This is a genomic window from Marinomonas algarum, from assembly GCF_020532605.1.
In the GTDB taxonomy this organism is placed as follows: Bacteria; Pseudomonadota; Gammaproteobacteria; order Pseudomonadales; family Marinomonadaceae; genus Marinomonas; species Marinomonas algarum.
This window is the reverse complement of sequence record NZ_JAJATW010000010.1, coordinates 1-57,671: the sequence shown is the minus strand read 5'-3', so window position 1 is coordinate 57,671 and position 57,671 is coordinate 1. Positions and strand designations below refer to the sequence as shown.

Here is a 57,671-nt window from a genome sequence, read left to right as displayed (position 1 = left end):
GATATTACCCACTACGACCACGGGCACCGGCGCTCTATAAGACTGCTCAGGATGCGCCAAGAACTGATGGCGCTTATTCGTCACAACGCGACGCACCCAAGGCTGCAAAGGGCGAAACACTTGTGTCCAACCAGAGGGAGAGTACCAAGAGCGCGTAAACAATGATTCTATATTCACTGCGATGACGCTTTCTGTGCGGTATGAGCTAGCTTGGTAATGCCTAAAGTCGCTGCTGCATCGTATACGCGCAACACCATATCATAAGAGGATTTTGCGTCCGCCGTGATAATAAGAGGTCGTGTCATATCGCCTTGCATGGTTTCAGTTAACCCCTGAATCAACGTACTGACTTTTTCATTAATGAGAGTTTGGCCATTGATCACATATTGGCCGTCTGCGGTAATCACTAATTCCACATTTTGATTCTTGTCTGAACTAGGGGCGTTGGACATCGCCGTTGGCAAATCAATGGTTAACTCGGTACTTTGATTAAATGTGGTACTGACCATAAAAAAGATCAACAACAAGAAAACAACGTCGATTAATGGCGTAAGGTTAATATGAACGTCATCTATTTTTTGACGTCGAAATTTCACTTTGCCGCTCCTGTCTTATCACGATCACCATGAAGCGCATCCACAAGTTTCGTAGATTGCTGCTCCATAGACACAACCAATACATCGATACGACGGCTGAAAAAACGATGAAAAATCAAGGCTGGAATGGCCACACCGAGCCCCGCCGCAGTGGTTAATAACGCTTCTGAAATACCGCCTGCCAACAAGGCGGTATTGCCAGCGCCATTTTCCATCAGCACAGCAAACACCTTAATCATACCGACTACCGTGCCCAACAAACCAAGCAAAGGAGAAATCGCGGCAATGGTACCCAACGTATTCATAAAACGTTCCAACTCATGAATCACATGACCTGCCGCCTCTTGAACACTCTCTTTCATGGGTGCGCGGCCGTGTTTTGAATTCAGTAGCCCAGCAGCAAAAATCGATGAAAGGCCGGTTTTAGATTGCATGGAGCGAATGTAGTCTAGCGTCATGCGATCGTCCCTTAGGCGCGTCATGACATCGGTTAACAAGCCACTAGGGGCAACAACGGATTTGCGTAGTGTCCAAAAGCGCTCAAGGATGATGGCCAACGTTAAAATGGAACAGGCCAACAAGGGCCACATGAAAAAACCACCCGTTTGAATAAAAGCTAACACAACGCACTCCAATCTAATTTTGTTGCTAATTTAACACACTCTCTAACATTTCAACACGTTTGCAAGTGTCAGATTTAAAGAGAAAAAAAGCATAAAGACAGGACGAATGACGCAATGAAATTTGTCCGTTATAAAGATAAAACGATAAGGTTTCAGATTCTGGAATAATGACCCACTGGACATCCAAAGCCTCTAACATCGCCATGACCTCAGGCGACTCCTCTCTTCTTAAAACCAGCCAGGTCACATTATTGAGTAACAGCCATTTTGGCGAAAGGGCATCAAAAGGATAAGACGACATCATTAACCCTTTTCCCTCGGTGGCTTTGACGCTCTCTTTGCTGATAACCGCCGGCATATACTGCGACAACATCAGACGAGAAAAGTCTTCCTCTACCCAGGCATTATTTATCAGGGTATTTTGACCTTGCATCAGCAATAATTGATTCCCTCTATTGGTAAGCTGGTAATCCGCCTGACGACCCTGAAAGAGTGCACTAGAAAACACCACCCACCAAATAAAAACCGCACTCAACATCCCACGTTTTAACGGACTTTGGTACACCCAGAACAACACCAAAAATAACAATAACCATCGCGGCAAAGTAGAGTAAAAAACGTCATAAAAAAGCAATAACCATTCAAAGGCAATCCACTCAAGCCCCTGCAAAACATAGCTAAGTAGCCAGTCTAAGCAGGTATAAACATAATCGCTCGATAAAAGCATAACCTCCATACACGACAAGAGTCCGAAGGGAAACCAAACGAACGCAGCAAAGGGGATCAGCAAGATATTCACAAAAATAGAGAGGCTTGAGATGGCTTCTTGCCACCCTAATATCAGCACCATGGATGCCGTACTTAACATGACCTGCACCATGAAAAGACGAGACAACCGTGTCGAGGTTTGGCAGTAGCCAATAAGCAGATACACCATACTAAAAGACAACCATAGACCTGGCTGCATAATCGTACGAGGGTCCACCAGCAAGACCAACCAGAGCGCAAAGGTAATAATGTGGTGTGGCAACACCCGCAGCGCCATCGCACGAGCAAGCAAATAGACACTCAACATAATCCCCGCTCTAACAACGGGCTCCCCCCATTGCGTGAGATAAGCGTAGACCAACAACAAAGGGATAATCACAACCGCATCACACTGCCATCGTGTCACGCCCGATAGCACCCATCGCTGAGGTAAAGCCCACCAAACCGCTCGGCTCACGATACGGCCAATCACGAACATAAAACCTGTGTGCAAACCCGATACAACAAACAAATGCGCAAGGCCAAGCGTACGAATGACCCAAGTATCACGCTCACTCCATAAATCGTCTTCACCCCATAATAACGCCTTCGAAAATCGCCAAGAGTCATGATCCGACAAGGCACTCTCTAATGTAAGGAGCAGCCGCGACCGGACTGTCTCGTCAGAAGAAGTTAAAACACGCATTTCAGCCCAAAAATTGGCATCCGGATTGATTAACTTAAGCGTCAATTCCGCTTGATGCCGCGAAGCATAAAGCTGCTTTTGCCACCAGCTGCCAGTTTTGCTCTGATGCAAAATAGAAGTCAACTCGGCGTGATATAGGTGACTTTTGGCGTTAGAAATACTCGGCGGTTCAGATGAAAACTCAAGGCGCACCGTAGAGTAACGGAAACGCTCCCCGTCTGGACTAAAAAGCACAACACGAACATGGGGGGAAATAAAAGGTGGCACAGACGAGGCAGCATCAAGGTGCGGATAAAAGACGGTTTTCTCTTGGAAATCCACCCAAACAAATTCACCTTTTTTCAAACCAGTCAATGAAAAATCACTGTACTCACTAAACGTTACACAAATAAAGGAGAGAAATGTTAAAAACAGTACGAATAGACGCTTTGACCATATTAGGTAGAGACACACCATTATGATGTAAGTAGAATACACCCATAAATAGTCACTCGGCACCATAATGGCGCCCATCAATATGGATAAGCTACTTAGTAACATAAGACCTCCTTGTCTTAAGTTGCTATATTATTTTTACCTGATTATGCCGAAGAATTATCTTAAAGGATTCATACCCAATCCTGAAAAACTAAAACAAAGCAAAGCCCTTAATCTACTTGGCGCTCAGATATACGAAGCAAATTTATGGCATCTAAATCGTAAATCCGTTGCTCGTGCGTTTTTCAATGGCATTTTTTGGGCGTTCATTCCGATGCCTTTTCAAATGTTGGCTGCGGCTTTACTTGCAATTCCACTAAGAGCAAACATTCCTTTGTCTATTGCCCTTGTATGGATTACCAACCCCCTTACTATGCCCTTTGTATTTTACTTCAACTATAAAGTAGGCGCTTTGATACTCGACTACCAGAGCCAGAAAGAGTTTCAGCTGTCCGTTGAATGGATATGGGACAAAATGGAACACATTTGGCCACCCCTTTATGCAGGCTCGATCGTAAGCGGATTGGTTTTTGGCGCAATTGGCTTCATTGTTATCAGCATTTCATGGCGTGTTCAGGTCATAAAGCGGTGGCAAGAACGAAAGCATCGCAACCGCCATCGGTAAGACTTATTCGTTCTATTAGTAAGCAACCACCAACACACAATCTCACCCAATTATTTCAACTGAGTAAGCGCACCTTGCGACAAGCGGTACGCTGAATCCATCCAGCCAAGCATCTTCTCATCATGGGTGACAATTAAAAATGCCATGTCATAGGTCGCTTTTAATTCATTAATAAGATTTTGAATGTCTAACGAGGTTTTTTCGTCCAAATTCCCCGTTGGTTCATCCATCAATACGCAAGCGGGTCGATTCGCTAGGGCTCGCGCAATAGCAACACGCTGCCTTTCACCGCCAGAAAGTTGAGAAGGCTTGTGATGATAGCGATCACCAAGCCCTACCTGAGTAAGAAGCGCTTCACCCTGTTTTTTGGCTTCTTTTTTGTCAACGCCAGCAATCCACATCGGCATTAACACATTTTCCAATGCGGAGAACTCTGGCAACAAGTGATGGAACTGATACACAAAGCCCATTTCTTTGTTGCGCATTTTGGCCCGTTTCGCATCGCTTATATTGGCCCACGAAACCTGCGCCAACTTAACATCACCAGACGTAGACAAATCCAGCCCTGCCAATAAATTCAACAATGTGGTTTTACCTGAGCCAGATGCTCCCACAATGGCACAAGCCGTTCCTTTATAAAGACCAAAATCAATAGAATGAAACACATCAACGGTTTGCTTACCGTCTTGATACTGTTTCGATAATGCTTGGCACTCTAATACTAAGCCCTCACTCATAACGTAATGCCTCTGCTGGTTCGACCTTAGATGCTCGCCACGCCGGATAAATAGTGGCCAACACCGTCATAATAAAGGCAGAGGACACAATAATTTTCACATCAGACCATTGCAGCTCTGAAGGTAAGTAGTTTATGAAGTACACATCTGCACTGAGGAATTCCACATTAAGCAAAGACTGCAATCCAGCGATGATATCACTCACATTTAACGCCAGCGCAACACCGAGCACAACACCTATTAAAGTGCCTAACATGCCGATAAAGATTCCCTGCACAATAAATACCCACATAACTTGACCAGAGGTTAACCCCATGGTTCTAAGAATGGCAATGTCATTACGCTTGTCTGTTACCACCATCACTAACGTAGACACAATATTGAATGCCGCTACAGCAACGATCAGCAATAACAACAAACCAATCATGGTTTTTTCCATTTTAATCGCCTGAAACAAGCTACCGTGAGTTCTTGTCCAATCGCTGACCCTATTTTGACCCGGGATAGCACGTGCTATCTCCCAAATACGGATGGGTGCAACAAATAAATCATCAAACGAGATACGCAACGCTTCCACGCTATCTTCATCATAACGCTTCAGTTTCGCGGCGTCCGTAATGTTTATATAGGCCAAACCGCTATCTAACTCAGCCCCTACCTCAAACGTACCCACAACAGTAAAACGCTTTAAAACAGGCGCAACACCTGCAATAGACACATTCGCTTTAGGCAAGATCGCCGTCACTTTATCACCCATTTCAACCCTCAGCATCTTGGCCAATTGAGCACCTAACACAATTCCGAAACGGGTATCATTTAATGCATCCAGTGAACCTGATGCCATGTTTTCATCAATAATGGAGACTTTCTTCTCCATCTCAGGGTTAATACCATTCAAAATAGCACCATGCACACTGGCACCGGACTGAAACATGACTTGAGCTTGAATATGTGGCGCAACCCCAATCACATCGGGCATGTTTTCCACTCGATCAGCGGTACCCCGCCAATCCACTAACACCGGGCTACCCCATAAAGTAGCATGGGGAACCATACCTAAAATGCGTTCACGCAGCTCACGGTCAAAGCCATTCATCACTGACAAAACGGTGATCAGCACCATGACGCCAAGGGCAAGGCCAGTAATAGAAGAAAAACTGATAAATGAAATAAAGTGATTAGAGCGTTTGGCGCGTGCGTAGCGTAAGCCAATCGCAACAGGGAGGAGATTAATCAATGTGTGTCCTTGCTTGATGAAAAGCGTCTTAATGGCAAAATGTCACGATAGAAGATCACTCACCTATCGTGACATGCTTAGCCGCCTATCCGCTTATGCGTCGAAATCGATACCTATACGACGACCTACATCTTCGTACGCTTCGATTACGCCACCCAAACCTTGGCGGAAACGGTCTTTGTCTAATTTTTCTTTGGTTTGAGCATCCCACAAACGGCAACCGTCTGGAGAAAACTCATCCCCTAACAATACTTCACCTTTATATAGGCCAAATTCCAGTTTGTAATCAACCAGAATCATGCCACCTTCGGCAAAAATCGCTTTTAGTACATCATTTACTTTATACGTCAGCGCTTTGGCTTTTGCTAAATCATCCGCTTTAGCCCAACCAAACGACTCTACATGTGACTCGTTGATCATAGGATCACCAAGGGCATCGTTTTTCAAAAACAATTCAAATGTAGGTGGCGTCAAAGTAATGCCCTCTTCAACACCTAAACGACGACACAAGCTTCCCGCTGCAACATTTCGAACAACGCACTCAACAGGCATCATATCAAGGTTTTTCACCAAGGATTCGTTGTCGCTCAACAACGCCTCAAAGTGCGTTGGAATACCCGCCTCTTGCAGCTTCGTCATGATAAACGCGTTGAATTTGTTATTTACCATGCCTTTGCGGTCAAGTTGCTCGATTCGTTTGCCATCAAAGGCTGAGGTATCATCACGAAACATGAGCACCATTTTGTCAGGATCATCTGTACGAAAGACAGATTTTGCTTTACCTGCATACAGCTCTTGTCGTTTTTCCATTGGAGGGTCTCCAGTTTGCTTGTGTGGGGGTTAATCTTCTTTATTTACAAAGCGTTGCGTCAAATGGAACGACGTAAGCTCGGGATAATCCGTCGCTGACACATCGATCACTAGAAAATCGCCCGCTTTTTGTTGCAAAATTTCATATGGATATTCGCGTTTATCCCAATTCACATCATCAAGATTACGACGACGTACATTGAATAACTTCATTGACTCACCATTGCCAGTGGGAACATCTAGGCTAATGACATCACCCACACGCTCCACTTCATCGGAAGGCACAGGGGCAATTAACGACGCCTCCCCTGGCATTAGGTAAAAGCCTTTGTCCAGCAAAGCAGACTCAACAGCATCTGGCGTCAATTGGTTACCAAGGCGAACAGCAAACTGCCCTTGGTGGTCTACCCAAATAGGGAATGCAGCCATTTCTCCGCGATTAGATAAATACGCCGAAGACTGATTCAGCTGTCTCCCCGTCGTTCCCCAGAGACGCACAGCAACACCATAAGCGTCTGTATTCTCAGTCGGGCTTTCCCAAGCGGTTGGCTCCATCGCTTCTTGCTCATCACGGTATTGAATCGTCACGAGGGTTTTATTAGGCTCTCCTTCAACCTCAGAGAACGCAAAGTTAAACGCGGTCTTTTTCGGGTAAAGGCGTGTGATGTCGCTCCATAGATTCGCCCACCAACCTTGTGGATGAAAATCAAATGGGATCGTCACAATTGTATTGTCTGTTTCTGTCGCAATTGCTGATCCAGCACCGTGCAAAGCCGTCAAAAAGTCAGACACAATACGCTTGGATTGCGTCATATTCGCCGGTACGGTCAAGACCATGGCATTATCTGTCTCACTGACACCCACTTGCACCATTGGGTAGAAGGTAAACGGCGCTCTTGGGGTCACAAAGGTATTGGTCGCTTCTAAATCCGCAATTTTCTGCTCGTTAGGAATCACCAACGCATCCTTGATCGTCAAGGAGCCTTCTGGCACCTCAAGCGTAGAACCGGTTGAACGCTCTGTTTGATACTCATTGGCTGAATCGGTAAAAAAAAGACTGCAGCCAGACAGCATGAAGGCAATGGAACCCACGCCCACTATTTGTAAAGACACTTTTTTCATACTAGTAACTCTCCGGCATCAATCATAACTTGATGAACAGCGAAAATAAGGCTGCTCAGATAAAAGGGGCAAAAGTAAACAAACTCTTTATTCATACACATCAAGCTAGCTTGTGCGCCCACTTGGCAAGAATAAAAATCCATCGCATGTGCTTTTTCACCCTAACAGGTACTTTTCACCACAAGCAGACAAAACAGACGCTGCCACTTATACGACTGCTGGTGGAATGATAAATTAAAAGCGCGCTTATAGTACCGCTCAGGCTGTTGTTTCACAATAATTACGCCGCGTAAAGCCGGAGTAAATTCATAGGCTGAACTTTTTGCAGGATTTTTAACCTCTCTATTGTTAAGCTTGCGTACCAGTCATGACTTAATACCCTATGTATAGACACATTTTACTTGTGGCTATACCAACACATTTAATAGAGAGACATCTTATGACCATTGAAATTGGACAAGCCGCACCCGACTTTAGTGCAAAAGACCAAAACGGCGACACGATCACGCTAAGCCAATTTAAAGGTAAAAAAGTGGTCTTATATTTTTACCCAAGAGACTCAACGCCAGGCTGTACTGCCCAAGCTTGCGACCTGCGTGATCATTATCAAACCCTGCTTGATCAAGGTTTTGTTGTACTGGGCATCAGTACCGACACCGAGAAAAAACATCAGAACTTCATCGCCAAATACGACCTCCCTTTTCCTTTGATTGCTGACACAGACAAAACCGTTCATGAGCTGTACGGCACTTGGCAGCTTAAAAAGTTCATGGGACGTGAGTCCATGGGTACAGTAAGAACAACCTTTATCATCGATGAAGAAGGCATGATCAGCGACATTATTAGCAAGGTAAAAACAAAAGCGCATGCTGAACAAATTTTAGGTTAAACAAACGTTTATCACTAACCTAAGCAAGTCTCACAACCAAAAAAGGGAGTTAGCACAACACTAACTCCCTTTTTTGATGCTTTTGAAATGACTTACTGGCGCGTTAACCGGTCATTACTCAAAGTGACTGGCTCAGATGAACGGTAAGGGTTGATATCCAGTCCGCCCCTGCGGACATAGCGGGCATAAACAGTCAAACTCTTAGGCTGACAACGACGCATGATATCGATAAAAATCCGCTCAACGCATTGCTCATGAAAATCTGTATGCTCTCGAAAAGACACAAGGTATTTTAATAGGCTTTCATGCGCTATTTTGGCTCCCTTGTATTCAATAATGACAGACCCCCAATCGGGTTGATTCGTCACGGGACAATTCGACTTCAAGAGATGACTCACTAGACGCTCTTCCACCTCACCAGCGTCGGCTTCGACCCCAAGCAGCGCCTCATTAGGATGATAGTCTGTAATACTCACATCCAAATCGTCAATACAATAATCGGGCGTCAAAACCACCAAGGCTTCCATAGCATCAACATCGCGAAGCACTACCGTCACCGGCGCACCCGCGGCATCAGAAAGGTCCTTCTCAAGCAAAGCTTGCACTTCTTCAGCTGACTCATAGCGCATTTGATTGAGTGAATTCAGATACAACTTAAACGATTTGGACTCAATAATATTGGGGGAATCGCACGGCAAACGAAACTCAGCAATCGCAACAATCGGCTTACCTTTTACATTTAGCCAGGAGAGTTCATAGGCATTCCAAATATCCTCACCGTAAAAAGGCAAACGCTCTGACGCAATGCCCATTTCGGACCATTTATCGACTCGTGCAATGGGGTAAAGCAGCCCTGCATCGTACTCAGAAACATAATCTGTTTGCTGACCTAAGGGTAAAAATCCCATGTAACCTTCCTTAACTTCTAATACCTTTGCCTTGATTCAACAAGCGCAAACTAAAACTGAATAACACCACAATAAAGACACAAACGATCACCAATGCCCAATAAACATTGATGTCCGACACACCCAAAACGCCATATCGAAACGCATTTACCATGTATAAAACGGGGTTCAACATGGAAACGGATTGCCAAAAATCTGGCAGTAAATCAATTGAATAAAACACACCACCAAGATACGTCAGTGGCGTCAAAATAAAGGTAGGTACAATGGACACATCGTCAAAACTGCGCGCGTAAATTGCGTTCACAAAACCACCAAGCGCGAACATCACCGACGTCAGACACACAACAATGATCGTCAAAAACAAACTTTCTAGCGCCATGTGCGTAAAAAATAACGACAGCAAAGTCACCGTTAAACCGACACACAACCCACGAGATACACCGCCCAGAGTATAACCGAGCAAGATCACCCAATTTGGCGTTGGCGATACCAATAACTCCTGCACACTGTGCTGAAACTTTGCCGAAAAAAATGATGACGACACATTGGAGTAAGAGTTGGTAATCACCGACATCATAATCAAACCAGGGACGATGTATTGCATGTAGCTGAAGCCCCCCATTTCCCCAATACGTTCCCCAATCAGATTTCCAAAGATGGCAAAGTACAGCGTCATAGTAATCGCAGGGGGTAACAAGGTTTGCGGCCAAATACGTGTGTAACGACGAATTTCACGTACCAAAATCGTATAAAAGGCAATCCAGATTTCTGAGTTTTTCATTTTTTAGCCCTTGATTAATTTAACGAACAACTCTTCGAGTCGATTGGACTTATTACGCATACTCACCACGTTAATCGACATCGCATCCAAAGCTCGAAACACCAGATTAATGGACTGGCCTTTCATGACATCCACTTCTAACGAGGCACCATCTTGACCAATCGAGACATTAAACCCTTCAATCGACCAATCAGTAGGCACAGGGTTATCTAAGTCTAAAATGAAGGTCTCTTGATTTAATGTTTTTAACAAGGCTTTAACGCTGGTGTTTTCAACGATTTCGCCGGCACTAATAATCGCAATATTGCGGCAAAGCTGTTCTGCCTCTTCAAGATAATGCGTGGTTAAGATAATCGTTGTACCCTGCTCATTGAGCTTTTTAATGAATTCCCACATGGAACGTCTTAGTTCAATGTCTACACCAGCCGTCGGCTCATCCAAAATCAACACATCTGGTTCATGAATCAAGGCTCGAGCAATCATTAATCGTCGTTTCATCCCACCCGACAACATACGTGATTGAGCGTCTTTTTTAGACCAGAGGCCAAGCTGCTTTAAATACTTTTCCGCTCGCGCTTCGGCTACAGAACGGCTGATGCCATAAAAGCCCGCCTGCGTCACCACGACATTAAATACCGTTTCAAATACGTTAAAATTAAACTCCTGTGGCACCACACCAAGGTGTTTTTTGGCCTTAGCAAAATCTTGATCAATATCAGTACCAAAGATGGACACTTGACCAGACGATTTATTCACTAGGGAGCATAAGATCCCAATAGTCGTGGATTTACCTGCGCCATTTGGCCCTAAAAGCGCAAAGAAGTCCCCTTTCTCTACACATAAATCCACACCTTTTAATGCCTCAAAACCACCATCGTAGCGTTTTTTAAGGTCTCTAATTTCGATTGCATATGTCATAATTAAAATTCTCGAACGGCACTGCCGACTTAATAGTGACTAACTTGAATAGGGTTTTACGTGGAATCACGCACACAATACATACTTGACGCATTTGCTGACTTGCGCAGCCGAATGACAGAACACGCACCTTTTGACCAAACCGATCTTGCGGAAGAAGAACTCGACTTCTTGGAGAAATGGGACAGTTTGATTAAACACATTCAAGAAAACGATCATAATTACACATTCGACGCACAAGACCTTTTGTCGCGCTTTATACGCTGCTACGCCAATCTTGTACCATTAATCAAACGTGAACTGTTGTGGTTTGTTGGCGGAGAATGCCTGCATTTTCTTGGCGATGAAGAAATTGCACTTTATCAGCAATTTGAAGAACGATTATACGAACTCGACAGCCAAAACCAACCCTACAACATCACAACAGAACTAACGGCATTACGTGAATTACCACAAGCCATTCACTAACACGGAAAATGAATGGGCGGGAGGCATTCCGCCCAGTACCGTTACGATATTTTCTTGAAAACCAAGGTGCCATTTGTCCCACCAAAACCAAAAGAGTTGTTTAACACAACATCAATTTTGCGTTTCTGAGGGGTGATAGGAACATAATTTAAATCACAACCGTCACTTGGCTCTTCAAGATTAATGGTAGGTGGCGCCACCTGATCTCGAATCGCTAAAATTGAGAAAATGGACTCAACCGCCCCTGAAGCCCCTAATAGATGACCAATCATTGACTTGGTCGAACTGATCGCGACGTCTGATGCATCTTCACCCATCAGCGCATTCACAGCTTGAGTTTCTGCCAAATCTCCAGCTGGGGTAGAGGTGCCATGAGCATTGATATAATCGACGGTTGAAGGCGCAAGCTTGGCGTCATTTAGCGCAGCACGCATCGCTAACATCGCACCTTCTCCCCCTTCTGATGGCGCAGTCATATGGTAAGCATCATCACTCATACCAAACCCTGCCAGCTCAGCATAAATCGTTGCCCCTCTGGCGACAGCGTGTTCATACTCTTCAAGCACCAGAATGCCAGCACCGTCCCCCATCACAAAACCATCACGGTTCTTATCCCATGGGCGGCTAGCCGTTTTATAATCGTCATTGCGAGTAGACAAGGCACGCGCTGCACCAAAGCCACCAATGCCTAATGGGGTGATGGCCATTTCAGCCCCCCCTGCAATCATGACATCTGCATCACCGTAAGCAATCATTCGACCGGCCATGCCGATATTGTGAGTGCCTGTTGTGCATGCCGTCACAATGGAGATGTTCGGCCCTTTAAAGCCAAAGCGAATGGCCACATGCCCTGAAATCATATTAATGATCGCGCCAGGCACAAAGAAAGGAGAAATACGTTTAGGGCCGGACTCGTTCAGTAGCTCTAGATTTTTCTCGATCATTGGCAAACCACCAATGCCCGAACCTATCGCACAACCAACACGACTTAAGTCTGCTGTATCTGCATTAAGGTTAGCATCATCCAACGCCTGCACCGCTGCTGCGATACCATATTGGATAAAAAGATCCATTTTTCGTGCTTCCTTGACACTCATATATGGAGTGGCATCAAAACCATCGACCTGTGCGGCAAAACGTGTTGAAAACTGGCTAGCATCAAAGGAAGTGATTTCTGACACACCACTTTTTCCTTCCAAAATGTTATCCCAGGTATCTTTCACATTATTGCCTAGGGGTGTCACCATTCCCATTCCTGTGACTACAACCCGACGACGAGACATACGATTTCTCCAGCAATTCGCCCAAACTCTCAAGAGCCGTTAAATAAGAAAAGCCGCTGTAACATAATACAAGCGGCTTTTCGGAAAACTCAGTAAACTAAAATCTTACAAGTTAGCGTTGATGTAGTCGTTCGCTGCTTGTACGGTAGTGATTTTTTCAGCTTCTTCGTCAGGAATTTCAGTATCGAATTCCTCTTCCAAAGCCATTACTAGCTCAACTGTGTCTAGGGAATCTGCGCCCAGGTCATCAACGAAAGATGCAGATGCAACAACATCCTCTTCTTTAACACCTAGTTGTTCACAAACAATTTTCTTAACGCGTTCTTCAATGCTACTCATTAGAAGTTCCTACTTTACTTATTAACAGCTCAGTGTGAGCATATTATAAAAATTCGATCACCTAAAAGGCGTGATTCTCAACATGAACCGGAGACGTATTTTCGTTGAATTAAATCTAAAATTCAACTCAAATTACGACATATACATGCCGCCATTGACATGTAATGTTTCACCAGTAATGTATCCAGCGCCATTTGACGCTAGAAACGCGACCGCAGCCGCGATTTCTTCAGGCTGACCAAGGCGAGCAGAAGGCACTTTTTCGACCAATTTAGCCTTGTGCTCTTCCGGCAATACCTTCGTCATATCTGTCTCAATAAAACCAGGGGCAACACAATTTACCGTAATACCACGTGACGCGATCTCAGCAGCCAAGGAACGACTGAAGCCTTCTAAGCCTGCTTTAGCCGCAGAATAGTTGGTCTGACCGCCATTCCCCATAGACCCAACAACTGAGCTAATGCTGATCACACGGCCAAACTTAGCCTTGGTCATACCACGTAGACACGCTTTGGTGACACGGAAAACAGACGTCAAGTTAGTATTGATCACCTGATCCCACTCATCCGCCTTCATACGCATCATTAAATTATCACGCGTAATGCCCGCGTTATTGATTAATACCGTTGGTGCACCAAACTCAGCCGTAATTTCTTTGATCACAGCGTCCACTGACTCACTGGAAGAGACATCCAGCACCCAGCCTTTACCGTTTTCACCAAGGTATTCACTGATACTCTGCGCACCAGACTCACTGGTTGCAGTACCAATCACAGTGGCGCCCTGCTCAACTAACGCTGTTGCAATGGCTTTACCAATACCGCGTGTTGCGCCGGTGACTAACGCCACCTTTCCTTTAAGACTCATGTTTGTCTCCAACATTTTTCATCACTAACAATACAGGACGATTACGCAGACAAGGCTGCTTCAAATCCTGACAAATCACCTAAAGAGGAAGCTGATAGGCCTTTCACGATACGTTTATTCAGACCGCTTAGCACTTTTCCAGGACCGCACTCTAACGTTGCTGTCACACCTAGGGAGGAAAGCAATTCAACCGACTGAGTCCATAACACAGGCTCACTCAACTGAGCCACCAAGTTAGCTTTAATCGTGGCAGGATCGGATACGGCCTGAGCACTGACATTTTGAATCAAGGTACAGGTTGGCGTGTTAAATTGAATTGAATCCAGCTGTTCAGCCAACTTTTTACCGGCAGGAATCATCAATTCGCAGTGCGAAGGAACGCTTACCGGAAGCGGAAGTGCGCGCTTTGCTCCGGCTTCTTTCGCGTTCGCCATCGCCTCTTCAACAGCGGCGACATGACCCGCAATCACAACCTGACCTGGTGAATTGAAATTTACCGCACTCACTACGCCAGATACGGCCTCACAAGCCGCAACCACTTTCTCATCAGCAAGACCAATGATTGCCGCCATGGCACCTTCACCAGCAGGAACGGCTTGCAGCATATATTCACCACGAAGCTTGACCAAAGCAACCGCCTCTTCGAACGTGATCACACCTGCACAAACTAAGGCAGAGTACTCACCAAGGCTGTGCCCAGCAACATAAGCTGGCTTATCGCCACCCTGCTGCTCCCACAAACGCCAAAGCGCGACACTGGCAGTCAACAAGGCGGGTTGAGTTTTATCTGTTTGCCCTAAACCGTCAGCATCATTTTGAACCAAGTGCCATAAATCATAACCCAGCACTTTAGACGCTTGCGCAAAAGTTTGTTCAATGATGGTATGTTTCTCAGCTAAATCTGCCAACATCCCCAGTTGCTGAGAACCTTGACCTGGAAAAACAAACGCTAATGTGGTGCTCATTTCATCTCCTCGCTATCTTGCCCTGAAGGCTTATTACAAAGACGCGCCTCAATAGCAGAACACAAATCTGCCCGCGCAATATCAATACCGTACTCAATCGCTCCCACCATAGCAGGGAAATCAGAGCAACCATGGCCTTTTACCAAGTTGCCACGCACACCGACCAAACAGGCACCATGTCTACGTTCATCTTGGTAAAAAGCCTCAAACAAAGAGTTATCCGTGCTACTGCTTTTAAAACGCCCCATTAAGAAAGACAACAACCCTTCCGACGCTTTCAAAACCGCATTACCAACCATACCATCACACACAATGACGTTTTTATCCCCTTCAAATAATTCTGTTCCCTCAGCATAGCCATAATAAGGCGGCCATAACGCACTCGATAGAAGGCGATCGGTTTCTTTGATCACCACGCTGCCTTTTGTACTCTCTACACCCACATTTAACAAGCCTACTTTCGGCGCTTCACGACCCAATGCTTCGACATAAGATGCACCAAGCTCAGCAAAACCAACAAGCATAGAAGGCGGACAATGTACGTTTGCACCAAGATCTACCAGACAACGCAACGGGTTCGAATATAACTCACGAATTAAAGCGGGGTATAACTTAGGCCTAAGCACACCAAGGATATGACGCGCCAGCGCAACCATTGCCCCAGTATTACCCAAAGTAACCACCACCTCAGCAGTATTCTGAGACAAGGCACTAAGCGACTGATAAAGCGTGCTATTACGACGACGAAACAATGACAGGACAATCTCTTCATCACCGCTCACTACATCATCACACGCCACTAAAAATAAGCGTTCATGATAGGAAGGGAGCACCAAGTCAGAAATAGGAGAATAGTAAACTGTGATGATGACGTCTTGATGGCGAGATAAAATCTCTACTGCACCGTCAAATGCAATGCGGGGACCTAAGTCCCCGCCCATAGCGTCTAAAGCTACCCTAATCATGGGTATCTTAGTTACTCACCTTTTGGGGTGATCACTTGACGGCCACGATAAAAACCGTCTGCAGAAATGTGGTGACGGCGGTGAAGTTCACCTGTTGTCTTCTCTACAGAAAGTGTTGGTCCTGTCAAAGCATCGTGAGAACGACGCTGACCGCGACGTGAACGAGTTACTTTACTTTTTTGTACTGCCATTTTTGGAGCTCCTAACTTTACTTGGCCTTTAATTGGGCCAATATACTAAATGGATTCGGTTTTTCGTCATCCGGTGCGTCATCGGTAGACGAGGCATACTTTACAGCTGTTGGGTTGCAACCACTTTCTTCGTGATAAGCGACAATTGGCAAGGCAAGAATAATCTCTTGCTCCACCATATCTGCTAAAATTACTTCACCATCGGTCATGACAACAGGATCGTAATGGCTCGGTAGATTTTTAGCATGGTCTTCGTCATAAACAAATCCCAGCGACAAATCTAACGCCAGATCATAAGGCACTGCCCCCATACAACGTTGACAAACAACCTGTACTTGGGCAGTTAATGATCCAGTAGCAATGTAGCGCCTATCCTCATCAACTCTAAAGTCTAGATGAATAAAAGCATTACCCTCATCAGAGGCTAATATAGCACAGAGCTCCTTAAATTGATTAAGGGGCAAGCACCCATCCAACGCTGACTCATGGCTAGCGTATTTACGTGGGTCAAAATATTTAGGTAACGTATCATTCAACATGGCGGGGAATAATATTGCCAAGGGACCCTGATGTCAAAGTCTAAGTGCTCAGAATAGTCTTTTTTTCACGCTTTTAAGCTATTCCCCGCAAAATTCCGTAAAATCAAGTCATTGTTAATTTTATTGAGCAAAAATCATGTCAAAAAAAATCATTCTAGGCTCTTCTTCGACTTACAGAAAAGCATTACTGACACGACTATTTCAGGCGTTTGACTGTGTTTCCCCAGACATTGATGAAAGCGCCCTACCCAATGAAACTCCCATTGAACTGGTCAAACGCTTAACATTGGCAAAAGCACACGCCGTTGATCAAATCAGACGACAAACACACAAAACAGACGATGCCATTATCATTGCCTCTGACCAAGTTGCCGTACTTGATTCACATATTCTAGGCAAACCACACACAGAACAAAACGCGATTAAACAGCTTCAGAAATTTAGTGGTCAACATGTCACTTTCCTAACAGGGCTGTGCGTACTAGACCAAGAAACAATGAAAAACACCTACACATTAAATGAATATCATGTCTATTTTAGACAACTCAATGACGAGGAAATTAGACACTACGTAGCAATAGAAAAACCACTGGATTGTGCAGGGAGTTTTAAATGCGAGGGGTTGGGCGTGTGCTTATTTGAAAAAATGGCAGGAGACGACCCTAATAGCTTAATTGGCCTTCCTTTAATCTCATTAAGTCAACAACTTAGAGAGTTTGGCGTTAACCCTATCGGCTAACCTTCCTACGACAAAAAATCGCTAACAGAGCGGCAAAGAGCATCAAAAGTAGCAATATGGCTACTTCTGGTGCCCTTTGGGAAAAGAATAATACGCTGCGGAAGGCGATTCCAGTCCATCTATTGCCTTCAAAGCAACATCATAACCAAACTCAATCAGCTCTTTAGTGCGCCAGAATTCATAGAAACCTGAAATATTCTTAGGCACTGAAATCAGTAAGTCAGGCGGATAACCCGCCAGCTTGTACTGTGTTAAGGATTCCTGCATCGTTTCAAACATCATATTGATTGTCTGCAGACGCCCCCAGGACTCAGGCGAATACTCTACCTTCTCCGCTAATGCGTCTTTATCTTCTTTCATAAAAAAGCCTTTTGCACTTTGCCACCAAGCAGGCGCCTCAGAGTCTTCCTCTGGCAGGTCCACATTAGCAATCTGAGCAGGCCCGTTTAAATCCACCGCCACGATATAATCTGCACCCGCTGGCACAGACGGAATTATTGGCAAAGGGTTCAATACACCACCATCCACATACATGCGGCCATTCAGAGCAACAGGAGAAATAAGAGAAGGAATGGCAGAAGAAGCACGCATGGCGCTGATTAAATCGCCTCGCTGAAACCAAAACTCTTTTTGATTGAGTAAATCCGCTCCTACAGCAGTGTAAGCAATTGGCAAAGACTCAATTGTTGGTTCACCAATCATACTTTGGATTTTTTCAAAAAAACGATCACCTTTAACGTATCCGCCATTCAGCAAGGACATATCCAGCAAACGCACCACACTCATGCGATCTAACGATTCGGCCCACTGACGATATTCCGATAATTTTCCAGCGGCAAATAGGCCTCCAATAATGGCGCCAATGGAACACCCAGACACACTGATAATATCGTAACCACGCTCTTCAAGCGCTTGTATCACCCCAATATGAGCGTGTCCTCGGGCTGCACCACTTCCCAATACCAGTGCAACAGTCTTTTTCATCTTTACAAAAAACGCCTACGGCTGAGCATAAACAAACGAAATACGATCCTTGCCAAGGGACTCTCGACCCAGATCTGCTAAATTAATAAAACGCACTCTTTCACTCAACTGTTGACCAAGGCCCGTCGTCAGAGCGCTTATCCACTGATCCCCTGACTGAATAGCGCTACGCGCACGAGTCGCCTGACTGGTGACAAACCCCACGACGTTTTGATCAGATGGAAGATCGCTAATAAAGCGTCGAATTCGTGGGATGTCCTTCACGTCCATTTGAGCAACGATCTCAAACTCTGTGTCCTTACCCTGTGACGCTGACATTTCATCAAGACGGACCATCACATCCCCTGCGCCACGACGATTCAGATACAGGACTTGATAAGCTTCTTCCTGATCTTTAACCACCAGCAAGTACTGGCTTTGATCGGAGCCATAAAGCAAATAATCACCAAAAAAATCGTTTGCCCAAGCATTACTGCTGCCGCAACTGCGACTTTCACACTCAAACACCACTTTACGACCTGCTAACAACATCTGCTCACGGTAATGGTCATAAACATCAGGCAATAATGCATTGCGGTTGATCTTATAGAGAATAGAAAAGTAATCGCCTTGCAAACGAATCACAGACTCAGGCTCCCAGCCACGACCTGATCGACCGATTTTCCCCAAAGGCACTTCCATCAAATGATCGGTTTGAGAGTAGCTTTTTACCAGCTGGGCATCACGATATGGCTGCATCGTCAACACACTGGCATACGACACCGAGTGAAACGTCAACAAAAAACACGCAAAAGACAGACACACTACACGATGAAATTGACTCATATTACCGTCCTATCGCCTGACCTATTGCCAGATCTATTTATTAGTTTTGATCAATGAACTGCTGAATTTCTTCTGCGACAGCAAGACAGCTCTCCGGTTCTAAATGAAAATGATGATTACCTTCTAGCCACTTCAACTTGATCCATGGAAACTGAGCGGCCCTCGCCTCTACTAAAGCGTGATTCTCTTCATAAATCCCCTGTTTTGCCACCAAAGCCAACGTAGGACATTTAATTTCTTGAATGAACGCCTCAACACTGGCCTCATCCATACGAAAGGGTGAAGGGAAGGTTAACTTACTATCATGACGCCATGTCCAACTACTGTCCTCTGACTGCATAGCACCACGCTCCACCAAAAGAGCAGACGCTTGTCGAGATAATTGTGTGAACCCCGCCATACGTGCCGACACCATGGCGTCTTTTGTTGCATACCGCCATTGACGATCAAGACGATGCTTGGTCATTTTTTGCACCGCTCGATTTAGCGTAGCGACACGGTCAACCGGCTCCCCAGTGAGCGGCCCCATATTATCTAAGACAACCAGGCCACGCACTTTATCAGGCGCAATAGCCGCCACTAGCATCGCCACGGCCCCTCCCATGCTGTGACCGATTAACCAAACACTTTGTTTAGACTGATTAAGGATAGACACAATATCCAAAACATAGTCCCACAAGTGATAAAAACTCCCCGGCGCACGATGAAAAGAAAAACCATGCCCCGCAAAGTCCAACGCCACGTGAGAATATTCTGACAAGTGTGGAGACAAATTAGCAAAGCTAGCCGCATTATCTAACCAGCCGTGCAAAGATAAAATCTTCACATCAGACGCCTTTTTGGGCAAAGACTGGACACCGGAAAGCTCGGTGTGCGGAAGCTTGTAAATAATCTCATTCCCCATAAAGGTACGCCCCTTTGATTTCTTTGGTTCAATCACATTTCTTATAGCGGATCAGCTAGGTGTTAACCACCATCGAAACTGACAACAAGCGCCGGCAAAAAACGACCCTTCTAGAGACGCCATGGTTGCCGTTGTCATCGCAAAGTGAATAGGCAGCGGCTGATCGGCTAAATAGTCTACAAAACTGTGGGCAAAAGGCTGATGCGTCACCACTAAAATCGATTCAAAAGGTTGGGAATCAAGCCACTGAGCGACATCTTTTGACTGCCCTTCTGGCGTCACCAGAGGGCACGTTTCTACGTGTACCGAGGCATCTAACTCCGCAAGAAACACTTTTGCTGTCTGTTGGGCTCTTAAATAGGGACTGACAAACACCGCATCTAACGTCTCAGCTTTCTTCTTAAACGCTTTCGCCGTTGCTTTTACCTCAACAACGCCCAACTCAGTTAATTCACGATCTTGGTCGCGTTGATAACCATAAGGCTGAGCATTACCGTGGCGCAATACGAATAGCTTTTTAGCCTTCATCATCGGAGTTCACTTCCGGCCAAGGTTGAAAAGGAAACGGCTTTTCTTCTGTTTTATAAGACAAGAAAGAAAAGACTTGCCCAATAAACAAGGACACTTTCTTGAGCCAACCACCGAGCAAATCAGGGTTAGACTTTGAACCCAATTTAACCACGCTCACGACAATTAATAAAAAGCCGAACACCGTTATGGCGAGATTTAATATAAGCCAATACAGCAACATAAAAACTATTCGAAACCAGAACCCTTGATCTGCATAGCCGGGTTTAGACATTTTTCTTCTCCTCAGTTGTCGCGAATTCGACATCCCACGTTTGCTCACCCGTCATCATTGAACCAATTAACGAATCCAAGGTGGCATTTTCAAACAGTAATTTAAATAACCCTTCCGCTAACGGCATATACAGATGATTCCGATGAGCTTCTTCAACCACCATCTTTAGCGTATTAACACCCTCCGCTACTTCACCGAGGCTGCCAATCGCATCCGTTAAATTCTTTCCAGAGCCAATTGCGAAACCGACACGATAGTTACGACTCAAGGGCGATGTACAGGTTGCAATTAAATCCCCCATACCGGCCAAACCAAGAAACGTCATCGGGTTAGCACCGAAATGTACTGCAAAACGACTCATTTCCGCCAGACTCCGGGTCATTATCATCGACATGGTGTTTTCGCCGACGTTCAATGCTTTGGCTAAACCACACACAATGGCATAAATATTTTTGAGTGCGCCTGCTAATTCGACGCCTTTGCTGTCTTTGCTTTCATATAAACGAAAAGTAGGCGATTTTAACAATTCTATCACTCGGTGACGCACAGCCTCTTCTGAGCTAGCAATCACTGATCCTGTCATTTGCCCAGCCGCGATCTCTTTGGCTAAATTTGGCCCGCTCAGTACACCAATACGCTGTGTAACAGGGTTACGACGTAGAACATCACTCATAAGTTCAAAGCGATTGGGATTAAACCCCTTCGTTGTACTGATCAGTATTTTTTCAGCCGTTAACAATGGTTCAATTCGCTGAACCACCTGCTCAAAAGACTTTGACGGAATTGACACAAAGACCGTGTCACTATCACGTATGGCTTGCTCAAGATTACTGGTCGCCAACAATTCGCAATGCAAAGGCGCGTTGGGTAAATAACGACTGTTGAGCCCTGTTAAGTTGATCTCATCAACTTGTTGCTCATTACGCATCCATTGGCTTACTTGATGCCCGTTTTTGGCCATTATATTGGCCAACGCGGTCCCAAAACTGCCGCCACCTAAGACACATACAGAGTGTTTTATCATGTTTTTTCTCTTATTTATTAAGTCTTGTCTTCCCAATCAAGACGAACAACTGACTTCTAATGAGCGGCCCCACTCTGGCGCTCTTTGCGACAAAGCGGATGATTCTTCATGCTCATCAAAGGGCTGAGACAACACACGCAAAAGGCGTCGCATAAGCAAATAGTCGCCCTGTTCAGCCGATGCAATAACGCTATGCGCTAAGTAATTTCGCAATATGTATTTCGGATTCACCGCCAACATACGCTCACTCACTTCTTGCCAAACGCCACCTTCTTGCTCTCTAGCCACTTGATAGTCCATTAGCCATGCAGACAGCCTTTGACGATCAATAACTTCGTCTAATAAGGGCGTTTGATCCACACCGTCAAAATGACTTAATGACCGAAAAAAGCGCGAGTAATCTGCTTTTTCAGCCGTTAATACTGCCAACAATGCCGGCAAAAGCTCATGTAGATGCGCTACGGAACCCAGCCCCATTTTTTGCAGCATAAGTTGATCATAATGGGTCTGTAACTCAGGTTCATAATGCTGCAAAATCGCGACAAGTTGTGCTTTATCAAGGTGTTTCGAAAAGCAATGCACCAAACAATTCAAATTCCAGAGGCCTACGCCTGGCTGTCTTGAAAAAGCGTAGCGCCCCTCATAATCAGAATGATTACAAACCCAGTCTGGCTGGTGGTCTTCCATAAAACCGTACGGCCCGTAGTCAATGGTTTCGCCTGTAAAGGAAAAATTATCGGTGTTCATGACGCCGTGCTGAAACCCCACCGCCTGCCACTTAGCAATCATCCTGGCCGTGCGTTTCACCACTTCAATCAACATATTTTCCAGCGGCGAGTCCGTTTCAAGACACTCTGGATAATAGTGTTCCAAACAGTAGTCAACCAGCTGATTTAACTCGGTTTGCTTACCCTGATAAAAGAAATATTCAAAATGACCAAAGCGGATATGACCATTGGCGGTACGGAGTAACATCGCACCGATTTCCGGCGTTTCTCGGTATACCGCACTGCGACTGTCGTACAGCGCCAATGCGCGGGAGGTTGGCACAGAAAGCGCTGCCATTGCCTCACTTGCCAGGTATTCGCGAATACAAGAGCGTAACACCGCACGGCCATCTGCTCTCCGTGAATAGGGCGTTGGGCCAGCACCTTTCATATGCAAGTCATAAAGTCGACCGTCTTGCCCCGTTACCTCCCCCAACAACACACCACGGCCATCACCAAGACGAGGAGAAAAGCCACCAAATTGGTGCCCAGCGTATACCATGCTCAAACTGTGAGCAATCGCTTGCTCACCACTGAACAATTGCTTAGTTTCTTGGGATTTCATATCAATGCCAAGAAATGTCGCCAACGATGGATTGCACTCCACCAAACGCTGGTCCGCCAAAGGCTGGATCGAAGTTGACGAAGAGAAAGCGTCGCCTAACTGTGCAAAATGATGCTGTAAATTCATTTTATCTCACTTAGCCGTCAGCGATGACTATCGGTTTGTATCGACCATGTACTCGCAACGAATGGATTCGCCCACCACTTTTTCAATTTCAGGGATCATAAAGGCATCGTCTTCACTGGCAAAACTTACCGACTTGCCTGTTTCTCCACCACGACCCGTTCGACCGATACGGTGCACATAGTCTTCAGGGTCTTCTGGTAAGGCATAATTGACCACAAGTTGCACATTATCAACATGAATACCACGCCCAGCAACGTCGGTCGCGACCAATACCTGAATAACACCGTCTTTGAAATTTTTCAGCGTTTTTACGCGCTTATCCTGTGCTACTTCACCAGAAAGAATGGCACAGTTAATGTTGGCCTTTCTTAGACGCTCGTACAAATCACGAGTTTCATCTCGGCGGTTCGCAAAAATGATTGTGCGCTGGCCACCGTTCTCCTGAATAAGCTGCTTCAACACCGGCCACTTTTGATCGGCTTCAACGGTGTAAATCACCTGTTCAATGTTTTGGTTTGTTGCTTCTTTAGGCACAACAGACACTTCTTTAGGAAAATACGTCCACTGCTGCGCTAACGCTTGGATATCTTTTGGGAAGGTCGCACTAAACAACATGGTTTGACGCGTTTCTTTGTGTGGCGTCATGCGAATGATACTTTTAACATCAGGAATAAAGCCCATTGACAACATACGATCGGCTTCGTCCAATACCAGACACTCAACCTTACCAAGCTGAACTTTGCGGCTACGAGCAAAATCTAACAAGCGTCCGGGGGTAGCGACCAATATGTCAACGTTTTCCGTTTCTAGGGCTATTTTTTGTTTTTCATAGCTCAATCCACCCACTAACGTCACCACATTTAGGTGACAGTTACTGGTGAGCTTTTCTGCTTCATCGGCGATCTGAATCGCCAGCTCACGCGTCGGGGCAATAATCAAACCACGTGCAAAATTATTGGGGCGCTTTTCTTCCAGCGGATAGTCAAGAAAGTCGCTGATCATAGCAATCAAAAAAGCGGCGGTTTTACCCGTCCCCGTTTGAGCCTGACCAATAATATCGTAACCCAACAATGTCATGGGCAACGTTTCCGCCTGAATTTCACTGCAGTACTCAAACCCCATCTCAGCAATGGATTTAATCACGCGATCTGGAAGATTCAAATCGTGAAAACGCAATTTACCTTCAACTTCAGCAACCGGAAAATCGTCAATAGACCAAACTTTCCCCTTTGTCGTATTGGCTCCCTTTGTTTCTTGATTGCCTGCGACATCAGCATTAGCAGGGCGGGAGGACTGAGCAGTATTTTTAGGGCGCTTATTGGTTCGACGGGGACGTTTTGGTTTTGATGGTGTGTTTGTTGTGGCTTCTTGAGTTTGTTTTTCCATATTGGAATCTATACGCTTCTATTGTGTTGTGAGGATAATAATTTGTGCAAGGAGTGTACCTAATTGATGAGGCTTTATCACCCCTTGCTTACGCTTTGTTCTTTCTCTTAATGCTGACGATAAGGTGGTAGGCTGTTAATCAACTGAGGGCCATAACGCTTAGTTCGTAAACGTTTATCTAGAATATGAATTTCACCCGCGTCTTTCTCGCTGCGTAACAGTCGCCCAGTCGCCTGCACCAAGCGCAGAGACGCGTCAGGAATCGTAATTTCCATAAAAGGGTTACCACCACGCTTTTGAATCCATTCTGCCAACGTCGCTTCAACAGGATCATCCGGAACAGCAAAAGGAATTTTGGCGATATAAACCGCCGTTAAGTAATCTCCCGGCAGATCCACACCCTCTGCGAAGCTGGCTAAACCAAACAGCAAGCTGCCTTTTTTGTCGTCAATTTTGGCGCGATGTGAATCCAAAATCACACGCTTAGATTGCTCGCCCTGCATAAGAAGAATCTCTTTAAGGCTCGCCTTCAAAGACTGGCCTACCTCTTCCATTTGTCGACGAGAAGAGAACAACACGAGACTGCCCTGTTCAACGTTCACATGTTGGTTGAGATAAGACACAATCTCAGCCGTATGCTGCTCTACTCGATTGGGCTCGTTCTCCATATCGGGGATCACCAGCACCCCCTTGCCCTGAAAGTCAAATGGGCTCAATACTCGAAGGTATTCGCTGTCTTTTGGCACACCCGAACGCATATTAAAACGATGAAATTGATTAAGCGCCGTGAGCGTCGCCGATGTCACCACAGCACCAAAACACTTGTCCCATAACTGCTGCCTCAAGGTATTCGCGGCCAATATAGGCGAGCCACCCAGCTCAATGTCTTGCTCCATGCCCTGCCCCGATAAAACCAACCAACGGGCATTAGGCGGATAATTCTGATCGTCTACCGCCGCATACAATTGCCATAGCCCAACACTTTGCTCTAACCGACCTAAAATCACCCCTAAAATAGGTTGCCAAGTTTCCGCCGTTTCCGTCGTCACACCCATGCCTTCATTTTGCTTAGTTTTCTTACATTCATCTTGAATGCTTTCAATACTGTTAAAAAGCTTCTGATACGTCGTATGCAAACTATAGGATAACTGCCTTAACTCATCAGGAATGAGGCCAAACTCAAAACGGTGCTGAGTGTTTTCTTTATCCAAACCCAGGCCCTGAATGTACGGTGCCAAACCCTGTTGCACATACTGAATAAAATTCACGATTGTCTGGATCTGCTGGGGAATTTTTAACAACAACTGACCGATTAAACTGACATCATCTGTTAACTCTTGCTTCAAATTCACCAGATTTTTTTCTAGCTGCCGCAACCAGGTAATGCTTTGTTGTAAACGCACCTCGTGCCTAAAGTGACTAATGGCTTTATCAGGAAGGTGATGCCCCTCATCAAACACGTAAATGGTTTCTTTTGGCGGCGTAAGGATAGCACCACCACCCAAAGACAAATCTGCCAACACCAAGTCATGGTTCGCCACAATCACATCTGCCACTTCAATTTCGGCGCGCGCCTTAAAAAAAGGACACGCAGAGTAGTTCGCGCAATTTCGGTTGGTACACTGCTGATGATCGGTTGTGAGTCGGCGCCAATCTTGCTCGCGGACAATACCAGACCAATTGTCTTTATCACCGTCCCAGTCGCCTTTTTGAAGAGCAGCGTCCATTTCTTGATACAGCACAGTGTTCACATCATCGGCCGACAGATGCTGCTCAAACAAGCCTGCGAACATGTCTTCCATGGCCTGCTCTTCTGTGCTTAAAAAACCTTCTAGATTATTCAGACACAAATAACGACCACGCCCCTTTGCCAAGGTGTATTTAAAGCTTAGGTCGGTGTGTTCCAACAGGTCGGGAAGTTCTTTATGAAGTATTTGCTCTTGAAGCGCCACAGTGGCTGTTGAAATGACCAAGGTGAGACCGCGATCTTTGGCGATGGGAATGGCGGCCAAACAGTATGAAAGGGTTTTCCCTGTCCCTGTTCCAGCTTCAATAACGGCCACATGCTTTTCATCGAGCCGATTGCCTTCAGAATCTTGTTTGATGTTGCCAAGCGTTCGCGCAATCGCACCGATCATCTGACGCTGGCCAGATCTTGGTTTATGAGATTTCGCATCTAATGACGATCGATATGCGAGCTGAATTTGATTTTTTAGTTCGTCTGAAAGCATTTATAATATTGAGTATCGTTGATAATGCTGTATATAATAACAGTTACTGTATAAACAACCAGATGACCTATGATTAAATTAACCAAAAGACAATCTGACGTATTAGAAACCATTCGCGAATTTATTTCGGAAACAGGATTTCCACCCACCAGAGCGGAAATCGCCCTGCGCTTGGGCTTTAGGTCACCCAATGCCGCTGAAGAACATTTAAAAGCCCTATGCAAAAAAGGGGCGATTGAAATGTTGTCTGGAGCGTCTCGCGGTATTCGTTTGGTTGACCCATTAAACCAAAACGAACCTAAAGAAGACCTTGGACTGCCAGTTATTGGCAAGGTCGCAGCCGGTTACCCTATTTTGGCTCAAGAAAACATCGCCTCCCATGTCAGTATACCGGCCAGCATGTTCTCTCCTAAAGCGGACTACTTTTTATCTGTGTCAGGCACCAGCATGAAAGACGTGGGCATCATGGAAGGCGACCTGCTTGCAGTTCACAAAACCACTAACGTGAGAAACGGCCAAATTGTGGTCGCGCGTATTGGCGACGAAGTGACCGTAAAGCGCTTTGAACAAAAAGGCAGAATCGTTACTTTAAGCCCAGAGAACGACACATTTAGCGACATCATTGTGGATTTGGAACACGAAGATTTCGCTATTGAAGGTTTGTCTGTCGGCGTCATTCGCCAAGAACTGTAAACACCTTGAAAAATACACAAATAAAAAGCCATTTCTAAACGAAATCGTCGCATCTCGTTTTTAAATGGCTTTTTATTGGTTAGTACACCTGCTTTTGTGCAATCAGAGCAATACCGAAGGCTTCGCTTATTGCTGACCCTCAATGCAAAATTTTAGGGCGAAACTCATCATCATCGGCATAATCTGCTTCTTCATCGAAGAAAGCTTCATCGGAATAGACAAAATCAATTCCGGCATGAAACATATGCTTCGCTAATTCAAAATACCGATCTTTCAAATAGGAACGCGTATCATCTGAAATCGTAAGCACTGCTAAGGGCGCTGCGTCCTCTCCATCTTCACTGGCTGGACGCAACACAATATCACCGTTGTCCAACTCAACAATTTCTAGGTAGGATTCTTTCATATTTAATACTCTGACGACTCTTCTCTAAAACGCAATATCAATTCTACAAGCTTCGCTAAATACAAGCTAACCGAGGCACCCGCATCGCCACCACGCCCGATAAGATTGTCACTCTGCACAACCGAAGACGCAGACAGTCGACATTCAAATTGCACCAAATAGGCTTGATTTAACGATGAACACCATGAGTCCGTACGGCGAAACAAGTCTGCTAATTCGTTCAGCACAGGGACCACCAGCTGCTTCTTATCTGCATCGGCCAACAACTGGTTTACATCCAAAGAGCCTGACAGAGAATAAGCGGCAGAGACTTCTTTAAGCAGGCCATTCAACGCGCTTTTCAGTTGAAAGATGGCCGAGCTTTCCAAACCCACATTCAACCAAGCCTCTTCGCTAAGCTTACCTTGTTGAATCAAACGCCTTGCCGTATCAAGCTTTTGGTTCGTTAAACTTGCTAAACTTGCACCACTCATTTTTTCTTGCCTTCCTCAATCACCCACTTGGAGCCAACGTAAAAGGCCTTCCAACCGGTTGGCTTACCTTCCTCTTCCGTCATAATGTACTGTTCTTTTGTCTTACGGCTGTAACGGATCACCGTGGGGCGACCTTCAGAGTCAGCAACAGGCGCATTACGGAAAAAGTGATACTTAGGATCAATCTGATCCATATAAGGCAACAACTCAGCAACCAGAGGAGCACGTGTCTCACGCTTGCGAGGGAATTGACTCGCGGCAAGGAACAAGCCCGTTGCACCATCACGCAAAACATAGTGATCTTCCACTTTCTGACAAGCCAGATCCGGCATCGACACAGGGTCCATTTTTGGTGGCGCAGCTTCACCATTTTTCAGCAACTTACGCGTATTTTTGCACTCTTCATTTGTGCAACCAAAGTATTTACCGAAGCGACCGGTTTTCAGCTGCATGTCTGAGCCGCATTTATCACACTCTAACAACGGCCCATCATACCCTTTTATTTTGAATGTGCCGTGCTCAACCTCATAGCCCGAACAAGCTGGATTATTGCCACAAACATGCAGTTTACGGTGTTCATCCATTAAGTAGCTGTCCATGGCAGAGCCACAAATCTTACAGCGTTGTTTATTAATAAGAGCCTTAGACTCCCCTTCCTCATCATCAACAGCAACCGCTTCGTCACCACGAATAAGATTGATAGTCGCCTTACAACGCTCTTTGGGCGGTAACGCATAACCGGAACAAGAAAGAAATACGCCAGTACTGGCCGTACGAATTTGCATTGGACGAGAACACTTCGGGCACTCAATGTCTGTCGGAGTGGGTTCGTTGAGCATCATGCCATCTTCAGGAGACTCTGCTTTGGCCAGCACAGAACTAAAGTCTTTGTAAAACGCATTCAGAGTTTGAATCCAATCTTTATCGCCTTCAGCAATATGATCGAGTTGTTCTTCCATTTGCGCAGTAAAGCTGAAGTCCATTAGAGACGTAAAACTGTCTACCAGGCGCTCAGTCACTATGTCGCCCATTTTCTCTGCATAGAAACGACGATTTTCAACTCGAACGTATCCACGATCTTGGATGGTAGAAATAATAGACGCGTAGGTGGAAGGACGACCAATGCCACGTTTTTCAAGCTCTTTGACCAAGCTGGCTTCACTGAATCGTGCAATCGGCTTGGTAAAATGCTGCTCTGGTATTAATTCTTTAAGCGTTAAATATTCGCCTTTTTCAACATCAGGCAAAATATTATCTTCACCTTTTTTCACCACTGTCTGCATGGCACGAGTGTAACCGTCAAAGCGCAGAATACGTCCTTTCGCTTTAAACTCGTAGTCACCCGTCTCAACCGTTATAGTTGTTGACGTGTACTCAGCCGGTGTCATTTGACACGCCATAAATTGACTGCGGATCAAGTCATACAGGCGATGCGCGTCTTTTTCCATCCCCAATAAATCATCAACACGTACTGTCACATCGGAGGGACGAATCGCCTCGTGAGCCTCTTGCGCCCCTTCTTTACTACTGTACCGAATAGCCTCTTCTGGCAAGTATTTCTCACCAAAATTAGACAGAATGTAACCACGCAACGCTTCAACAGCTTCTGCACTTAGATTCGTCGAGTCGGTACGCATGTAGGTAATGTAACCCCCTTCATACAAACGTTGCGCCAGCATCATGGTTTTTTTCACGCCATACCCAAGTCGAGTACTGGCCGCCTGCTGAAGCGTCGATGTAATGAAAGGCGCAGAAGGTTTACTCTTCGTCGGCTTGTCTTCGCGACTGCTCACCAAATACTGGGCATCAGACAATCGCGCGAGATGTTCATCCGATTGGGTTTGGTTAACGGGACGGTATTCTTTGCCTTGATACTTAGCCGCCGCAAACTTGATCACGTCTTGAGACGGTGTTGATAGCAAAGCGTCCAATTCCCAAAATTCATCGGGCACAAAGGCGCGTATCTCTTTTTCACGCTCAACGATCAAACGCACCGCAACAGACTGAACACGGCCTGCAGATAATCCACGTGCGACTTTTGCCCACAATAAAGGCGATACCATAAAGCCGACCACACGGTCTAGGAAGCGACGCGCTTGCTGTGCGTTAACGCGATCCATATCCAGTTCTGAAGGCGTTTCAAATGCAGCCTTAATCGCTTTCTTGGTGATTTCGTTAAAAACAACGCGCTTATATCGCGTATCATCACCGCCGATGGCTTCACGCAAGTGCCAAGCAATCGCCTCACCCTCTCTATCCAAATCGGTTGCGAGATAGATGGTGTCAGCATTTTTTGCTAAGCGTTTTAATTCATCAACAACCTTTTCCTTGCCAGGTAGCACTTCATAATGGGCTTTCCAATCATGCTCTGGATCGACACCCATTCTGGCAATAAGCTGCTTGCGCGCTTTCTTTGTCTTGTATTCTAGCTTTTCTTCAGGGCTCATTTTTCGCGTCAAGGCGGCTTGTTTCGCGCGCTCTTTTGGCGTTGACGTCGCTGTTTTACCCGTTGGCAAATCGCGAATGTGCCCGACGCTTGATTTTACAATAAAATCGTTGCCGAGATATTTGTTGATGGTTTTCGCCTTTGCGGGCGATTCCACGATAACCAGTGATTTTCCCATTGAACTGTGTAAGCCTTTTATAAAGTAGGTCTGCAAATCCACGTTGCACGAAGTTTCATCTCTAGGGGCGCTGATATTAAGCAAACACCTTTTATATAACAAGCGATCCCTGTATTGTTTCACACATTAAATCTTGCCGATGTTCATATTTCTTATTTAACATACTGGATTCGCTGCTGAAGGACAATCATGGCTACGCTCCAAATTCTCACCATTGCAATTTTAGTAATCATTGTTCTTTTATCTGTTGTGGTGGGCTCTCGTGCTCACCAAAAAGAAAAAGAAGCCACAGAGAGACGCGTTAAACAACTCCAGTTTTCCAACCGCGCTGATCGAGTAGAGCAACATATTCGTGGGCTCAGAGACATCAATACGGACACGATTGCGACCGATGTTCTTTATGATTTTTACCTCGACACATTAAGAGAATTACTACAATACTCCGATGACCCCGAAAAAATAGAAATTCGTATCGCGGCGGCCGAGGATAATCGTAATCACGAACCTTTAACATTTAATCCAGAGCCTGAGCTATTAAGCTTCCAGGAGAAGACCAATTACAAAGAGCGCTTAACAAAACTCGCAAAGATGTTGCTGTACCTTCGCCGCAAGGGACGCATTAGTAACACCCATTATCAGGCGTGCTACGAATATTTACGCTGGCTTAACCTCTGGACGCAGCTTAATCGCCAAATTGTCCAGGCCAATAAAAACTTCAACAATGGCGATATGCGGGTCGCACAGACGCTTTACGGCGTCATCCTGTCCCACGTCAAAGCGGACGCTATTGAACGCCCTGAAAAGAAAATATTGCTCGACTTCGTCACAGACAGAATGAAACAGATACTCACCCCTAAAATTGACGCGGTGAAAGACAGCGAAACCCCTGAAGAAGTCTTAAGTGCGCTATTACAGAACCTTGATAAGCCAAGCCCCAATGACGTCAACTAAAGACGAGACAGCCGCACTTCCGCCAAAGATAAGACTAAGCGAGAAAAAGCCGCTAACCCTTCTTCATTGCCTCGTTCTGACCAATAAAAAGTCACCGAATCAGAGGTAATCTGTATGGCGGTGAGGCAGTCACCGTACTCTTCTAAAATTTGTTGATCTTCTGCTGACAAATTCAGTGTCTCGTTAGACCACCAACCTGTTGTAACAAGATGATATTTCCACACCTCGTAGGGCAACAACCAAACCACGTCGGTAAAGGTTTTAAGAGGCTTTAAGCGATATAACGCATAAGCAACCGTTTTTTGCCGGTTCTTTGACTTATCCCACTTGTCAGGCAAGTCAATTGATGTAAGCTGAACGTTGAGTCCTAGTTTTCGAGCTTGCATGCGAAGTGACATGCGCTCACGTTCTTTTTTCGGGGGCAAAATCCATAACGCTGATCCCATTAACGACAACGATATAAAAATGACAATAAGAGTAGTCATATAAAATTTTTTCTCTGGTTATAATCTAATAAATTTAAGGCCACTTTGGAGGCATTCCGTGATGTACAATAAAATTCTACTCGCTATCGACCTAACTGATGAAAGCATTGATGTCGCAAATAAAGCGGTCTCTCTTTGCAAAGCAACCGGTGCAGAACTGACCATTCTTCATGTCATTGAATCGCTTAACTACGCATACGGTGGCGATGTTCCCATCGATATCACAGACATTCAAGCACAGCTACAAGAAACCGCCAAAGAGCGTATCACTGCGCTAGAGGAACAGCTTGATTTTCCTGTTCAAGAAACCTGTGTTTCTCAAGGCGGCATTGAAAGTGAAATTCATCGCATCGCCTCTGAAAAAGAAGCAGACCTCATTGTTGTCGGCAGTCATGGTCGACACGGCTTAGCCCTGCTCCTAGGATCTACAGCAAATGGCGTACTTCACGGTGCACCTTGTGATGTATTGGCCGTTAAGGTAACGAAAGAATAAAAGTCTTTCCGATAAAAGACCTTCATAAACATAACGACAAAAGACAGACAACAAAAAGGCGATGTTACCATCGCCTTTTTCACACGCCGCTATTTCATTAACTTCTTGTCCAAGTGGTTCCTTCACGACTGTCCAGAAGCTCGATACCTTGAGCAGCCAGTTCATCACGAATTTCATCACCACGGGCAAAGTTTTTATCCTTTCGCGCTTGCGCCCTTTCCTCAATAAAACGCTGGATATCGTCATCACTCAAGCCTTCAGATACCGTCCCATTTTGCATGAAATACTCAGGGTCTTGGTACAACAGCCCTAGCAATTCTGCCAATGTTTTAAGCTCTGTGGCTAACGTCATGGCTTTTTCTGGCGCTTCTGTTTTGGCTTTATTGAGATCTCGAACCAATTCAAACAGCACAGAAATAGCCACCGCGGTATTAAAGTCGTCCTTCATCGCTTCTTCAAAACGTTGAGTGTATTCGCTCGGCGTATACTCTGCCGCCATAGGCTGATCACGCAATGCTGTGTACAAACGCTCTAATGCCACTTTCGCCTCGTTCAGACTTTGATCTGAATAATCAATCGCACTGCGATATTGACTAGACACCATAAGATAGCGCACTACTTCAGGATTAAACTTCGCCAGCACATCTCGAACGGTAAAAAAGTTACCCAATGACTTAGACATCTTCTCGTTGTTTACTCGAACCGCACCACAATGCATCCAATAATTAACATAATCTTTACCCGTTGCGGCTTCTGATTGTGCAATCTCGTTTTCATGATGTGGGAACTTAAGATCTGGACCACCACCATGAATATCAAAATGACTACCGAGACAATTCGTCGACATCGCAGAACACTCAATGTGCCAACCAGGACGTCCCTCTCCCCAAGGAGATGGCCAAGACACTTCCCCCACTTTTGTCTGTTTCCACAACACAAAATCGGCTGGATGCTCTTTTGCCGCCTCAACGTCAATCCGCGCACCGGCTAGCATTTCATCTAGCTTACGGTTGTTCAACTTACCGTAACTTTCAAATTTGCTCGTTCGATAGTAAACATCGCCCGTTGTTCCTTGATAAGCAAACCCTTTATCAATAAGAATTTGAATCATATCAATGATTTCTTGCATGAACTCAGTCGCTTTTGGCTCACGATCTGGCAGCTTATTCCCCAAACGCAGCTCATCTTCTCGCTGAGCAGCAATCATACGCTCAGTCAAGGATTGAGTAGATTCGTTGTTTTCTTCAGCGCGTTTTATAATTTTATCGTCAACGTCAGTAATGTTACGAATGTAGTTCAAATCGTAACCAAGATGACGAATAAAGCGGGAAATAATATCAAACGAGATCATGGCACGTGCGTGACCAATATGACAAAAGTCGTAGACAGTATTACCACACACATACATGCCAACCTTACCTTCCTCGATTGGTGTGAAAATCTCTTTCTTGCCACTCTGCGTGTTGTAAATCTTTAACATGTCGTTATTTTCCTTTTGCTTCAATTTTTGCCCACGAATCACGTAGTGTTACCGTACGATTAAACACAATACCCTCTTCCTTCAGGTCACGACAGAAGTAACCTTCTCGCTCGAACTGGAACCCTTGGCCTTTTTCAGAAGCCAACAACGAAGGCTCTGCTTTTGCACTCGTTAACACGGTTAAGGAGTCTGTATTGATAAAGTCTAAGAAGCTTTTATCTTCATAGTTGGCGTCTGGCGCCTCGTTAACAAACAGTCGATCATACAAATTAACCGTTGCACTCACCGCATGCTTAGCGCTTACCCAGTGAATCACGCCTTTTGGCTTATAACCTTCTGGGTTTACGCCCAAGGTATTTTCATCATAGCGACACAGTAACTCAACCACGTCACCCGCGTCGTTTTTAATCGCCTCGTCACAGGTGATTACATAACCACCACGCAAGCGAACCGCACCCTCAAGTGTCAAACGCTTCCACTTACGCGGCGGCACTTCTGCAAAATCTGCTGCATCTATAAACAGCTCCTTGCTGAAAGGCACTTCGCGCTTACCAGCGTCTTCATTTTTCGGATGGTTGCCTACTTGAAAGATTTCTTCTTTGTCTTCTGGGTAATTCGTCAAGGTAACCTTTATAGGGTTTAATACCACCATGGCGCGGTTTGCATTGGCATCCAAGTCTTCTCGAATCGCGTGCTCTAACATACCAACGTCAACCACACTGTCCGATTTGGTCACACCAATACGATCACAGAAATTACGAATCGATAAAGCGGTGTAACCACGACGACGTAGACCAGAAATAGTCGGCATACGCGGATCGTCCCAGCCCTGTACGTGTTTTTCGTCGACTAATTGCTTTAGCTTACGCTTACTGGTGACAGTGTAATTTAAATTCAAACGCGCAAACTCAATTTGTTGCGGATGAAAGGTACCCAGCGTATCCAATACCCAATCGTACAAAGGGCGATGGTCTTGAAATTCCAGCGTACACACTGAGTGGGTGACTTCTTCAATGGCATCCGACAAACAGTGGGTAAAGTCGTACATTGGGTAAACACACCACTTGTCCCCTGTTTGGTGGTGATGAACATGGCGCACCCGGTAAATAATCGGATCACGCATGTTGATATTAGGGCTTGCCATATCAATTTTTGCGCGTAAAACCACTTCACCGTCTTTGTATTTGCCATTTTTCATATCCATAAAAATGGCCATATTTTCTTCTACCGTACGATCACGATAGGGGCTATTTTTGCCTGGCTCTTTTAGCGTGCCGCGGTAGGCTCGCATTTCTTCAGCATTTAACTCGCACACATAAGCCTTACCGGCCTGCACAAGCTGCACGGCGAAATCAAACAATTGATCAAAGTAGTTCGAAGCAAACTTAGGCTCGCCTTTCCACTCAAAGCCTAACCATTCCACATCACGCTTAATGGACTCTATGTATTCGACACTTTCTTTTTCAGGGTTGGTGTCGTCAAAACGAAGGTTACATTGACCGTTGTAACGCAACCCTAAGCCAAAATTCAAACAAATAGACTTAGCATGACCGATGTGCAAATAGCCATTTGGCTCAGGTGGAAAACGCGTCAATACCTTGCCGCCGTGTTTACCTGATTCGTTATCTTTATCAATGATTTGGGTAATGAAGTTACCTGTTTTTGACGTTTCTGACATGATTGATGTAAGTCCCGATAAGTGTGATCTAACAATATTGTTACGTTAATGAATAAGTATATAGCATTTAGGTTTCTATAGGATATTGGCCAGAAAGTCTTTTGTGCTTTTTTATGCAGAAAAAAAGAATTTAGCGATAAAGAAAACCACCACACCAACCAGAATAGTTAATAGTTGTTGCTGACGCCAAATGCCTACCAAAAAAGAAGCCAAGGCACCCAATAACCAAGGATTAAAAAGCGACAAATAAAGCGCTTGATCTTGTAGGAAAATCATAGGCGTAATGATCGCTGTCAACACGGCCACCGGCACAAACTTTAACGCCTTTTCAATAAAGGGTGGCATTACTACCTTGTGCGCGCGGGCAAACAACACGAAGCGAACACCAAAGGTAACAATAAACATACCTATAATGATAAAAATAGACTCACTGACACTCATGCAACACCGCCTGACGCATCTTTTCCTTGGTCTGCCAGAAAGCCTACCAGCACCCCCACCACAGCCGACGCCAATAGTCCTAAGTTATTAGGTAAATCCACCAGCACCAATGAAGAGACGCCCGCACTGATCATACACAACCAAAAAGGCTTCGATTTTAAATAGGGCGTAATGATGCCAATAAAGGTCGCCACCATAGCGAATTCCAGCCCCCACTCGCTCATGCCTGGAATGAGCTCGCCAGACAACACCCCTAAAACCGTCGTCACGTTCCACATAACATAGAAGGCTAAAAAAGAACCAAAATACACCTGATGACCCGTTTTATCGTTTACTGCGCCGGTGCCATACATAGGTCGCAACGCAGCATAAGTCTCGTCCACCAGGCCAAACCCCATAATCAGACGCACCGGCATAGGCAAATGTTTCACAAACTTCACCATGTCTGCGGCGTACAAAAGGTGTCGTAGATTAACAATAAAAGTGGTTGAAACAATCACCCATATCGGCGCATGAAGCGCGATTAGCCCTAAAGCAACAAACTGCGCTGACCCAGCAAACACAATGGCAGACATAGCAATCGCAAACCAAGGACTTAAGCCATTACTCGATGCTAAGGAACCAAACAGTAAACCAAAGGGAATCCCTCCCACAATCATAGGGACTGAAGCCAAGGCACCACGCCGCATATGCTCTATTCTTGTCATAATTATCTCGTTGTATTGTGTCAAACTCGTGTGCTTTTTTTTCTACGCTTTATCACTAAGACAATCAGCACAACCTTTAAACCCATTCGTCTTGCTTGAAAACCAATCCGATTTGAAAGGGTAAAAACTCTGCCATGACTTAGCGAATCTGCTATGATGCCGACTTTAATTTTTCTTTTATAGTTATATTTATCAATAGACTAGCAACCTTTTAAGGAATTCGCACATCATGCCAGAAATACCAGAAAAAGCCGTTGTTGTTTACTCAGGGGGCATGGACTCTTTTACGGTACTCCACACTGCGTTGCGAAGCGGGTTGGACGTGTATGCGATCTCATTCAATTATGGTCAAAAGCACAGCAAGGAATTAACAGTTGCCGCGTCAGTCTGTCAGGCGTTAAGCATTTCTCATAAAATTGTTGATATCACCGCCATTAATAGCTTAATGGCAAACTCATCTCTCACCGGTGACACCGACATTCCTGAAGGGCACTACGAAAGCGACAATATGAAATCCACCGTGGTTCCTAATCGAAACATGGTATTGCTTTCAATGGCCATTGCTTACGCCGTGTCACTTGAAGCCGGAAAAGTCTACTACGGCGCTCATGCGGGCGACCATCATATCTACCCTGACTGTCGGCCTGAATTTGTTAATGCCATGAACGCTGTCGCCAACATCGCCAACTATCAGCCTGTAGATATCGTCACGCCTTTTTTACACGCATCAAAGGGCGACATACTTAAAGCGGGGCTGGCTATGGGCTTAGATTATGCCGATACATGGACTTGCTACAATGGTCGCGAACAATCCTGCGGGAAATGCGGTGCGTGCCATGAACGTCTTGAAGCGTTTGCTGAACAAGGAAGGCAAGATCCGCTCGCCTACGAAAACTGAGCAAATGACTTGATTCCAAAAGGGTTTGTGGTGACTGGGCTAGCGTCTTAATCAACAAACCCCTAAAATGCACTTAGAAATTTTATTTCTTTCCACCCTATCTTTTAAACATAAGTGATATAAGGGCAATACATGATCATTTTACATACTAATCACGGCGATATTCACGTTGAACTGGATTACGAAAAAGCACCTAAGACAGCAAAAAACTTTGAAGAATACGTTACTTCTGGCTTTTATGACGGTGTTATTTTTCACCGTGTCATCAATGGCTTTATGGTTCAAGGCGGTGGTTTTGAGCCGGGCATGACGCAAAAAGAAACACGCACTGCCATTGAAAATGAAGCCGACAACGGCCTTAAAAATGAAGCAGGCACATTGGCCATGGCTCGTACGATGGACCCACACTCTGCATCAGCACAGTTCTTCATCAACGTGGCTGACAACAGCTTCCTTAATCACCGCAGCAAAACACCAGATGGCTGGGGTTACGCCGTTTTTGGTAAAGTGACCGCGGGTATGGACATTGTGAATAAGATCAAAGAAGTAAAAACGACAACGAAGTCAGGCCATCAAGACGTGCCGGCAGAAGATGTCATTATTGAAAGCGCTGAATTGGTTAAAAGCGAAGACTAATGCGTCGCTATTTTATTTCTGATTTGCACTTAAGCGACAAACGCCCGGATCTTATCCGGGCGTTTGTTTTGCTTTGCCAACAGCTTGTTGAGCGAGATGAAAACGCGGAACTGTATATTTTAGGGGATTTCTACGAAGCGTGGATTGGCGATGACTACCAATCCGATTGGAACACCACCATTGAACAAGCACTGCTCACTGTCTCCACATCAGGTAGAAACCTGTACTTTATGCACGGTAATCGGGACTTCTTGATTGGTCAATGCTGGGCGAATCGCGTAGGAGCGACCCTGATAAAAGAACAAACTTGCCTTCACCTCGGAACGGGCAAGGTATTGTTAACCCATGGCGATGAATACTGCTTGGAAGACAAGGAATACCAATCATTTAGACAAACGGTACGCTCGCCCCAATGGCAAGCAAACATTCTCGCCCTACCCATCGAACAACGCCTGGCGCTAGCGGCACAATTGCGTGAAGACAGTAAAACAATGTCGAACGAGAAATCACTGTCCATCATGGACGTCACAGCCGCTGCCGCTCAACAATCTCTCGATCAGTACCAATGTGCGACCTTGATTCACGGACACACTCACAGACCCGCTATTCACAAAGAGGATCGCTATCTGCGTATAGTATTGGGTGACTGGGACAACAGTATTTGGTTAGCGTGCATAGAAGAAATGACCTTCACGCAAAGTCGATGTTCAGTGAGCGACTTCTTAACGCAAGGTTTATCAGGTTTAGAAAGGGTTCATCAAGCGCCTATTTTGATGCCGAACGCATAACGCCCCCACACCAAGCTCATGGTATGGGGTCGTATCGCGTAAATAAAATAGCTTATGCTGCAGCCGGCGGCCCACTGTGAACGCGAAAGACATCGTCTGGCTCAATGATCAACTGATGCTCCAGCTCCCGAAAAAAGGCAACGCGATCATCAATAGGTTCACTGGCGTATTCTTGCGCCAAAGCAAGATAGTCTTGGAAATGTCGCGCTTCCGATTTTAACAAAGACGTATAAAACTTAGAGAGCTCTTCGTCTAAATGAGGGGCCAATGCAGCGAAGCGCTCACAAGAACGCGCCTCAACAAATGCGCCGATAATAAGAGTGTCAACCAAACGAGCAGGCTCGTGGGTACGAATGTGTTTACGCAAACCATCTGCATAACGAGATGCCTTCAGGTGCTCGTAAGCAACGTCACGCTTTCGCATCAGTTTATGCACTTGCTCAAAATGCAGCAGCTCTTCTCGCGCCAAACGCGACATTTTATGCAACAAGTTGTCACGATCGACATAGCGATACATTAGACTCATTGCAGTTGAAGCGGCTTTTTTCTCACAATGGGCGTGATCGTTTAGCAGAAGGGGTTGATTTTCAAGCGCCCAATTGACCCAAGCAGTGGGCGATTCGCAGGGCAAAAATTCAACAAGCTCTGGGTACGCTGATAACATTAACTCTACCTTTTTAGGTTAAAAAACGAGATTATACTCGGTATTAGATTCTTAGACAGCAACGTCTTGATGTGGAAAGCAAATTCGTAATGAATGATTATTATGACGTCAAAAAACTAAAGATCGGACAACACGTTGGGGTTGAACTGGACCCGTACACGTTAAACTACCCGATGGATGACAATAAAACGACTTGGGTCGCGGATCAAGGTGGCCGCCCTTTTGTATTGCGTTTTTTCCAATCAAACAAGGGCAAGGTTGAAGACTTTTTGCAGAATGCAAGAAAATACGCCAGCGTCAAACACCCCGCCATTACCCCCAACTACCCGCCTTTTTATTCAAATCTTTGGGTCTTTTCCTGCTCAGCCGTCTGTGGCGGAGAGAATCTTTACAGTTTCTTAGGCAAATACCCGGATGGCGCACCATTAAATGTGGTCATCAGCTTATTCGACAATATGGCCAAAGCGCTGGATCAAATCCACAAAAACAACCTATACCATGGTCACCTCGACCTAAGTGCCATTCATGTCGTCAACGGGCTGGGCATTATGACGGGCTTCGGTTCCCATAACTGGATGAAGTCCATTGATGCTGACGTCATGGATCAACGTTTACTGCCTCCCGAATACCTTAAAAAAGAGCAGAAACGCAGCCCTATGGCGGATCGTTTTGCGTTCATGCGACTGCTCATGGCAGCCCTACTTGGTGAGTCCATTTTAGATAAAAACCTTCCTAGCGCTTTGCCAAGCTCACATCCCAATCTGAGCCACACTACTTGGGATAAGCTTCTTAGCTGGAGTCGTGAGCATGAACGCCACCGTCCTAAGTCGCTGACGGAAGTCATTCGTATTTTAAGAGCGAATCTTTATAAGCCAGATGAAAACACCGCCTTAGCCTCAAAGCGCGTGATCAAAAACGCAATCAAGAAAATGGACATCAAAACACACCGCCCCACTCAAATCATGAGTGCAACGGCTTTTGCTGTCGTGGCAGGATTGACCGCACTGTTTTTTTGGCCGAGCGAAGAGCCCGTTGAAAGCATGGTAGCAGTGACGCCGATCCCTACGCCACCGGAGCCAACTACAACACCGTTTGAGACATTGCCTCAAGTTTTGGAAGAGCCATTAACCACCGTTGTGGCCAAGGCGCCTAAAATAGAGAAGATTCCGCCTTCTACTTTTATGATGGGCGACCAACATCGTCAGGGCGACGATAACGAAAGACCTGCCCATGAAGTCGATATTCCCCATGGTTTTTATATTAGTAAATACGAAGTCACTTTTGATCAGTACGATAAGTTTGCCAATGCCACGAACAGAGGGTTACCGCCAGACAACGGCTGGGGGCGCGGTAAGCGCCCTGTTATCAACGTCAGCTGGTATGAAGCCAAAGCGTATACCGCTTGGCTTTCTGACGAAACGGGGGAAGAGTACCGCCTTCCCACAGAAATCGAATGGGAATACTCCGCCCGAGCGGGCTCCAATGCCGCATTCTGGTACGGCAATGACGTAAAACCGGGGTACAGCGTTTGTGACAGTTGTGGCAGCCAATGGGATGGCACCTCAACAGCACCGGTTGGCAGTCAAGCCAGCAACCCTCTTGGACTGTTTGATATGCACGGCAACGTCGCTGAATGGATAGAAGATTGCTATCACGAAAACTATGAAGGCGCACCGAGTAAGAATCAGGTCTGGTTGGCCAACCAATGCGACAACCGCGTCCTTCGTGGCGGCTCTTGGTTTGATATTCCCAGAGTAGGAAGAAGCGCAACCCGTTTTCGTGCTCAGCCTAACCTAAAAGCAAGCAATTGGGGCTTTCGTGTTGTTAGGGTTATTCGCCAACCTGATAACACGGCTAAATCAGAATAATTCCACTAAATGTCACCTATTCGAAATTGTTATGGGCTTGAAGCCCTTTTGTGGGTGTTTTTTATATAGAATGCGCACATCAAAAATTATAATACACTGTATTAAAGTCATTTAGATTCATGACATTTTGATACACAACACTTGTGTGTTGATTGCGCCACTTAGCTTTTTAGGCGGCATTATTAGCAGACGACTTTTCCGTAAATTACACATAGAGGTGGAAATGAGCCTATATCTTGAGTACTTAAAAGAAATCGAAGTTCGTAAAAACGAACTTGGTTTACATCCTAAGCCTATTGATGCTGCTGATCTAATATCAGAAATCATCGCGCAAATTAAAGATACTGAAAATGAGTACCGCGCTGATTCCCTAAACTTCTTTATTTACAACACCATTCCTGGCACAACCAGTGCTGCGGGTGTAAAAGCCGCTTTTCTAAAAGACATCATTCTTGGCAACGAAGTCGTAGCAGAAATTACGCCAGTGTTTGCGATTGAGCTTCTTTCTCACATGAAGGGTGGTCCATCTGTTGCCGTGCTTATTGATGTTGCCTTGTCTGATAGCGCTCACGCTAAAGCCGCTGCAGAAGTACTAAAAACACAAGTATATCTTTACGAAGTTGATACAGATCGTCTTGCAGAAGCTTACAAAGCAGGCAACGCGCTTGCTAAAGACATTCTTGAAAGCTACGCAAAAGCAGAGTTTTTCACCACGCTTCCTGAAATCCCAGAGAAAATTGATGTGGTTACTTACATCGCGGCAGAAGGCGATATCTCTACCGACCTTCTTTCTCCTGGTAACCAAGCACACTCTCGTAGCGACCGTGAACTTCACGGCCAGTGCATGATCACACCTGAAGCTCAACAAGAAATTGTTGCCCTAGGTAAAAAGCATCCAAACGCTAAAGTCATGCTGATCGCTGAGAAAGGCACCATGGGTGTTGGTTCTTCGCGTATGTCTGGTGTGAACAACGTAGCGCTTTGGGCGGGTGAAAAAGCCAGCCCATACATTCCTTTTGTTAACATTGCACCGGTTGTTGCAGGTACTAACGGTATCGCACCGATCTTCTTAACTACGGTTGGTGTAACTGGCGGTATCGGTCTTGACCTGAAAAACTGGGTTAAGAAAGTAGACGCAGAAGGCAATGTTGTTAAAGACAAAAACGGCGACCCTGTTCTAGAAGAGAAGTACTCTGTTGCGACAGGTACTGTTCTTACTATTGATACAAAAGCGAAAAAACTTTACAACGGTGACGAAGAGTTGGTGGATGTTTCCGACGCCTTCACACCACAAAAAGTTGAGTTCATGAAAGCAGGTGGTTCTTACGCGTTGACATTCGGTAAGAAACTGCAAACTGTAGCGGCAGACATCTTAAATATTGAAGCGCCTACCGTTTTCGCACCTTCAAAAGAGATTTCTCATGAAGGTCAAGGCCTAACCGCTGTTGAAAAAATCTTCAACCGCAACGCAGTTGGCGTTACGTCAAAAACACCTTTGCACACAGGTTCCGACGTTCGCGTTAAAGTGAACATTGTTGGTTCTCAGGACACAACAGGTCTAATGACCTCTCAAGAACTTGAGTCAATGGCAGCCACTGTCATTTCTCCAAGTGTTGACGGTGCTTACCAGTCTGGTTGTCACACTGCGTCTGTTTGGGACAAAAAAGCACAAACTAACATCCCTCGATTGATGAAGTTCATGAATGACTTTGGTGTTATCACAGCACGTGATCCTAAAGGCGTTTACCATGCGATGACAGACGTTATCCATAAAGTATTGAACGATATCACAGTGGATGACCGTGCCATTATCATTGGTGGTGACTCTCATACACGTATGTCTAAAGGTGTGGCTTTCGGTGCTGACTCCGGTACGGTTGCTATTGCATTGGCAACAGGTGAGTGTGCAATGCCAATCCCTGAATCTGTTAAAGTGACCTTCAAAGGCCACATGAAAGATCACATTGACTTCCGTGATGTTGTTCACTCAACACAAGCGCAAATGTTGAAGAAATTCGGCGAAAACGTTTTCCAAGGTCGCGTAATCGAAGTTCAAATCGGTACCCTATTGGCTGACCAAGCGTTTACCTTCACTGACTGGACAGCAGAAATGAAAGCAAAAGCTTCCATCTGTATCTCAGACAATGAAACCTTGATCCAATCTTTGGAGCTTGCTAAGAGCCGCATCCAGATCATGATCAACAAAGGCATGGAAAACCGTGACAACATGTTGCAAGGCCTTATTGACCTAGCAGACAAGCGTATTGCAGAAATTGCTTCTGGTGAAGCGCCAGCGCTTTCTCCTGATGATAACGCTAAATACTACGCAGAAATGGTTGTGGATCTAGACTTGATCGATGAGCCAATGATTGCTGACCCTGACGTTAACAACGAGGACGTATCTAAACGTTACACTCACGATGTTATCCGTCCTGCTTCTTTCTACGATGGTCGTAAAGTGGATTTAGGCTTTGTGGGTTCTTGTATGGTTCACAAGGGCGACATGAAAATCATCGCTCAAATGTTCCGTAACATGGAAGCACAAGGCAAAGAAATTAAGTTCAACGCACCTCTTGTGATCGCGCCACCAACGTACAACATTGTTGATGAGCTAAAAGCAGAAGGTGATTGGGAACTTCTAGAGAAATACTCTGGTTTCGAATTTAACGATGTCAACCCGAAAGAAGCGGCTCGTACTAAATACGAAAACATCATGTACCTAGAGCGCCCTGGTTGTAACCTATGTATGGGTAACCAAGAGAAAGCGGAGCCAGGTGATACCGTTCTAGCGACGTCAACTCGTCTTTTCCAAGGCCGCGTTGTAGAAGACACTGCGGAGAAGAAAGGTGAATCTCTATTGGGCTCAACGCCAATGGTTGTTTTATCAACTATCTTAGGTCGTTTCCCTACAATGCAAGAATACAAAGAAGCGGTTGAAGGTATTAACTTAACGTCTTTTGCTCCACCTTCTAAAGACCTTAGCGTACCCTCTATCCCTGTTAAAATGATGTAATCTATTTCATCAGACAGAGTACTAATGGGGGAAGAAGCTTCTTCTGCCTCGATTAGTACTTTAAAAGGCCTAATATTCAATTGAATATTAGGCCTTTTTTATACTCTATTAGCTTCATTGGTCGTCTTATTAGCAACAGTAAGACCCCTGCAAAGCAGACAGGCACAAAAAAGCCCCGCTAGTGCGAGGCTCCCTTCAATAATAAAAATATAACAGCGCTTATGTATCTATGCGCCTTGTAAGTTTAAATGACTAGATCACTTCACGCTCTACAAGCTCATCAAACTCTGCTTGCTCCTGACGCTCTTCTGCTGATTCAACATCGTTTGCATTGATCTGGTGTTGACGCCCTGTATGTTTAGCTTTGTGTTTAATTAACTGCTTCTCTAGTTTAGCCACTAAAAGATCGAGTGCAGGTTTAAGTTGCTTATCTGTTTTCACCGTGGCAAAAAGATCGTGACCAGGAATATGAACGCTGGCTTCTACGATTAACTGGTGAATCTCATGCTTCTCTGTATTTAGTATCACCTTGATGCTGGTTATTTGATTATTAATACGTGCCAAGTGATCCATTTTTTCTTTAACCACTTCTTGAACTTCTTCACCAGATTGGACGTGGTGACCACTAATATTCAATGTATACATAGAGAATTCCTTCTATTTTTAATCAGGTGTTTTTTACTAACTAACTTCTTTTTCTCCTCTGCACTGCCCATACCTATAATCTATGGATGATCGACTCTGATTTCAATAGCTGAGATGTAAATTCTTGCTTAAGATCAAGAAGAACACCGTTAAAACGACTATCTCTCAGTCCATAGATAAAAAAATACTACAGTAATTTCAATAAGTTAAGAGAGAAAAAGACAAAACGAGCCGCTATAAAAAATTAAAAATAAATTAAATAATTTCATCTCAATGATGAATAAATTTAACGCTTAAAGACCTTATCCCCTTAGAGCAAGCAATATTAATGGCGACGAGCCCGGATTAATCCTATGTAATACGCCCGATACATAACAGACAGAGCCACACACAGTAATGCAGGAATCAGCAAAGCCTGAAAACCCAACAGAGAAAACAACCAAGCACCCAGTGTGCCACCCGATATAAAGCCCACAACAATAATCAGAAACAACATGACTTTACGCCTGTCTCCTCCCTTCCCTCGTACTGTTGAACCCAACATAATACCAAGATCTGTAAATATACCGGTTAAGTGCGTTGTTCTTACCACAGCGCCACTGTGCTTGGTTGCCAATGCATTTTGTAAACCACACGCTACAGACGCAAAGAAGTTGCCTAGCGTATTCTGGTTCAGCAGTAACAGCATGGCCGTTATCAAAAGCAAAGCTTCAATAAACAACAAGACATCATAAAAACGGCCAATACGCAATGAACGGCCTGTAAGCAAAGCACCCGAAATGGCCGCACCAACAGTAAAACTTAACAGCATCCCAATAAGGTACAAGAGCGTTGCCGGGTCAGGGGTTAATAATGCGCGTCCCAGTAAAGTGGCCGTCCCAGACAAGTGAGAGACCGCCTGATGCTGAAAGCCGAGTAAGGCAACAGCATTAACACTGCCAGCCACCAATGCCATAACAAAGGCGCCGTATTCAATCCATTTGGGTAAACGCGTGATCATTCATACCTCCGATGATAAAGACCCTGAACACCACTATGCGGATAGCCGGATAAAATGGAATAAAGTCATCTTTTTTACAAACGATAACGCAAAAAAAACGCCAGCCCAATGGGGCTGGCGTTTTATATTAAGCACAAGACATTATTTAAGACTAATGTCTAAGCTTAGTCGTTTAGCAGGATTCGTAGCATACGACGAAGCGGTTCCGCCGCTCCCCACAACAACTGATCACCTACTGAGAATGCACTGATAAATTCAGGTCCCATGTTCAACTTACGAATACGACCAACAGGAATATCCAGTGTCCCTGTTGCCGCTGTCGGCGTTAAACGCGTCATTGTCGCCTGCTTATCATTCGGCACAACACTGACCCAATCATTGTGCTCAGCCAGCATGCCTTCAATGTCTGCCACTGGAATGTCTTTATTCAGCTTAATGGTGAAAGCCTGACTGTGGCAACGCATGGCACCGATGCGAACGCACAAGCCATCAACCGGCACGATCAGGTCTGTGTTACCTAGAATCTTATTGGCTTCCGCTTGTGCCTTCCATTCTTCACGACTTTGACCGTTGTCCAGCTGAGAATCAATATAAGGAATCAAACTGCCCGCTAAAGGCACACCAAACTGATCCACAGGCATGGTATTGGAACGCATTTGCTCGGCAACCTTACGATCAATGTCTAAAATAGCACTAGCTGGATCCGCCAATTCAGATGCGACACTGCCTTGCAGCATGCCCATTTGATTGATCAACTCACGCATATGACGTGCACCGCCACCAGAAGCAGCTTGATACGTCATGGACGTCATCCATTCGATATGACCTTTCTCGAACAAGCCACCCAACGCCAACAACATCAAACTGACGGTGCAATTACCGCCCACAAAGGTTTTAACGCCATTGTTTAGACCGTCTTTGATGACATTTAAGTTGACTGGATCGAGCACGATAATAGCGTCTTTTTCCATACGCAATGAAGACGCTGCGTCAATCCAGTAACCATTCCAACCAGCCTTACGCAATTGTGGGTAAATAGCCTTGGTGTAATCACCACCCTGACAGGTGATAATAATGTCCATTTTTTTCAAGGACTCAATATCATTAGCGTCTTGAAGTAACGGAATCTCTTTACCAATTTCTGGACCTTTCTGCCCCGTTTGAGACGTAGTAAAAAAAACCGGATCAATGTGATCGAAGTCTTTTTCCTCTCTCATACGTTGCATCAACACAGAACCGACCATTCCGCGCCATCCGACTAAACCTACAGTGTGTTTTGACATGGTTATTATTACCTTTTTTTGTGGGGCCACTCATACCAAGAGCAGTGTCCCGAGTGAATGCCTAACGACCTTATGACGCTAGGCTTTTAGTGCTTTAAGTACAGCATCACCCATTTCTTGGGTGCTGACAGTATTACACTCTTTTGATGCGATATCTGCCGTTCTCAAACCAAGGTCAAGAACCTGACTGACGGCCGCTTCAATCGCATCCGCTGCATCTTTTGCGTCTAAAGAATAACGCAACATCATAGCAACTGACAAAATAGTCGCCAAGGGGTTTGCGATGCCTTTACCAGCAATATCCGGCGCTGAACCGTGACAAGGTTCGTACATCCCACGACCTTCTGCATTAAGAGAAGCCGACGGCAACATACCAATCGATCCCGTTAGCATTGCAGCTGCGTCCGATAGAATATCACCAAACATGTTGCCCGTAACCATGACATCAAACTGTTTTGGTGCACGAACCAGCTGCATCGCTGCGTTATCAACCAGCATATGAGTCAATTCAACATCGGGGTATTCTTTTGCAACCTCCTCCATGATTTCTTTCCACAGTACCGTTACTTCCAGTACGTTGGATTTATCAATGGAGCAAACACGTTTGCCACGTTGACGCGCCGCTTCAAACGCAGAACGGCCAATACGACGAATTTCAGACTCACTGTAGACGTAAGTGTTGTAGCCTTGACGCTCGCCATTGTCGAGAGTACGAATGCCACGAGGTTGTCCAAAGTAGATACCACCGGTCAATTCACGAACAATTAGGATATCCAGTCCGGCCACAATTTCTGGTTTCAAACTAGAAGCGTCCGCCAACTGTGGGTACAAAATGGCTGGACGTAGATTAGAGAACAACTCAAGGTTAGAACGTAAACCCAACAAACCTTTTTCAGGGCGCACAGACATGTCTAGCGCATCCCATTTAGGTCCACCCACAGCGCCTAATAAAATCGCATCCGCTGCCTTCGCTTTTTCCAATGTCACGTCTGGCAAAGGAGAGCCTGTCTCGTCATAGGCCGACCCGCCGACGAGTGCACTTTCGTGTTTGATATCCAGTCCAAACTGATCGTTTACTGTGTCCAATACGCGCACCGCTTGGGCAACAATTTCTGGGCCAATGCCATCACCGGGCAATATTAGTACATTCTTACTCATGTTAAATCCTTAGAATACAGGGTCTTTTTTAAACGTTTTAGTATCGATTTTACTGCTCGCGCGATAAAAACAACCAAGGTGCTTCTTGCATACGTCTTTCTTCGTAACGACGGATAGCGGCATCCTGCTGTAAGGTCAAACCAATATCGTCCAAACCATTCAACAAACAATGCTTGCGGAAGTTATCGACAACAAACTCAAACTGTGCACCAGAAGGCGAGGTTACCGTTTGGTTTTCAAGATCGACAACAATCTCTGCGCCTTCACGCAACGCCACTTCTGAAAACAACTGATCCACTTCATCAGGGTGCAACACAATCGGTAACAAGCCATTTTTAAAACAGTTGTTGTAGAAAATATCGGCAAAGCTAGGTGCAATAATTGAACGAAAACCGTAGTCATCTAGTGCCCAAGGCGCGTGTTCCCGGCTGGAACCACAGCCAAAGTTTTGACGTGCCAACAAAACGCTTGCGCCTTGGTATCGAGCTTGGTTTAGTACAAAATCTTCACGAATTGGACGACCGTCACACTCTTGATCGGGCTGCCCTTCATCTTCGTAACGCAGCTCATCAAATAAATTTTTACCAAAGCCCGTGCGCTTGATGGATTTTAAGAACTGCTTTGGAATGATCATATCGGTATCAACGTTGGCCAAATCCAAAGGAGCGGCTAACCCTGAGTGTTTAGTAAAGGGACGCATACTTTTCTCCTTTTTAGTGTTTTACCAATTCGTTAACATCAACAAAGTTGCCTGCAATAGCCGCCGCTGCCGCCATCGCTGGACTCACTAGATGCGTTCGACCACCAAAACCTTGGCGACCTTCAAAGTTACGATTCGATGTGGAAGCACAATGCTCGCCTGCACCCAACTTATCCGCGTTCATCGCCAAACACATTGAGCAACCTGGTTCGCGCCATTCCAACCCAGCCTCTTCAAAAATGGTGTGCAAGCCTTCTTTCTCAGCTTGCGCTTTCACGAGACCAGAACCTGGCACAACAATCGCTTGCTTCAAAGTAGAAGCCACTTTACGACCTTTAACGACTTGCGCCGCAATGCGTAAATCTTCAATGCGTGAGTTGGTGCAAGAACCGATAAAGACACGGTCTAACGTGATGTCTGCCAAGGTGGTTTTGCCTTCTAAGCCCATGTATTTCCAAGCACGAGCATAACCCTCTTTTTTCACTGGGTCTTTTTGGTCTTCAGCATGTGGAATCGCTTCATCAATAGCGATCACCATTTCTGGCGACGTACCCCAAGTAACCTGCGGCTTAATGTCTTCGGCTTTGATCACCACCACTTCTTCAAACTTCGCGTCTTTATCAGACACAAGATCTTTCCATGCAGCAACCGCCATGTCCCACTGTTCGCCTTTTGGCGCATAAGGACGACCTTTGACATAATCAATCGTGGTATCGTCTACCGCAATCAAGCCCACACGAGCACCCGCTTCAATGGCCATGTTGCACACCGTCATGCGCCCTTCCATTGACAAGGACTGGATACCTGTACCGCCAAACTCAATCGCAAAACCGGTTCCGCCCGCGGTGCCAATCGCACCAATGATGGCCAACACAACGTCTTTTGCCGAAACCCAAGGTGAAAGCTCACCATCGACTCGAACCAACATGTTACGGCTTTTCTTTTGTACCAAACATTGAGTCGCCAGCACATGCTCTACTTCAGATGTTCCGATACCATGGGCTAATGCACCAAAAGCACCGTGAGTAGAGGTATGAGAATCCCCACATACAACGGTCATGCCTGGCAAAGTCGCACCTTGTTCTGGCCCAACAACGTGCACAATACCTTGGCGAATGTCTTTCATATTGAATTCGGTAATACCAAATTCATTACAATTGTCATCCAGTGTCGTCACCTGAATTTTAGACACAGGGTCTTCAATGCCATCCACGCCCGACATACGCTCTGTTTTTGTCGTTGGTACGTTATGATCCGGTGTTGCCAAGCTTGACGATACACGCCAAGGTTTACGACCCGCTAGACGCAAACCTTCAAAAGCTTGTGGTGACGTTACTTCATGAAGCAACTGTAAATCGATATAAATCAACGCACTACCATCATCGCGTTGCTGTACAAGGTGGCTGTCCCACAACTTGTCATAAAGGGTTTTTGCAGACATATATTCTCTCCTCAGAAATCTATTGCGCTATCCTAAAACTTTGGCTTAAATAACGCCAATTCATATTTTTCATATTTTGGATAATTTTTTGGAATGATAGACATTGCCGAGTTGCTGACCTTCATCAAAGTCGCTGAAACTGCTTCCTTTTCTGAGGCCGCTGTCCAGTTATTTGTGACGCAACCTGCGGTCAGCAAACGCATTTCCGCATTAGAAGGCAACTTAGGTGTGCGTTTATTCGATCGTATTGGCCGCCAAGTTCAATTGACTGAAGCTGGCGTTCGCCTGTTGCCAAAAGCCCGTAAAATGGCAGAGGATTTACAGGACATCCAGCGTAGCATGTCTCTGCAAATGCAAGATGTGAGCGGAGAATTAAGGCTGTCGACCAGCCACCATGTGGGATTACATCGGCTCCCTAAGTCCTTAAAATCATTCCAAGAAAACTTCCCAAGCGCGCAGCTAGAAATAGAATTTTCTCAATCTGAAGAAGCGTATCAAGATGTTGTCAAAGGCCGCGCTGAATTAGGCATTATTACCCTATCAAACAAGGACAATGCCTTAATTGAGTCTTTACCCATCTGGTCAGACCCTTTAACCTGTGTAGTCAGCAGAGATCACCCTCTTGCCCACGTTAAGGGATTGTCTCTACAGGAACTGGCGCAGCACGCTTGTGTTTTGCCCAACAAAAATACCTTTACTCGTCAGATTGCAGAGCAGGCATTTGGGAAGCAAGATCTCAAGCCCCTCGTTCGGATGAGTACCAATAATTTAGAAACCTTAGCCATGCTGGTTGGTATTGGTTGGGGATGGTCACTGTTACCCTCAACGTTGGTAGACGAAAAACTCTGTGTGCTGGCGATTGAAGACCTTAATGTCGAACGCAAACTGGGCGTTATCTACCATAAACAACGCACATTAAGTCGAGCGGCACTGGCGTTTATCGACCTGTTAAAAAGTGACGGCGCCAGTCGCCTGTAAGAACATAACGCAACAACATAACCTCAACGTTTTTGACGAATCAACAGCGTTGCCTTTCTTTTATTAGAGCGAGTATGATCATGGACAATTCTTCACAGTGGTGGCGTGGTGCCGTCATATATCAGGTTTATCCACGCAGTTTTTTTGACTCTAATAACGATGGCATCGGTGACCTTCCAGGGGTAACCGCAAAAATGGGCTATATTGCCGCCCTTGGCGTTGATGCTATCTGGTTGTCGCCTTTTTTCACATCGCCAATGAAAGATTTTGGTTACGATGTGGCGGATTATTGCAACGTAGATCCTATTTTTGGCACCCTAGATGACCTCGACCGACTGATTGAGAGCGCCCATGAACACGGGCTGAAAGTAATGATCGATCAAGTTCTTAACCACTCCTCTGATCAACACCCTTGGTTTGTCGAATCACGCAGCAGCCATAACAATGACAAAGCAGATTGGTATGTCTGGGCAGATGCACAACCCGATGGAACGGTTCCCAATAACTGGCTATCGGTTTTTGGTGGCCCCGCTTGGCACTGGGACAGTCGCCGTCGACAATATTACCTGCACAACTTTTTAGACAGCCAACCAGACTTAAACTTCCACAACCCAGAGGTCGTTGACGCAGTACTCGACACAGTAGAATTCTGGTTAAAACGAGGCATTGATGGTTTTCGTCTCGATACAGCAAACTATTATTACCACGACCTTGCCTTACGAAATAACCCCCCTAAAGAAGAAATCGTTGAAGGCAGTATCGGCGTTCGTTTAGATAATCCTTATGCCTACCAATTGCACCTTTACGACAAATCGCGCCCTGAAAACATCGGTTTTTTACAACGTCTGCGGGCATTGCTTGATCAATACCCGAATATCACCACGGTGGGAGAAGTGGGTTGTGACTTCGCCCTAGAAACCATGGCCGCCTACACCCAAGGCAATGACAAACTGCATATGTGCTATTCCTTTGACCTCTTGACCCATGACGCCACCATGGGACATGTGCGCAACACGATGGAAACGATCGAAGCAGGCTTAGGAGATGGCTGGCCATGTTGGTCAATTGGCAATCACGATGTTGCGCGAGTGGCAACACGTTGGGGAAACAACGAACACGGACTGGCGAAAAGTAAAGTGTACATGGCCATGTTGCTAAGCCTACGGGGCAGTGTGTGCTTGTATCAAGGAGAAGAATTAGGACTACCTGAAGCAGAATTAACCTTTGAACAATTGGTAGATCCATTTGGCATTGCATTTTGGCCAGAGTTTAAAGGACGAGATGGCTGTCGAACGCCCATGCCTTGGGAAAGTACAGAACAAGGTGGCTTTACTCAATCCGCCACACCCTGGCTACCTATTGATGAAAAGCAACGTCCGTTGGCGGTCAATAAACAAGAAGGCAACAGAGAATCGGTGCTACATGCTTATCGAGACTTCTTACACATTAGGCGAACACACCCTGCACTTCGTTCAGGCGACATAGAGTTTCTTTACCATGACGACACCACCCTTACCTTTGTGCGCCGTCATCAAGATGAAACGCTCTTTATTGCAATCAATACCTCTATTCAGGACACCTTACTTCCTTTAGAACACACCCTGAACCCCATCACTTTGCCTGAGGCCATTAGCAGTGGTTATATTAAAGACGAAACCATTGTGTTACCGCCTTTTAGCGTCCTTGTTGCACAGGTGACGCCATCAAACTAAGTGGATAAAAGCAGTGGCCGAGTTATGAAGACAGTTGTTCATGACTCGGCCATGCATTAATAATGGCCTTAACTAAGGTGGCTAAAGGAATGGCGAAGAACACTCCCCAAAAGCCCCACACACCACCAAAAAATAATACCGCAACAATAATAGCCAGAGGATGCAAATTCACCGCCTCAGAAAACAGCAAAGGAACCAAAACATTACCATCTAACGCCTGAACAACCAGATAGGCGATCGCTACATAGACAAATTCGTTGCCAGTACCAAACTGGTAAAACGCCACTAACATGACGGGGATCGTGACCACAGCGGCACCAATATAGGGAATAAGAACAGACAACCCCACCAGCAAGGCCAATAACTCTGCGTACTTCAGCCCAAATACCAAAAAAACAAGGTACGTCACAATGCCCACTACGCACATCTCAATGAATTTGCCACGAACATAATTGGCAATTTGATCGTTCATTTCATGGGCAACATTGCGCATCATTTTACGTTCATTCGGTAGCCAAGACGTTAAATAACGCAGTATCTTCTGCTGATCTTTCAGCAAGAAAAAAATCACCAAAGGCACCAACACCAAATAAATCATGACAGAAAACAGGGAGGGAATACTCGAAATGGAAAAAGACACTAACCACTGGCCGACGCTGGCCGACTCATTGGCCAATGAATTGGTTAACTCATCGATCGCCGCTTGACTCACAAGATCGCTGTATCCCTCAGCAAACCGCTGCACTTCATCACGAATAACCGTAAACATTCTAGGTACGTCTTGAACAAAGCGCACCGCCTGCCGCCATATAATCGGCACCATAACACTGACAAAGACCCCACATACCGTCAAAAATGCACTAAAAACAAGAAATACCGACGCGGTATGCCCCAAACCAAGCGATTGCAATCTGTCCACCAACCCTTGCAATAAAAAAGCGAGCACAATGGCAATTAAAATAGGGGCTAAAATCCCCCCCCAAAAAGCCAACGCTATGAGCACACCTACCAACAATAAAAGAAATATCACCACTTCTTCGTTGGATAAATAGCGTTTAATGAGCGTATCAACCGTTTTAAACATAGTGAGCCTATTCTAGTTTTTTTGGATGTCGAAAAGGTAAACACCCTTCTCTTCATAGGTGGACAATAGACGATAACCGACCAGTTCAACATACTTGGGAATGTCTTTTAAAGAACCTGCGTCACATGTTGTCACACATAAACGTTGACCCACCGACATTTTGCTTAACGCCAATTTTGCTTTAAGTAACGGCATAGGACAACGATCTTCTCTTGCATCTAAGATTACGTCATACTGGCTCTCTGAATGAATCATCATGTTAACTTTTTATCCAAAAATTGTATGTGTCATATTATGAGACTATTTTCACACGTTACAACAGGGCTGAGCATTCTCACCCTTGTTTTTGCCAGTACTTTTTCTCAGGCCAGTTTGCCTGACCTCGAAGCCAATAAAGATGAAAGAGCCTTATCTAATCCCTCTTATATTCTGGGCCAATATTGGTTTAGAAAGCTAAACGGTAGCCGTGCCTTAATCGACTTCCCTCCTGCCTATGACTACCTAAAACAAGCCATGTCACGCATTTTGCCACAAACCAGTTTGTACAATACAACCATTGAAATGACCCTCCTCAACAGCTCCCAAAGCAACGCTTTTGTAATTCCTGGCAATCACTTGTTTATTTATTCCGATATTATGGAAATGATTGACAACGAAGACATGCTTTATGGCTTGTTGGCCCATGAAATTGCTCACCTAGATCTTCGTCACTATGAAAGGCAAACACAACGTTCTGGTGAAGAGTTACAAAAAACCTTAGTCATGTTGGGAGCAGGTATTGCAGCGGCTTTAGCGGGTGGAGGCGGTGATGCCACTACTGCGCTTTGGTTAGGCGGCATTGCCAATCAAGCAGAAAATACCCTGACTTACAGCCGTAACCAAGAGCAAGAGGCCGATCGTCGTGGCCGGGGCTATTTAACCGAGGCCAATTTGGCGCCCGATGGCATGACACAACTTTTTCAGGCGTTCTTTCGACAAGCACTAGGGCGTCCAAAACTTGAGTTTTTGTCTACGCACCCATCACCCGATTCTCGCCTTGCGGACTCACTTAATGCCGATACCAAAAGTACAATTTTAAGCAAACGCGAACAAAGTGACTTTATCTATTTTCGAGCCAGCGTCTTAGCTTACCGTGCGGGTCTTGAAGAGAAGCCTTTAACGTACCTTGAGCAGAAGATTTACGACCAAGACGCTAAGTTGTTTGCAAAAGCCCTTTTTTCATATCTTATTCAGTCGCCTGAACGTGCACTCTTATTTCTAAAACAACAATCCGCTCAAAATACATTTGGGGAGTACTTGAAAGCGTTAAGTTATGCGGCATTAGAAAAAAAAGCAGAATCATTGGCTATTATTGATACAAGACTGGCCTTAGCCCCTAATAGTCTTTTGTTCTCCTCTTTACGATCACAATTAAACCAAGATAAGCCCTCTGTTTTAAATGCTGAGTATTTGTATGAAAATCGATTAATATGGCGAGCAAACATTCAATATTATAAATCGATTGGCAACATTCCCATGGCACTGCATTATCGAGCACTTTTGGACTTTAGCCAAGGCAAAGACAAAACAGCCGGATATTTGATAAAGCGTGCGGAACGAGATGCCGTCGCTCATGAAAAAGACATTATCAATAGTACGAAACTGTATTTTGATAAAATAAACGAAGCTGAGAAACAAGAAGACTTGGACGATGAAACATGAGAATACATATTTTATAAGTGAGGTATTTCCTATAACAAAAAAAGCCAAACAAAAATGTTTGGCTTTTTTATCATTATTTACAGCTTAAATATTATTGCGCACGTTGAGCACGAAGATCATCAAATTGTGCTTGAAGCTCAGCATATTTTTCGCTGTATACAGCCTCTTTTTGATTTACCGTGTAAGCACCGTTCAGATCAACACTTGTATCAACCGTTGCGCCCATGTTTTCCAGAGAGTGGGCCAATGACTCAACGCCAGCCTTAGTGGTTCGTAGTTGATCAAATGCCGTGTCGTCACTTGCGAAAGCCGCTGTTGTCATTGTAGAGGTAGCAAGAACAGCAAGAAGTGTTTTATTTAGCGTTTTCATAATAAGGGCCTTTTATAAAATATTATCTGAATCAGTGACTTTGTCAGCGGGTACCGCGCAGCTGCGCAAAAGCGGCATCGCTCTTTAAGAATACGACCTCATCCCGAGTTTTATCGCCTTGTATAGCTCTGTTGATCTGATTTCCGACTATG

The 57,671-nt window shown here is 45.3% G+C and carries 60 protein-coding genes (1 of these 60 running past the window's edge); 15 read left to right on the top strand and 45 right to left on the bottom strand.

Annotated elements, in window-relative coordinates; genetic code table 11:
- The 4 genes in view from lpxK to LG368_RS08115 are tightly spaced (at most 25 nt apart) and all read right to left on the bottom strand, a layout consistent with a single transcriptional unit that may run on beyond the window.
- Positions 1–177 carry the start of a tetraacyldisaccharide 4'-kinase gene (lpxK, locus tag LG368_RS08130; protein WP_226754235.1) on the bottom strand. 870 nt of this gene lie to the left of the window's left edge, so only the first 177 of its 1,047 coding nucleotides appear in the window; the start codon lies at positions 175–177; its stop codon lies off the left edge, out of view.
- Positions 174–596, bottom strand: coding sequence for an ExbD/TolR family protein (locus LG368_RS08125; protein WP_226754234.1), 423 nt, complete (start codon positions 594–596; stop codon positions 174–176). Before LG368_RS08125 ends, lpxK begins: the two co-directional genes overlap by 4 nt.
- Positions 593–1,219, bottom strand: a complete 627-nt coding sequence (locus LG368_RS08120) for a MotA/TolQ/ExbB proton channel family protein (protein ID WP_226754233.1) — start codon at positions 1,217–1,219, stop codon at positions 593–595. Before LG368_RS08120 ends, LG368_RS08125 begins: the two co-directional genes overlap by 4 nt.
- Before the next feature lie 25 nt (positions 1,220–1,244).
- Complete coding sequence (locus LG368_RS08115) at positions 1,245–3,212, bottom strand: ComEC/Rec2 family competence protein (protein WP_226754232.1); 1,968 nt, start codon at positions 3,210–3,212, stop codon at positions 1,245–1,247.
- On the opposite strand from LG368_RS08115, the gene LG368_RS08110 reads away from it, so the two are divergent.
- The gene (locus LG368_RS08110; RefSeq protein WP_226754231.1) at positions 3,190–3,774 is read left to right on the top strand and encodes a DUF2062 domain-containing protein; all 585 of its coding nucleotides are present in this window, start codon (positions 3,190–3,192) and stop codon (positions 3,772–3,774) included. The two genes, LG368_RS08115 and LG368_RS08110, sit on opposite strands and share 23 nt — an antisense overlap.
- A 50-nt stretch (positions 3,775–3,824) precedes the next feature.
- Here the strand turns inward: LG368_RS08110 and LG368_RS08105 are convergent, their stop codons facing one another.
- The 4 genes from LG368_RS08105 to LG368_RS08090 all read right to left on the bottom strand — a co-directional run bounded on the left by LG368_RS08105 (position 3,825) and on the right by LG368_RS08090 (position 7,680).
- Positions 3,825–4,511 (bottom strand): ABC transporter ATP-binding protein, encoded by a 687-nt coding sequence (locus LG368_RS08105; protein ID WP_226754230.1) that lies wholly within the window; start codon positions 4,509–4,511, stop codon positions 3,825–3,827.
- Positions 4,504–5,748: a lipoprotein-releasing ABC transporter permease subunit gene (locus LG368_RS08100; RefSeq protein ID WP_226754229.1), complete on the bottom strand. Its 1,245-nt coding sequence runs from the start codon at positions 5,746–5,748 to the stop codon at positions 4,504–4,506. The genes LG368_RS08105 and LG368_RS08100 overlap by 8 nt, the downstream gene beginning before the upstream one ends.
- A 93-nt stretch (positions 5,749–5,841) precedes the next feature.
- The gene (purC, locus tag LG368_RS08095; protein ID WP_226754228.1) at positions 5,842–6,558 is read right to left on the bottom strand and encodes a phosphoribosylaminoimidazolesuccinocarboxamide synthase; all 717 of its coding nucleotides are present in this window, start codon (positions 6,556–6,558) and stop codon (positions 5,842–5,844) included.
- 30 nt (positions 6,559–6,588) lie between these two features.
- Positions 6,589–7,680 (bottom strand): hypothetical protein, encoded by a 1,092-nt coding sequence (locus LG368_RS08090; RefSeq protein WP_226754227.1) that lies wholly within the window; start codon positions 7,678–7,680, stop codon positions 6,589–6,591.
- A 439-nt stretch (positions 7,681–8,119) separates the two neighbouring features.
- Here LG368_RS08090 and bcp point away from each other — a divergent pair, with 439 nt between their 5' ends.
- On the top strand, positions 8,120–8,569 hold the full coding sequence (gene bcp / locus LG368_RS08085) for a thioredoxin-dependent thiol peroxidase (protein ID WP_226754226.1): 450 nt from the start codon (positions 8,120–8,122) through the stop codon (positions 8,567–8,569).
- A gap of 92 nt (positions 8,570–8,661) precedes the next feature.
- On the opposite strand, the gene queF is transcribed toward bcp, so the two are convergent.
- From queF to LG368_RS08070, 3 genes are read right to left on the bottom strand one after another with little or no spacing between them, the layout of a single operon-like run.
- Complete coding sequence (queF, locus tag LG368_RS08080; protein WP_226754225.1) at positions 8,662–9,477, bottom strand: NADPH-dependent 7-cyano-7-deazaguanine reductase QueF; 816 nt, start codon at positions 9,475–9,477, stop codon at positions 8,662–8,664.
- 10 nt (positions 9,478–9,487) lie between these two features.
- The gene (locus tag LG368_RS08075; protein WP_226754224.1) at positions 9,488–10,261 is read right to left on the bottom strand and encodes an ABC transporter permease; all 774 of its coding nucleotides are present in this window, start codon (positions 10,259–10,261) and stop codon (positions 9,488–9,490) included.
- 3 nt (positions 10,262–10,264) lie between these two features.
- Positions 10,265–11,179 (bottom strand): ABC transporter ATP-binding protein, encoded by a 915-nt coding sequence (locus LG368_RS08070; RefSeq protein ID WP_226754223.1) that lies wholly within the window; start codon positions 11,177–11,179, stop codon positions 10,265–10,267.
- A 60-nt stretch (positions 11,180–11,239) separates the two neighbouring features.
- On the opposite strand from LG368_RS08070, the gene LG368_RS08065 reads away from it, so the two are divergent.
- Positions 11,240–11,647 carry a PA2817 family protein gene (locus LG368_RS08065; RefSeq protein WP_226754222.1) on the top strand — a complete coding sequence of 136 codons (408 nt, stop codon included), beginning with the start codon at positions 11,240–11,242 and terminating at the stop codon, positions 11,645–11,647.
- Between the two features lie 41 nt (positions 11,648–11,688).
- Here LG368_RS08065 and fabF read toward each other — a convergent pair whose 3' ends face one another.
- From fabF to LG368_RS08030, 7 genes are all read right to left on the bottom strand, one after another.
- Positions 11,689–12,930, bottom strand: a complete 1,242-nt coding sequence (gene fabF, locus LG368_RS08060) for a beta-ketoacyl-ACP synthase II (RefSeq protein ID WP_226754221.1) — start codon at positions 12,928–12,930, stop codon at positions 11,689–11,691.
- A 105-nt stretch (positions 12,931–13,035) separates the two neighbouring features.
- Positions 13,036–13,269 carry an acyl carrier protein gene (gene acpP / locus LG368_RS08055; RefSeq protein WP_012069834.1) on the bottom strand — a complete coding sequence of 78 codons (234 nt, stop codon included), beginning with the start codon at positions 13,267–13,269 and terminating at the stop codon, positions 13,036–13,038.
- 132 nt (positions 13,270–13,401) lie between these two features.
- A complete protein-coding gene (fabG, locus tag LG368_RS08050; protein ID WP_226754220.1) occupies positions 13,402–14,136 on the bottom strand; it encodes a 3-oxoacyl-ACP reductase FabG in 735 nt (244 codons plus the stop codon).
- Positions 14,137–14,177: 41 nt separating this feature from the next.
- Positions 14,178–15,101: an ACP S-malonyltransferase gene (fabD, locus tag LG368_RS08045; RefSeq protein WP_226754219.1), complete on the bottom strand. Its 924-nt coding sequence runs from the start codon at positions 15,099–15,101 to the stop codon at positions 14,178–14,180.
- Complete coding sequence (locus tag LG368_RS08040) at positions 15,098–16,066, bottom strand: fatty acid synthesis protein (RefSeq protein ID WP_226754218.1); 969 nt, start codon at positions 16,064–16,066, stop codon at positions 15,098–15,100. The genes fabD and LG368_RS08040 overlap by 4 nt, the downstream gene beginning before the upstream one ends.
- A gap of 11 nt (positions 16,067–16,077) precedes the next feature.
- Entirely contained in the window at positions 16,078–16,257 is a 180-nt protein-coding gene (gene rpmF, locus LG368_RS08035) for a 50S ribosomal protein L32 (protein ID WP_072839128.1), read from the bottom strand.
- A 17-nt stretch (positions 16,258–16,274) separates the two neighbouring features.
- On the bottom strand, positions 16,275–16,796 hold the full coding sequence (locus LG368_RS08030) for a YceD family protein (protein WP_226754217.1): 522 nt from the start codon (positions 16,794–16,796) through the stop codon (positions 16,275–16,277).
- Positions 16,797–16,932: 136 nt separating this feature from the next.
- Between LG368_RS08030 and LG368_RS08025 the strand changes: the two genes are divergently transcribed.
- Complete coding sequence (locus LG368_RS08025; RefSeq protein WP_226754216.1) at positions 16,933–17,535, top strand: Maf family protein; 603 nt, start codon at positions 16,933–16,935, stop codon at positions 17,533–17,535.
- A 60-nt stretch (positions 17,536–17,595) separates the two neighbouring features.
- Here the strand turns inward: LG368_RS08025 and LG368_RS08020 are convergent, their stop codons facing one another.
- The 9 genes from LG368_RS08020 to dinG form a co-directional block, all read right to left on the bottom strand.
- The gene (locus LG368_RS08020; protein ID WP_226754215.1) at positions 17,596–18,519 is read right to left on the bottom strand and encodes a patatin-like phospholipase family protein; all 924 of its coding nucleotides are present in this window, start codon (positions 18,517–18,519) and stop codon (positions 17,596–17,598) included.
- A 15-nt stretch (positions 18,520–18,534) separates the two neighbouring features.
- Complete coding sequence (locus LG368_RS08015; RefSeq protein ID WP_226754214.1) at positions 18,535–19,344, bottom strand: DUF4892 domain-containing protein; 810 nt, start codon at positions 19,342–19,344, stop codon at positions 18,535–18,537.
- 40 nt (positions 19,345–19,384) lie between these two features.
- Positions 19,385–20,248 carry an alpha/beta fold hydrolase gene (locus LG368_RS08010; protein ID WP_226754213.1) on the bottom strand — a complete coding sequence of 288 codons (864 nt, stop codon included), beginning with the start codon at positions 20,246–20,248 and terminating at the stop codon, positions 19,385–19,387.
- Between the two features lie 51 nt (positions 20,249–20,299).
- Complete coding sequence (gene sixA / locus LG368_RS08005; RefSeq protein WP_226754212.1) at positions 20,300–20,779, bottom strand: phosphohistidine phosphatase SixA; 480 nt, start codon at positions 20,777–20,779, stop codon at positions 20,300–20,302.
- Complete coding sequence (locus LG368_RS08000; protein ID WP_226754211.1) at positions 20,766–21,050, bottom strand: DUF4389 domain-containing protein; 285 nt, start codon at positions 21,048–21,050, stop codon at positions 20,766–20,768. Before LG368_RS08000 ends, sixA begins: the two co-directional genes overlap by 14 nt.
- Positions 21,043–22,074, bottom strand: a complete 1,032-nt coding sequence (locus LG368_RS07995; RefSeq protein WP_226754210.1) for an NAD(P)H-dependent glycerol-3-phosphate dehydrogenase — start codon at positions 22,072–22,074, stop codon at positions 21,043–21,045. The genes LG368_RS08000 and LG368_RS07995 overlap by 8 nt, the downstream gene beginning before the upstream one ends.
- A 36-nt stretch (positions 22,075–22,110) precedes the next feature.
- Complete coding sequence (locus LG368_RS07990) at positions 22,111–23,532, bottom strand: protein adenylyltransferase SelO (RefSeq protein WP_226754209.1); 1,422 nt, start codon at positions 23,530–23,532, stop codon at positions 22,111–22,113.
- Positions 23,533–23,559: 27 nt separating this feature from the next.
- Positions 23,560–24,918, bottom strand: a complete 1,359-nt coding sequence (locus LG368_RS07985; RefSeq protein WP_226754208.1) for a DEAD/DEAH box helicase — start codon at positions 24,916–24,918, stop codon at positions 23,560–23,562.
- Between the two features lie 107 nt (positions 24,919–25,025).
- On the bottom strand, positions 25,026–27,149 hold the full coding sequence (gene dinG, locus LG368_RS07980; protein WP_226754207.1) for an ATP-dependent DNA helicase DinG: 2,124 nt from the start codon (positions 27,147–27,149) through the stop codon (positions 25,026–25,028).
- Between the two features lie 69 nt (positions 27,150–27,218).
- Here dinG and lexA point away from each other — a divergent pair, with 69 nt between their 5' ends.
- On the top strand, positions 27,219–27,842 hold the full coding sequence (gene lexA / locus LG368_RS07975) for a transcriptional repressor LexA (RefSeq protein WP_226754206.1): 624 nt from the start codon (positions 27,219–27,221) through the stop codon (positions 27,840–27,842).
- A 139-nt stretch (positions 27,843–27,981) separates the two neighbouring features.
- Here lexA and LG368_RS07970 read toward each other — a convergent pair whose 3' ends face one another.
- The 3 genes from LG368_RS07970 to topA are packed head-to-tail and all read right to left on the bottom strand — an operon-like array spanning position 27,982 to position 31,345.
- Entirely contained in the window at positions 27,982–28,248 is a 267-nt protein-coding gene (locus LG368_RS07970) for a hypothetical protein (RefSeq protein ID WP_226754205.1), read from the bottom strand.
- A gap of 2 nt (positions 28,249–28,250) precedes the next feature.
- Entirely contained in the window at positions 28,251–28,721 is a 471-nt protein-coding gene (locus LG368_RS07965) for a DUF6586 family protein (protein WP_226754204.1), read from the bottom strand.
- The gene (gene topA, locus LG368_RS07960) at positions 28,718–31,345 is read right to left on the bottom strand and encodes a type I DNA topoisomerase (protein WP_226754203.1); all 2,628 of its coding nucleotides are present in this window, start codon (positions 31,343–31,345) and stop codon (positions 28,718–28,720) included. Before topA ends, LG368_RS07965 begins: the two co-directional genes overlap by 4 nt.
- Positions 31,346–31,534: 189 nt before the next feature.
- Between topA and LG368_RS07955 the strand changes: the two genes are divergently transcribed.
- On the top strand, positions 31,535–32,296 hold the full coding sequence (locus LG368_RS07955; protein ID WP_226754202.1) for a DNA topoisomerase I: 762 nt from the start codon (positions 31,535–31,537) through the stop codon (positions 32,294–32,296).
- On the opposite strand, the gene LG368_RS07950 is transcribed toward LG368_RS07955, so the two are convergent.
- A complete protein-coding gene (locus LG368_RS07950; RefSeq protein ID WP_226754201.1) occupies positions 32,293–32,694 on the bottom strand; it encodes a hypothetical protein in 402 nt (133 codons plus the stop codon). The genes LG368_RS07955 and LG368_RS07950 overlap by 4 nt on opposite strands.
- Positions 32,695–32,842: 148 nt before the next feature.
- Here LG368_RS07950 and LG368_RS07945 point away from each other — a divergent pair, with 148 nt between their 5' ends.
- A complete protein-coding gene (locus LG368_RS07945; RefSeq protein ID WP_226754294.1) occupies positions 32,843–33,274 on the top strand; it encodes a universal stress protein in 432 nt (143 codons plus the stop codon).
- Between the two features lie 97 nt (positions 33,275–33,371).
- Here the strand turns inward: LG368_RS07945 and cysS are convergent, their stop codons facing one another.
- The 4 genes from cysS to LG368_RS07925 form a co-directional block, all read right to left on the bottom strand.
- Positions 33,372–34,754 carry a cysteine--tRNA ligase gene (gene cysS, locus LG368_RS07940; RefSeq protein WP_226754200.1) on the bottom strand — a complete coding sequence of 461 codons (1,383 nt, stop codon included), beginning with the start codon at positions 34,752–34,754 and terminating at the stop codon, positions 33,372–33,374.
- Between the two features lie 4 nt (positions 34,755–34,758).
- Entirely contained in the window at positions 34,759–36,432 is a 1,674-nt protein-coding gene (locus tag LG368_RS07935; RefSeq protein WP_226754199.1) for a glutamine--tRNA ligase/YqeY domain fusion protein, read from the bottom strand.
- Between the two features lie 111 nt (positions 36,433–36,543).
- Positions 36,544–36,873: an AzlD domain-containing protein gene (locus LG368_RS07930; RefSeq protein WP_226754198.1), complete on the bottom strand. Its 330-nt coding sequence runs from the start codon at positions 36,871–36,873 to the stop codon at positions 36,544–36,546.
- Entirely contained in the window at positions 36,870–37,580 is a 711-nt protein-coding gene (locus tag LG368_RS07925) for an AzlC family ABC transporter permease (protein ID WP_226754197.1), read from the bottom strand. Before LG368_RS07925 ends, LG368_RS07930 begins: the two co-directional genes overlap by 4 nt.
- A gap of 238 nt (positions 37,581–37,818) precedes the next feature.
- Between LG368_RS07925 and queC the strand changes: the two genes are divergently transcribed.
- The 3 genes from queC to LG368_RS07910 all read left to right on the top strand — a co-directional run bounded on the left by queC (position 37,819) and on the right by LG368_RS07910 (position 39,902).
- A complete protein-coding gene (gene queC, locus LG368_RS07920; RefSeq protein ID WP_226754293.1) occupies positions 37,819–38,478 on the top strand; it encodes a 7-cyano-7-deazaguanine synthase QueC in 660 nt (219 codons plus the stop codon).
- Between the two features lie 132 nt (positions 38,479–38,610).
- Positions 38,611–39,114, top strand: coding sequence for a peptidylprolyl isomerase (locus LG368_RS07915; RefSeq protein WP_226754196.1), 504 nt, complete (start codon positions 38,611–38,613; stop codon positions 39,112–39,114).
- Positions 39,114–39,902 carry a UDP-2,3-diacylglucosamine diphosphatase gene (locus LG368_RS07910; protein WP_226754195.1) on the top strand — a complete coding sequence of 263 codons (789 nt, stop codon included), beginning with the start codon at positions 39,114–39,116 and terminating at the stop codon, positions 39,900–39,902. Before LG368_RS07915 ends, LG368_RS07910 begins: the two co-directional genes overlap by 1 nt.
- Positions 39,903–39,954: 52 nt before the next feature.
- Here the strand turns inward: LG368_RS07910 and LG368_RS07905 are convergent, their stop codons facing one another.
- Positions 39,955–40,566: a MiaE family protein gene (locus LG368_RS07905; protein ID WP_226754194.1), complete on the bottom strand. Its 612-nt coding sequence runs from the start codon at positions 40,564–40,566 to the stop codon at positions 39,955–39,957.
- Between the two features lie 89 nt (positions 40,567–40,655).
- Here LG368_RS07905 and LG368_RS07900 point away from each other — a divergent pair, with 89 nt between their 5' ends.
- Both LG368_RS07900 and LG368_RS07895 read left to right on the top strand, forming a co-directional pair.
- The gene (locus LG368_RS07900; protein ID WP_226754193.1) at positions 40,656–42,434 is read left to right on the top strand and encodes a formylglycine-generating enzyme family protein; all 1,779 of its coding nucleotides are present in this window, start codon (positions 40,656–40,658) and stop codon (positions 42,432–42,434) included.
- 223 nt (positions 42,435–42,657) lie between these two features.
- Entirely contained in the window at positions 42,658–45,447 is a 2,790-nt protein-coding gene (locus LG368_RS07895) for a bifunctional aconitate hydratase 2/2-methylisocitrate dehydratase (RefSeq protein WP_226754192.1), read from the top strand.
- Positions 45,448–45,699: 252 nt separating this feature from the next.
- Here LG368_RS07895 and hpf read toward each other — a convergent pair whose 3' ends face one another.
- From hpf to leuC, 6 genes are all read right to left on the bottom strand, one after another.
- The gene (gene hpf / locus LG368_RS07890; RefSeq protein ID WP_226754191.1) at positions 45,700–46,092 is read right to left on the bottom strand and encodes a ribosome hibernation-promoting factor, HPF/YfiA family; all 393 of its coding nucleotides are present in this window, start codon (positions 46,090–46,092) and stop codon (positions 45,700–45,702) included.
- Between the two features lie 325 nt (positions 46,093–46,417).
- Positions 46,418–47,092, bottom strand: coding sequence for a YoaK family protein (locus LG368_RS07885; RefSeq protein WP_226754190.1), 675 nt, complete (start codon positions 47,090–47,092; stop codon positions 46,418–46,420).
- A 164-nt stretch (positions 47,093–47,256) separates the two neighbouring features.
- A complete protein-coding gene (asd, locus tag LG368_RS07880; protein WP_226754189.1) occupies positions 47,257–48,375 on the bottom strand; it encodes an aspartate-semialdehyde dehydrogenase in 1,119 nt (372 codons plus the stop codon).
- A gap of 78 nt (positions 48,376–48,453) precedes the next feature.
- Positions 48,454–49,533, bottom strand: coding sequence for a 3-isopropylmalate dehydrogenase (gene leuB / locus LG368_RS07875; RefSeq protein ID WP_226754188.1), 1,080 nt, complete (start codon positions 49,531–49,533; stop codon positions 48,454–48,456).
- Positions 49,534–49,582: 49 nt separating this feature from the next.
- Positions 49,583–50,233, bottom strand: coding sequence for a 3-isopropylmalate dehydratase small subunit (leuD, locus tag LG368_RS07870; RefSeq protein ID WP_226754187.1), 651 nt, complete (start codon positions 50,231–50,233; stop codon positions 49,583–49,585).
- A gap of 13 nt (positions 50,234–50,246) precedes the next feature.
- Entirely contained in the window at positions 50,247–51,674 is a 1,428-nt protein-coding gene (gene leuC, locus LG368_RS07865; protein WP_226754186.1) for a 3-isopropylmalate dehydratase large subunit, read from the bottom strand.
- Between the two features lie 93 nt (positions 51,675–51,767).
- On the opposite strand from leuC, the gene LG368_RS07860 reads away from it, so the two are divergent.
- Positions 51,768–52,652 carry a LysR family transcriptional regulator gene (locus tag LG368_RS07860; RefSeq protein ID WP_226754185.1) on the top strand — a complete coding sequence of 295 codons (885 nt, stop codon included), beginning with the start codon at positions 51,768–51,770 and terminating at the stop codon, positions 52,650–52,652.
- A gap of 80 nt (positions 52,653–52,732) precedes the next feature.
- Entirely contained in the window at positions 52,733–54,364 is a 1,632-nt protein-coding gene (locus LG368_RS07855; RefSeq protein WP_226754184.1) for an alpha-glucosidase, read from the top strand.
- Positions 54,365–54,386: 22 nt separating this feature from the next.
- On the opposite strand, the gene LG368_RS07850 is transcribed toward LG368_RS07855, so the two are convergent.
- Positions 54,387–55,448, bottom strand: coding sequence for an AI-2E family transporter (locus LG368_RS07850; RefSeq protein ID WP_226754183.1), 1,062 nt, complete (start codon positions 55,446–55,448; stop codon positions 54,387–54,389).
- 12 nt (positions 55,449–55,460) lie between these two features.
- The gene (locus LG368_RS07845; protein ID WP_226754182.1) at positions 55,461–55,706 is read right to left on the bottom strand and encodes a sulfurtransferase TusA family protein; all 246 of its coding nucleotides are present in this window, start codon (positions 55,704–55,706) and stop codon (positions 55,461–55,463) included.
- A gap of 36 nt (positions 55,707–55,742) precedes the next feature.
- On the opposite strand from LG368_RS07845, the gene LG368_RS07840 reads away from it, so the two are divergent.
- Positions 55,743–57,149 carry a M48 family metallopeptidase gene (locus LG368_RS07840; RefSeq protein WP_226754181.1) on the top strand — a complete coding sequence of 469 codons (1,407 nt, stop codon included), beginning with the start codon at positions 55,743–55,745 and terminating at the stop codon, positions 57,147–57,149.
- Positions 57,150–57,240: 91 nt separating this feature from the next.
- On the opposite strand, the gene LG368_RS07835 is transcribed toward LG368_RS07840, so the two are convergent.
- On the bottom strand, positions 57,241–57,519 hold the full coding sequence (locus LG368_RS07835) for a hypothetical protein (RefSeq protein ID WP_226754180.1): 279 nt from the start codon (positions 57,517–57,519) through the stop codon (positions 57,241–57,243).
- Between the last annotated feature and the right edge of the window lie 152 nt (positions 57,520–57,671).

Excerpts from the sequence above, each read along its gene's own strand:
- LG368_RS08110 (WP_226754231.1), top strand. The coding sequence starts at position 3,190 with ATGGATAAGCTACTTAGTAACATAAGACCTCCTTGTCTTAAGTTGCTA.
- LG368_RS08115 (WP_226754232.1), bottom strand. The coding sequence starts at position 3,212 with ATGTTACTAAGTAGCTTATCCATATTGATGGGCGCCATTATGGTGCCG.
- LG368_RS08105 (WP_226754230.1), bottom strand. The coding sequence starts at position 4,511 with ATGAGTGAGGGCTTAGTATTAGAGTGCCAAGCATTATCGAAACAGTAT.
- purC (WP_226754228.1), bottom strand. The coding sequence starts at position 6,558 with ATGGAAAAACGACAAGAGCTGTATGCAGGTAAAGCAAAATCTGTCTTT.
- LG368_RS08090 (WP_226754227.1), bottom strand. The coding sequence starts at position 7,680 with ATGAAAAAAGTGTCTTTACAAATAGTGGGCGTGGGTTCCATTGCCTTC.
- bcp (WP_226754226.1), top strand. The coding sequence starts at position 8,120 with ATGACCATTGAAATTGGACAAGCCGCACCCGACTTTAGTGCAAAAGAC.
- queF (WP_226754225.1), bottom strand. The coding sequence starts at position 9,477 with ATGGGATTTTTACCCTTAGGTCAGCAAACAGATTATGTTTCTGAGTAC.
- LG368_RS08075 (WP_226754224.1), bottom strand. The coding sequence starts at position 10,261 with ATGAAAAACTCAGAAATCTGGATTGCCTTTTATACGATTTTGGTACGT.
- LG368_RS08070 (WP_226754223.1), bottom strand. The coding sequence starts at position 11,179 with ATGACATATGCAATCGAAATTAGAGACCTTAAAAAACGCTACGATGGT.
- fabF (WP_226754221.1), bottom strand. The coding sequence starts at position 12,930 with ATGTCTCGTCGTCGGGTTGTAGTCACAGGAATGGGAATGGTGACACCC.
- acpP (WP_012069834.1), bottom strand. The coding sequence starts at position 13,269 with ATGAGTAGCATTGAAGAACGCGTTAAGAAAATTGTTTGTGAACAACTA.
- fabG (WP_226754220.1), bottom strand. The coding sequence starts at position 14,136 with ATGAGTCTTAAAGGAAAGGTGGCGTTAGTCACCGGCGCAACACGCGGT.
- fabD (WP_226754219.1), bottom strand. The coding sequence starts at position 15,101 with ATGAGCACCACATTAGCGTTTGTTTTTCCAGGTCAAGGTTCTCAGCAA.
- LG368_RS08040 (WP_226754218.1), bottom strand. The coding sequence starts at position 16,066 with ATGATTAGGGTAGCTTTAGACGCTATGGGCGGGGACTTAGGTCCCCGC.
- rpmF (WP_072839128.1), bottom strand. The coding sequence starts at position 16,257 with ATGGCAGTACAAAAAAGTAAAGTAACTCGTTCACGTCGCGGTCAGCGT.
- LG368_RS08030 (WP_226754217.1), bottom strand. The coding sequence starts at position 16,796 with ATGTTGAATGATACGTTACCTAAATATTTTGACCCACGTAAATACGCT.
- LG368_RS08025 (WP_226754216.1), top strand. The coding sequence starts at position 16,933 with ATGTCAAAAAAAATCATTCTAGGCTCTTCTTCGACTTACAGAAAAGCA.
- LG368_RS08020 (WP_226754215.1), bottom strand. The coding sequence starts at position 18,519 with ATGAAAAAGACTGTTGCACTGGTATTGGGAAGTGGTGCAGCCCGAGGA.
- LG368_RS08015 (WP_226754214.1), bottom strand. The coding sequence starts at position 19,344 with ATGAGTCAATTTCATCGTGTAGTGTGTCTGTCTTTTGCGTGTTTTTTG.
- LG368_RS08010 (WP_226754213.1), bottom strand. The coding sequence starts at position 20,248 with ATGGGGAATGAGATTATTTACAAGCTTCCGCACACCGAGCTTTCCGGT.
- sixA (WP_226754212.1), bottom strand. The coding sequence starts at position 20,779 with ATGATGAAGGCTAAAAAGCTATTCGTATTGCGCCACGGTAATGCTCAG.
- LG368_RS08000 (WP_226754211.1), bottom strand. The coding sequence starts at position 21,050 with ATGTCTAAACCCGGCTATGCAGATCAAGGGTTCTGGTTTCGAATAGTT.
- LG368_RS07995 (WP_226754210.1), bottom strand. The coding sequence starts at position 22,074 with ATGATAAAACACTCTGTATGTGTCTTAGGTGGCGGCAGTTTTGGGACC.
- LG368_RS07990 (WP_226754209.1), bottom strand. The coding sequence starts at position 23,532 with ATGAATTTACAGCATCATTTTGCACAGTTAGGCGACGCTTTCTCTTCG.
- LG368_RS07985 (WP_226754208.1), bottom strand. The coding sequence starts at position 24,918 with ATGGAAAAACAAACTCAAGAAGCCACAACAAACACACCATCAAAACCA.
- dinG (WP_226754207.1), bottom strand. The coding sequence starts at position 27,149 with ATGCTTTCAGACGAACTAAAAAATCAAATTCAGCTCGCATATCGATCG.
- lexA (WP_226754206.1), top strand. The coding sequence starts at position 27,219 with ATGATTAAATTAACCAAAAGACAATCTGACGTATTAGAAACCATTCGC.
- LG368_RS07970 (WP_226754205.1), bottom strand. The coding sequence starts at position 28,248 with ATGAAAGAATCCTACCTAGAAATTGTTGAGTTGGACAACGGTGATATT.
- LG368_RS07965 (WP_226754204.1), bottom strand. The coding sequence starts at position 28,721 with ATGAGTGGTGCAAGTTTAGCAAGTTTAACGAACCAAAAGCTTGATACG.
- topA (WP_226754203.1), bottom strand. The coding sequence starts at position 31,345 with ATGGGAAAATCACTGGTTATCGTGGAATCGCCCGCAAAGGCGAAAACC.
- LG368_RS07955 (WP_226754202.1), top strand. The coding sequence starts at position 31,535 with ATGGCTACGCTCCAAATTCTCACCATTGCAATTTTAGTAATCATTGTT.
- LG368_RS07950 (WP_226754201.1), bottom strand. The coding sequence starts at position 32,694 with ATGTCACTTCGCATGCAAGCTCGAAAACTAGGACTCAACGTTCAGCTT.
- LG368_RS07945 (WP_226754294.1), top strand. The coding sequence starts at position 32,843 with ATGTACAATAAAATTCTACTCGCTATCGACCTAACTGATGAAAGCATT.
- cysS (WP_226754200.1), bottom strand. The coding sequence starts at position 34,754 with ATGTTAAAGATTTACAACACGCAGAGTGGCAAGAAAGAGATTTTCACA.
- LG368_RS07935 (WP_226754199.1), bottom strand. The coding sequence starts at position 36,432 with ATGTCAGAAACGTCAAAAACAGGTAACTTCATTACCCAAATCATTGAT.
- LG368_RS07930 (WP_226754198.1), bottom strand. The coding sequence starts at position 36,873 with ATGAGTGTCAGTGAGTCTATTTTTATCATTATAGGTATGTTTATTGTT.
- LG368_RS07925 (WP_226754197.1), bottom strand. The coding sequence starts at position 37,580 with ATGACAAGAATAGAGCATATGCGGCGTGGTGCCTTGGCTTCAGTCCCT.
- LG368_RS07915 (WP_226754196.1), top strand. The coding sequence starts at position 38,611 with ATGATCATTTTACATACTAATCACGGCGATATTCACGTTGAACTGGAT.
- LG368_RS07910 (WP_226754195.1), top strand. The coding sequence starts at position 39,114 with ATGCGTCGCTATTTTATTTCTGATTTGCACTTAAGCGACAAACGCCCG.
- LG368_RS07905 (WP_226754194.1), bottom strand. The coding sequence starts at position 40,566 with ATGTTATCAGCGTACCCAGAGCTTGTTGAATTTTTGCCCTGCGAATCG.
- LG368_RS07900 (WP_226754193.1), top strand. The coding sequence starts at position 40,656 with ATGAATGATTATTATGACGTCAAAAAACTAAAGATCGGACAACACGTT.
- LG368_RS07895 (WP_226754192.1), top strand. The coding sequence starts at position 42,658 with ATGAGCCTATATCTTGAGTACTTAAAAGAAATCGAAGTTCGTAAAAAC.
- hpf (WP_226754191.1), bottom strand. The coding sequence starts at position 46,092 with ATGTATACATTGAATATTAGTGGTCACCACGTCCAATCTGGTGAAGAA.
- LG368_RS07885 (WP_226754190.1), bottom strand. The coding sequence starts at position 47,092 with ATGATCACGCGTTTACCCAAATGGATTGAATACGGCGCCTTTGTTATG.
- asd (WP_226754189.1), bottom strand. The coding sequence starts at position 48,375 with ATGTCAAAACACACTGTAGGTTTAGTCGGATGGCGCGGAATGGTCGGT.
- leuB (WP_226754188.1), bottom strand. The coding sequence starts at position 49,533 with ATGAGTAAGAATGTACTAATATTGCCCGGTGATGGCATTGGCCCAGAA.
- leuD (WP_226754187.1), bottom strand. The coding sequence starts at position 50,233 with ATGCGTCCCTTTACTAAACACTCAGGGTTAGCCGCTCCTTTGGATTTG.
- leuC (WP_226754186.1), bottom strand. The coding sequence starts at position 51,674 with ATGTCTGCAAAAACCCTTTATGACAAGTTGTGGGACAGCCACCTTGTA.
- LG368_RS07860 (WP_226754185.1), top strand. The coding sequence starts at position 51,768 with ATGATAGACATTGCCGAGTTGCTGACCTTCATCAAAGTCGCTGAAACT.
- LG368_RS07855 (WP_226754184.1), top strand. The coding sequence starts at position 52,733 with ATGGACAATTCTTCACAGTGGTGGCGTGGTGCCGTCATATATCAGGTT.
- LG368_RS07850 (WP_226754183.1), bottom strand. The coding sequence starts at position 55,448 with ATGTTTAAAACGGTTGATACGCTCATTAAACGCTATTTATCCAACGAA.
- LG368_RS07845 (WP_226754182.1), bottom strand. The coding sequence starts at position 55,706 with ATGATGATTCATTCAGAGAGCCAGTATGACGTAATCTTAGATGCAAGA.
- LG368_RS07840 (WP_226754181.1), top strand. The coding sequence starts at position 55,743 with ATGAGACTATTTTCACACGTTACAACAGGGCTGAGCATTCTCACCCTT.
- LG368_RS07835 (WP_226754180.1), bottom strand. The coding sequence starts at position 57,519 with ATGAAAACGCTAAATAAAACACTTCTTGCTGTTCTTGCTACCTCTACA.